Annotated in this window: 37 protein-coding genes and 3 pseudogenes; 6 read left to right on the plus strand and 34 right to left on the minus strand. The window is 38.3% G+C overall.

Features of this window, described 5'->3' with window-relative positions:
• Positions 1-54: 54 nt before the first annotated feature.
• The 14 genes from fabV to DS031_RS14865 form a co-directional block, all read right to left on the minus strand.
• Positions 55-1,239 carry an enoyl-ACP reductase FabV gene (fabV, locus tag DS031_RS14800; RefSeq protein WP_113806852.1) on the minus strand — a complete coding sequence of 395 codons (1,185 nt, stop codon included), beginning with the start codon at positions 1,237-1,239 and terminating at the stop codon, positions 55-57.
• A 254-nt stretch (positions 1,240-1,493) separates the two neighbouring features.
• Positions 1,494-2,171: an NAD(P)H-dependent oxidoreductase gene (locus tag DS031_RS14805; RefSeq protein ID WP_113806853.1), complete on the minus strand. Its 678-nt coding sequence runs from the start codon at positions 2,169-2,171 to the stop codon at positions 1,494-1,496.
• A 229-nt stretch (positions 2,172-2,400) separates the two neighbouring features.
• Positions 2,401-3,399 (minus strand): LacI family DNA-binding transcriptional regulator, encoded by a 999-nt coding sequence (locus DS031_RS14810; RefSeq protein WP_113806854.1) that lies wholly within the window; start codon positions 3,397-3,399, stop codon positions 2,401-2,403.
• Between the two features lie 158 nt (positions 3,400-3,557).
• Entirely contained in the window at positions 3,558-4,550 is a 993-nt protein-coding gene (locus tag DS031_RS14815; protein WP_113806855.1) for a LacI family DNA-binding transcriptional regulator, read from the minus strand.
• Positions 4,551-4,744: 194 nt separating this feature from the next.
• Entirely contained in the window at positions 4,745-6,412 is a 1,668-nt protein-coding gene (locus tag DS031_RS14820) for a glycoside hydrolase family 13 protein (protein WP_113806856.1), read from the minus strand.
• Between the two features lie 43 nt (positions 6,413-6,455).
• Entirely contained in the window at positions 6,456-7,139 is a 684-nt protein-coding gene (locus tag DS031_RS14825) for a YesL family protein (protein WP_245947447.1), read from the minus strand.
• 48 nt (positions 7,140-7,187) lie between these two features.
• Entirely contained in the window at positions 7,188-8,006 is an 819-nt protein-coding gene (locus DS031_RS14830; protein WP_113806858.1) for a carbohydrate ABC transporter permease, read from the minus strand.
• Positions 8,006-8,866, minus strand: coding sequence for a carbohydrate ABC transporter permease (locus DS031_RS14835; RefSeq protein WP_113806884.1), 861 nt, complete (start codon positions 8,864-8,866; stop codon positions 8,006-8,008). Before DS031_RS14835 ends, DS031_RS14830 begins: the two co-directional genes overlap by 1 nt.
• A 130-nt stretch (positions 8,867-8,996) precedes the next feature.
• Positions 8,997-10,316, minus strand: coding sequence for an ABC transporter substrate-binding protein (locus tag DS031_RS14840; protein WP_181833181.1), 1,320 nt, complete (start codon positions 10,314-10,316; stop codon positions 8,997-8,999).
• Between the two features lie 517 nt (positions 10,317-10,833).
• Positions 10,834-12,279 carry a PTS transporter subunit EIIC gene (locus DS031_RS14845; protein WP_113806859.1) on the minus strand — a complete coding sequence of 482 codons (1,446 nt, stop codon included), beginning with the start codon at positions 12,277-12,279 and terminating at the stop codon, positions 10,834-10,836.
• Positions 12,276-13,970, minus strand: coding sequence for a glycoside hydrolase family 13 protein (locus DS031_RS14850; RefSeq protein ID WP_113806860.1), 1,695 nt, complete (start codon positions 13,968-13,970; stop codon positions 12,276-12,278). The genes DS031_RS14845 and DS031_RS14850 overlap by 4 nt, the downstream gene beginning before the upstream one ends.
• Before the next feature lie 507 nt (positions 13,971-14,477).
• Positions 14,478-16,142: a GMC oxidoreductase gene (locus tag DS031_RS14855; RefSeq protein ID WP_245947449.1), complete on the minus strand. Its 1,665-nt coding sequence runs from the start codon at positions 16,140-16,142 to the stop codon at positions 14,478-14,480.
• 327 nt (positions 16,143-16,469) lie between these two features.
• A complete protein-coding gene (cysI, locus tag DS031_RS14860) occupies positions 16,470-18,188 on the minus strand; it encodes an assimilatory sulfite reductase (NADPH) hemoprotein subunit (protein WP_113806861.1) in 1,719 nt (572 codons plus the stop codon).
• Between the two features lie 27 nt (positions 18,189-18,215).
• On the minus strand, positions 18,216-20,081 hold the full coding sequence (locus tag DS031_RS14865) for an assimilatory sulfite reductase (NADPH) flavoprotein subunit (protein WP_113806862.1): 1,866 nt from the start codon (positions 20,079-20,081) through the stop codon (positions 18,216-18,218).
• A 323-nt stretch (positions 20,082-20,404) separates the two neighbouring features.
• On the opposite strand from DS031_RS14865, the gene DS031_RS14870 reads away from it, so the two are divergent.
• Both DS031_RS14870 and DS031_RS14875 read left to right on the plus strand, forming a co-directional pair.
• Entirely contained in the window at positions 20,405-20,563 is a 159-nt protein-coding gene (locus DS031_RS14870) for a DUF1540 domain-containing protein (RefSeq protein WP_113806863.1), read from the plus strand.
• 230 nt (positions 20,564-20,793) lie between these two features.
• The gene (locus DS031_RS14875) at positions 20,794-21,048 is read left to right on the plus strand and encodes a DUF2164 domain-containing protein (RefSeq protein WP_113806864.1); all 255 of its coding nucleotides are present in this window, start codon (positions 20,794-20,796) and stop codon (positions 21,046-21,048) included.
• 134 nt (positions 21,049-21,182) lie between these two features.
• On the opposite strand, the gene DS031_RS14880 is transcribed toward DS031_RS14875, so the two are convergent.
• The 4 genes and pseudogenes from DS031_RS14880 to DS031_RS14895 all read right to left on the minus strand — a co-directional run bounded on the left by DS031_RS14880 (position 21,183) and on the right by DS031_RS14895 (position 25,457).
• Positions 21,183-21,617, minus strand: a complete 435-nt coding sequence (locus tag DS031_RS14880; protein WP_113806865.1) for a FixH family protein — start codon at positions 21,615-21,617, stop codon at positions 21,183-21,185.
• 268 nt (positions 21,618-21,885) lie between these two features.
• Positions 21,886-23,076, minus strand: a complete 1,191-nt coding sequence (locus DS031_RS14885; protein ID WP_113806866.1) for an RNA-guided endonuclease InsQ/TnpB family protein — start codon at positions 23,074-23,076, stop codon at positions 21,886-21,888.
• 219 nt (positions 23,077-23,295) lie between these two features.
• Positions 23,296-24,674 (minus strand): annotated as a pseudogene (locus tag DS031_RS14890) (PepSY-associated TM helix domain-containing protein).
• A gap of 174 nt (positions 24,675-24,848) precedes the next feature.
• On the minus strand, positions 24,849-25,457 hold the full coding sequence (locus DS031_RS14895) for a hypothetical protein (RefSeq protein ID WP_245947451.1): 609 nt from the start codon (positions 25,455-25,457) through the stop codon (positions 24,849-24,851).
• A gap of 272 nt (positions 25,458-25,729) precedes the next feature.
• On the opposite strand from DS031_RS14895, the gene ystJ reads away from it, so the two are divergent.
• Positions 25,730-26,950 carry an NADP-dependent malic enzyme gene (ystJ, locus tag DS031_RS14900; protein WP_113806888.1) on the plus strand — a complete coding sequence of 407 codons (1,221 nt, stop codon included), beginning with the start codon at positions 25,730-25,732 and terminating at the stop codon, positions 26,948-26,950.
• 271 nt (positions 26,951-27,221) lie between these two features.
• On the opposite strand, the pseudogene DS031_RS24205 reads toward ystJ, so the two are convergent.
• The 11 genes and pseudogenes from DS031_RS24205 to DS031_RS14960 all read right to left on the minus strand — a co-directional run.
• Positions 27,222-27,416: pseudogene (locus tag DS031_RS24205) on the minus strand (MATE family efflux transporter); the annotation flags it as partial.
• A gap of 15 nt (positions 27,417-27,431) precedes the next feature.
• Positions 27,432-28,202: an ABC transporter ATP-binding protein gene (locus DS031_RS14915; RefSeq protein ID WP_113806867.1), complete on the minus strand. Its 771-nt coding sequence runs from the start codon at positions 28,200-28,202 to the stop codon at positions 27,432-27,434.
• Positions 28,199-29,017 (minus strand): ABC transporter ATP-binding protein, encoded by an 819-nt coding sequence (locus DS031_RS14920; RefSeq protein WP_113806868.1) that lies wholly within the window; start codon positions 29,015-29,017, stop codon positions 28,199-28,201. The genes DS031_RS14915 and DS031_RS14920 overlap by 4 nt, the downstream gene beginning before the upstream one ends.
• Positions 29,014-29,862: a nickel transporter permease gene (gene nikC, locus DS031_RS14925; protein ID WP_113806869.1), complete on the minus strand. Its 849-nt coding sequence runs from the start codon at positions 29,860-29,862 to the stop codon at positions 29,014-29,016. The genes DS031_RS14920 and nikC overlap by 4 nt, the downstream gene beginning before the upstream one ends.
• The gene (gene nikB / locus DS031_RS14930; RefSeq protein WP_113806889.1) at positions 29,862-30,812 is read right to left on the minus strand and encodes a nickel ABC transporter permease; all 951 of its coding nucleotides are present in this window, start codon (positions 30,810-30,812) and stop codon (positions 29,862-29,864) included. The genes nikC and nikB overlap by 1 nt, the downstream gene beginning before the upstream one ends.
• A 135-nt stretch (positions 30,813-30,947) precedes the next feature.
• Complete coding sequence (gene nikA, locus DS031_RS14935) at positions 30,948-32,498, minus strand: nickel ABC transporter substrate-binding protein (protein WP_113806870.1); 1,551 nt, start codon at positions 32,496-32,498, stop codon at positions 30,948-30,950.
• 472 nt (positions 32,499-32,970) lie between these two features.
• Positions 32,971-34,092 (minus strand): ethanolamine utilization protein EutH, encoded by a 1,122-nt coding sequence (gene eutH / locus DS031_RS14940; protein WP_113806871.1) that lies wholly within the window; start codon positions 34,090-34,092, stop codon positions 32,971-32,973.
• A 68-nt stretch (positions 34,093-34,160) separates the two neighbouring features.
• The gene (locus tag DS031_RS14945) at positions 34,161-34,343 is read right to left on the minus strand and encodes a hypothetical protein (RefSeq protein ID WP_113806872.1); all 183 of its coding nucleotides are present in this window, start codon (positions 34,341-34,343) and stop codon (positions 34,161-34,163) included.
• A gap of 124 nt (positions 34,344-34,467) precedes the next feature.
• A complete protein-coding gene (locus DS031_RS14950; RefSeq protein ID WP_113806873.1) occupies positions 34,468-35,064 on the minus strand; it encodes a YdcF family protein in 597 nt (198 codons plus the stop codon).
• Positions 35,065-35,312: 248 nt separating this feature from the next.
• Positions 35,313-35,471: a BH0509 family protein gene (locus tag DS031_RS14955; protein ID WP_113806874.1), complete on the minus strand. Its 159-nt coding sequence runs from the start codon at positions 35,469-35,471 to the stop codon at positions 35,313-35,315.
• A 193-nt stretch (positions 35,472-35,664) separates the two neighbouring features.
• Complete coding sequence (locus DS031_RS14960) at positions 35,665-37,110, minus strand: MDR family MFS transporter (protein ID WP_113806875.1); 1,446 nt, start codon at positions 37,108-37,110, stop codon at positions 35,665-35,667.
• A 655-nt stretch (positions 37,111-37,765) separates the two neighbouring features.
• Here DS031_RS14960 and DS031_RS14965 point away from each other — a divergent pair.
• Both DS031_RS14965 and DS031_RS14970 read left to right on the plus strand, forming a co-directional pair.
• Positions 37,766-39,283, plus strand: a complete 1,518-nt coding sequence (locus DS031_RS14965) for an ATP-binding protein (protein WP_113806876.1) — start codon at positions 37,766-37,768, stop codon at positions 39,281-39,283.
• A gap of 204 nt (positions 39,284-39,487) precedes the next feature.
• Positions 39,488-39,676, plus strand: a complete 189-nt coding sequence (locus DS031_RS14970) for a YjzC family protein (protein WP_113806877.1) — start codon at positions 39,488-39,490, stop codon at positions 39,674-39,676.
• Between the two features lie 108 nt (positions 39,677-39,784).
• Here DS031_RS14970 and DS031_RS14975 read toward each other — a convergent pair whose 3' ends face one another.
• Genes DS031_RS14975 through ggt form a run of 3 tightly spaced genes read right to left on the minus strand, consistent with a single transcriptional unit; the run spans position 39,785 to position 42,541 of the window.
• Positions 39,785-40,318 (minus strand): chromate transporter, encoded by a 534-nt coding sequence (locus DS031_RS14975; protein ID WP_113806878.1) that lies wholly within the window; start codon positions 40,316-40,318, stop codon positions 39,785-39,787.
• Complete coding sequence (locus DS031_RS14980) at positions 40,315-40,887, minus strand: chromate transporter (protein ID WP_113806890.1); 573 nt, start codon at positions 40,885-40,887, stop codon at positions 40,315-40,317. Before DS031_RS14980 ends, DS031_RS14975 begins: the two co-directional genes overlap by 4 nt.
• Before the next feature lie 43 nt (positions 40,888-40,930).
• Positions 40,931-42,541, minus strand: coding sequence for a gamma-glutamyltransferase (gene ggt / locus DS031_RS14985; protein ID WP_113806879.1), 1,611 nt, complete (start codon positions 42,539-42,541; stop codon positions 40,931-40,933).
• A 187-nt stretch (positions 42,542-42,728) separates the two neighbouring features.
• On the opposite strand from ggt, the pseudogene DS031_RS14990 reads away from it, so the two are divergent.
• Positions 42,729-43,058: pseudogene (locus DS031_RS14990) on the plus strand (S-adenosylmethionine decarboxylase related protein); the annotation flags it as partial.
• Between the two features lie 127 nt (positions 43,059-43,185).
• Here the strand turns inward: DS031_RS14990 and DS031_RS14995 are convergent.
• Both DS031_RS14995 and DS031_RS24210 read right to left on the minus strand, forming a co-directional pair.
• On the minus strand, positions 43,186-43,782 hold the full coding sequence (locus tag DS031_RS14995) for an MSMEG_1061 family FMN-dependent PPOX-type flavoprotein (RefSeq protein ID WP_113806881.1): 597 nt from the start codon (positions 43,780-43,782) through the stop codon (positions 43,186-43,188).
• A gap of 548 nt (positions 43,783-44,330) precedes the next feature.
• A partial coding sequence (locus DS031_RS24210) for a transposase (protein ID WP_245947455.1) occupies positions 44,331-44,515 on the minus strand: 185 nt, incomplete at its 5' end.

Here is a 44,515-nt window from a genome sequence, read left to right on the forward strand (position 1 = left end):
CATCAAAAAAGGAGCTACCTTTTTAGGCTAACTCCTTTTTTGTCTTATTAACTATTAAGCTTTAAGCTCGATACTAGGATCTACTTCCTGATCATAATCAATTCCTTCTAACCCAAAACCAAACAATCTTAGGAACTCTGAACGATAGCCTTCAATATCGGAAATGTCCTCTAAGTTCTCTGTATTCACTTTTTCCCATAAAGCAGCCACTTCAGCTTGAATATCTTCTTTCATTTCAAGATCATCGACACGAATGCGGCCCTCTTCATCGACTGGAGTTTCTCCTTCAGTGTAGAGACGCTCCGCAAACAAGCGGTACATCTGTTCAATACATCCTTCATGAAGATCTTTCTCTTTCATCACTTTGTAAAGAAGTGAAATATAAAGCGGTACAACAGGAATCGCCGCACTTGATTGGGTAACTAACGCTTTATTAACAGAAACAAACGCGCTTCCGCCAATACTGCTTAAATACTGATCCAATTCGTGAGCGGTTTTTTCAAGATGGTCTTTTGCTCTGCCAATTGTTCCATCACGATAGACTGCTCTCGTAATTTCAGGGCCGATATAAGAATAAGCAACAGTTTTTGCTCCTTCAGCTAATACACCAGCTTCATTTAATGCTTTCATCCACATTTCCCAATCTTCTCCGCCCATTACAGCGACTGTTTGTTGTATTTCTTCTTCATTTGCCGGCTCAACCGTTACATCGGTTACTTCACCGCTGTGAACATTAACCGTTTTGTTTGTATATGTATTTCCGATTGGCTTAATTACAGAAGAAAAGAGTTCACCTGTACGCGGATGCATTCTTTTTGGGGAAGCCAAGCTGTATACAACTAAGTCAACTTGTCCAAACTCTTCTTTAATTAATTCGATCGTTTCTTCTTTTAACTGATCAGAAAACGCGTCACCGTTAATGCTTTTTGCGACATATCCTGCTTCTCTTGCCTCTTTTTCAAAAGCAATCGTATTGTAATAGCCTGCTGTTGCAGTGCGTTTTTCTGAACCTGGTTTCTCAAAGAAAACACCGATTGTATCAGCGCCTGCGCCAAATGTTGCGGAAATACGAGAGGCTAATCCGTAACCTGTCGAAGCACCAATGACTAATACTTTTTTTGGTCCATCTACTTTCGGCTGTTTTTTCACATAATCAATTTGTTCTTGCACATGCTCGGCACACCCAGCAGGATGAGCGGTTGTACAAATAAAACCACGAATTTTCGGTTGAATAATCATTTTATCAAATCCTTTCTCTATCAAATTTATCAGGTCTATCAATATTAGGCAAGAGCCCGCCACTTCAAATTTCCGTTTAAAAATTAAGTGGTGAGAGTATTGGTATTAGTATAATTGTCAATGAAAAAAGTCCAGCTTTATTTGTAACTATTCTATCTTGTTCTTCATAATCCCTTTATAAAAAAAGATGAAGATGAAAACAAAAAAGAGCTTGGAAAGTTCCAAGCTCTTAAAATCTTTTCCATCAAAATTACTTATTCAATCCACTTCACAATGTCATCATATGGTCTCCGTGTTTTTGGATTTGGCTCTTTCACGCGATAACCGAAGGCAACCATAACAGAAATCGTAAAATGTCCATCTTCTAATAAGCCTTCTTCCTCTAACAATTCATTCATTTTTTCAACACCAAAGCCTTCAATCGGACAAGAATCAATGCCAATTTGCGCGGCAGCTGTCATCATATTGGCAAGCGCTATGTAAGTTTGCTTTGATGCCCAATCATGAAGCGGACGCTCTCCATCAAGCAAATTAAAATCATTTTTTTGAAATTCTTCAATTCTTTGAAGATATTTGGCCATATGATCTTCCGGCAGCTGTTTAATAGTTTGAAAATGATGTCTTAAGTAATCAGAATCATACTTTGTATCAACCTTTGTACGAGCTAAAATAATCACAAAATGACTCGCTTCCGGCAGCTTCCCATACGCTCCCCAAGCGGTATTTTTAATTTTCTCGCGAAGATCAGGGTTTTGTACAACAACAAAGCGCCAAGGCTCAAATCCAAAAGAACTTGGCGATAAACGCGCTGTTTCTAAAATAAACCGAAAATCATCGTCAGCAACTTTTTTGTTTGGATCAAATTCTTTTGTCGCATGTCTAGAGTGGAATGCATTGAGTATGTCTTCTTTTAACACTTCTTTTTCACGCATAATTATAGCTCCTTTTTCTTTGATATGTTCTTTCTTTTTTAAAGTAACATAAGATAATCATTTTTTCATGAAATTAGTATTAGCCAACTGTACTTTTGGATACACCACTTTGTGATCACTAAGTTAACTTTTAAGATCTGCTTACAAAAAACAAATAAAAAAGAGACAGGGATTTTTCCTATCTCTCAAAAAGATTATGCGTAGAAGATCGTGACCTCTGTTACGCTGCTTATGTTGACTGCCTTACAACAAGCTCAATTGGCAGCTCATAATCTTCAACCTCTGCTTTTGAATTGTTCAACATATTAATAATCACTTCGACTGCTTTTTCGCCCATTTCATTTACAGGCTGACGAATGGTTGTTAACTTAGGATCGAGGATTTCCGCAAGCGGCTGATCGTCAAAACCGATAATGGCTAGGTCATTAGGAATCGTGATACCGTGCTCTTTCGCCTCCATCATCATACCGCTCGCAATTTCATCACTTCCTGTAAATACAGCGGTCGGGCGATCAGCTTCATCCATTGATAGAATTTGCTTCATTACTTTTTTTCCATCTTCAATCGTATGCTGATTCACAAACACCCACTTTGGATTAACGGAAAGTCCGGCTTCTTTTAACGCTCTTTGATAACCGTGATTGCGATCTTTGTCCTTACCATCTTCAGCAAACAAGCCGCCTGTACAGTACGCAATTTTTTGATATCCGCGTTCAATTAAATGCTTTACTCCAATATAAGCACCTTTACTTTGATCCAAACGAATCATCGGCACGTCCGCTTCATTGAGATATTCATTACAAAATAAAATCGGACCGAAATTTTTATATGAGCTTATTGTTTCCCAGTCGTTTTCAATCGCCGTCATAATGATCCCGTCAACCTGTTTTGTTTTTAACAAATTTAAAAAAGCAACTTCTTTGTTTTTATCTTCATTGCTTTGCGAAATTAATACTTGATAGCCTTGTTTAAATGCCGCCTGCTCAATCGCGTTCACTAAATAAGAAAAAAACGGGTTCACAATGCGAGGAACAATGACGCCGATTGTGGTCGTGAGCTGGCCTCTTAATCTTCTCGCAGCAGGATTTGGGACATAGCCAAGCTCCTTCATCGCCTTTAATACGATCTCCCGTTTCTCTTTTGACACATAAGGATGATTATTTATCACACGGGAAACGGTTGTTTTAGATAATCCCGTTAATTTTACAACATCTGATATTGTAGCCACTTTGCATCACTCCACCGGCAAAAAATATGAAAACAATTTCATCTTTATTTTAACTTAAGCAAAAATCAAACTTCAATGGCTATTTCAAAAACAAATAAAAAAGGCTATCTTATCTAAGACAGCCTGAGCGGGTAAATTTCATCTCTTTGTTCCATCAGCTATGTTGATTGACGCACAATTAATTCGATCGGCAGCTCGTAGCTTTTGATCTCCATGTCAGGATTTTTCAGCATCTCAATCATTACTTCGATTGATTTTTCCCCTAATTGATCAACAGGTTGCCGAATCGTCGTTAGCTTAGGATCGAGGATTTCGGCAATTGGCTGATCATCAAAACCAATAATGGCAAGATCATCCGGAATTGTTAATCCCTGCTCTTTCGCTTCCATAATCATTCCACCGGCAACTTGGTCACTTCCGGTAAAAATAGCGGTTGGCCTGTCATCCATCTCAACAATTTGCTTCATAATCCGCTTTCCGTCTTCCACTGTATGCTGATCAATAAAGATCCATTTCGGATTCACTTTAATAGCTGCTTCATTTAATGCTTTTTGAAAACCATGATTACGATCTTTCCCTTTTCCCTCGTCATCAAATAATCCACCTGTACAGTACGCAATTTTTTGATGACCTCTTTCAATTAAATGCCTGACACCTAAGTAGGCGCCTTTCACTTGATCTAAGCGGATCATTGGAAAAACGTCTTGATTAACATAATCATTACATAATAGAATCGAACCATATTCCTTATACGACTGGATAATATCCCAATCATTTTCAATAGACGTCATAATAATGCCATCAACCTGCTTTGTTTTTAATAAATTTAAAAAGGCGATTTCTTTGTTTTTATCTTCATTGCTTTGCGAAATTAACACTTGATAGCCTTGTTTAAATGCCGCCTGCTCGATCGCATTGACTAAATAAGAAAAAAATGGGTTCACAATGCGGGGAATAATGACCCCGATTGTTGTGGTTAACTGTCCCCTTAATCTTCTTGCGGAAGGGTTCGGCACATAACCAAGCTCCTTGATTGAGTTCAGAACAATTTCTCGATTTTCTTTTGAAACATATGGATGATTATTTATTACGCGTGAAACGGTTGTTTTTGACAACCCTGATAATTTTACAACATCTGATATTGTAGCCACTTTGGTTCACTCCACCGTCAAAAATATGAAATCAGTTTCATAACTATTTTACCCTAAACAAAAATGATACCTCAACTACTATTTGTTTAAAATTTCTAAACGAAAAGACTGTCCCATCTAAGACAGCCTGAGCGAATGTGATCTCTTCTATTACTTTTTGTGCGTCATCCGTCATTAACTATACTTTTTAAAAATTAGTTTAATTTATATACTCTAGCTTCATACGGCTTTAAAACAATATCGTTACGCTCTTCTTCTAATGTTACTTCATAATTGCTGATTAATAGCTCTGTTGATTTATTTCTTAAACTTGACGGCATCGTGAAACTTGTTTCTTTAGAGAAAAGGTTCGTAATAACAACTGCTATTTCATCGTCTAATGTTCTCGTATACGCATAAACACTGTTATGGTCTTCAAGAATTAGATCGTAACTTCCGTAAATTAGAACATCATTTTCTTTTCTAAGTTGAATGAGATTTTTATAATAATGATAAATAGAATCCGGATCCTCTATTGCCTGCTGGACATTGATTTCCTTATAATTTGGATTTAACTTTAACCAAGGTGTTCCTGTCGTAAATCCAGCATTTTCCTCACTATTCCACTGCATCGGTGTTCGTGAATTATCACGGCCGGTTTTCCAAATGACCTCCATAATTTCTTCATGTGATTTTCCTTCTTCTCGTTCACTTTTGTATAAATTCTTGATCGCTACATCATCGTAATCATCAATTGACTCAAACTTTACATTTGTCATCCCAATTTCTTGCCCTTGATAAATAAATGGTGTTCCCTGCATGAAAAAGTACAGCGTCGCCAAGCACTTCGAAAGTTCATCCCAATAGTTCTCACCGTCACCCCAAGTTGACACAGATCGAGGGAGGTCGTGATTTTCGAGGAATAACGCGTTCCAGCCAATTCCATCTAGCCCTTTTTGCCATTTTGTTAACGTCTTTTTCAGCTCAGCGAGATCAACGCCGCCGTCTGCGCTTTTTCCCCAAAGCTTTAAGTGTTCAAATTGAAAAATCATATTAAACTTCCCGTTTTCTTCGCCAACCCACTCATCAGCTTGCTCGATGCTAACACCGTTTGCTTCTCCGACTGTCATAATATCATAGTGATCAAACGTTTCTTTCTTTAGTTCTTCCAGAAAAACTTGAATGCCATCAATGTTCATATGACCTTCAAAGGACGGTACATAGCGCTTTTTCTTTGGATTTGGTAAATCAGGAAACCCAGGAATTTTTTTAATATGAGAAATCGCATCGATTCGGAAACCGTCAATTCCTTTATCAAGCCACCAATTCACCATTTCATAAAGATCTTTACGAACCTTTGGATTTTCCCAATTTAAATCTGGCTGCTTACGCGAGAATACATGCATATAGTATTCTTCTGTCTTCTCATCATATTCCCAAATAGAGCCGTTAAAGATCGATTCCCAGTTATTCGGTTCTTTACCGCTTTTGCCCCGATGCCAAATATAATAATCTCGATATGGATTGTCTTTTGAAGAACGCGATTCAATAAACCATGGATGTTCATCAGAAGTATGATTAATGACAAGGTCCATAATGAGTTTCATATTTCGATTATGAACTTCCTCTAACAGCTCATCAAAATCAGCCATCGTTCCGAATTCTTCCATAATCCCTTTATAATCGCTAATATCATAACCATTATCATCATTTGGTGAGCTGTAAACCGGACAAAGCCAAATCACATCAATACCTAAATCTTTTAAATAATCAAGTTTTCCAATAACACCGCGAATATCGCCTATTCCATCTCCATTTGAATCCATAAAGCTGCGCGGATAAATTTGATAGGCTGCTGCTTCTTTCCACCATTTTCTCTCCATAATACTCCTCCTCATACTCTCTATTTATCTATTTTTGTATTTATTAATCTGCAATTGATTGCATCGTTAATTTTAAGTACATGCGGTAAAATGCTGAAAAAGAAAGAAACGCAATCAGCGATCCTGAAGCAAAAACAATGATCAACAATGGACCGCTTAAGCTTACATATAAAATAATGCTGCTCGTTATAAACACTGTAAAAAACAAGAGCGGACTTCCAATCGTAATAAGCATTGCTTTCTTTAATAAAGCTCCCAACTTTAAATGATAGTGCGCATTAATTGAAAAATAGTTAATTGTAAAAACAAACAAGACTGCTCCTATTACAATGAACGTAAACATGAGGATGATGCTTTCTTGGCTAAAATAGTAGTAATCAGCGCCCCATACACTCCACATTGCCGTTAAAATCAAGCCGCCTACCATGCTCTTTTTATAGTTTTCTTTATAGTACGTCCAATACAACTTCACTAAAGCTGTACTTTCTTCTTTTACAGTCCAATCTCTTACCGAGGCAAACATCGCCGCTGTTGCAGGAAAAAAGAGAAACGGCGCAAGTAGAATGAAGAAAACGAGTAATAAGACAACCTCTCCTTGTTTTTCTGCAGCGATCATTCCCATTACGATAAAAACGATAGGAAGATTAAAGAAAAGCCACAGCAGATTAATACCTGTAAATCTCATCACCCATTCACTGATACGATAAAAGCCGCCGACACCATTCATTTCTCTTTCTCCTTTCACCATATAATCAATCCATCGATGTGTTCGTTTTTACTTAACTGCCCCTTCAGAAACGCCTTCAATAATTTGCTTTTGCGCGAAAAAGTAAAAGATAATAACTGGAATAATTGCAATCGTTAAGCCGGCAAGTGCTAAATGCCACTGTTTTGTATATTGTCCGAAGAAATAGAACATTTGCAGCGGAATTGTCGCGCTTGCGTCATCTAAAATAAGTGATGGAAGTAAAAAGTCATTCCAAATCCAGATCACATTTAAAATTCCGACTGTTACAGAAATCGGTTTTAATAATGGGAAAATAATGTGCCAAAACACTTGAAACTTATTTGCCCCGTCAACAATTGCTGCTTCATCAAGTGATTTTGAAATCCCTGTCATAGCGCCGTGATATAAGAAAATCGATAAGCTGCAGCCGAATCCTAAGTACATAAAGATAAGACCGGCTTTGTTTAACATGTCAAATTGTCCGAAAAGAGAAACGAGCGGAATCATTACCGATTGAAATGGAATTAACATGGCCGCAACGAAAATTAATAACAATACACCGCTCAGCTTGCTTTTATTTCGCGATAGAGCATACCCTGCCATCGCTGAAAAGAAAATAATAATACCTACACTTAAAATCGTAATTAATAACGAGTTAAAAAGTGATCTCATAAACTCTAATTCCTGGAACGCTTCAACAAAGTTACTTGTCGCTATTGCTTCTGGAAGTCCAAGTACATTCATAAAAATTTCCTTTTTCGATTTAAAAGCGTTGACGATCATTAAATAAAACGGTGCCAGCCAAATTAAACCGAGCAAAAGACCTAAAAGTTCAATGGAAAATAAACTGCTTTTCTTGCCCTTCATTACATTTCGACCTCCCGTTTTTTGTTATAGTAAACTTGTGTAAGGGCGATCGCCGCAACAATTATAAAGAAAATAACCGCTTTTGCCTGCCCGTAAGCCATTTCGTTACTTGAGAATGCTGTTTTGACAATATCCATTGCTACCATTTGGGTTGAGTTATAAGGTCCGCCATTTGTGAGTGATAAGTTTTGATCATAAATTTTAAAAGAAGCCGACAGCGTTAAAAACATGCTGACAGTAAACGCCGGCGCTACAAGTGGAAACGTAATATTGCGAAAACGCTGGAAGCTGTTTGCTCCGTCAATTTCAGCTGCTTCAATTAACTCATTCGGAATATTTTGTAAGTAGGCGATGTAAATAATCATAATGTAACCAGCCATTTGCCAGCATGTTAGAATAACAATACCCCAAAAGCCCGTGTCTGTCGTTGATAACCAGCCGCTTAACGCTTCAATGCCAAGCGCTCTGCCAATATCATCGAATACGCTGATAAAAATAAACTGCCAAATAAATCCTAAAATTAAGCCGCCGATTAAGTTCGGCATAAAGAAAATCGTACGTAAAAGACTGCTTGAGCGGATCTTTCTTGTCACAAGTAACGCAAGTCCTAATCCAAAAACATTAAGTAAAATAACAGACACTACAGAAATCTTTACAGTAAACCAAATCGAATGAAGAAAAATTTCATCTTGAAATAGTCGTATATAATGGTCAAAACCAAGAAATTCTGAAACCGTTAAACCATTCCAGTTTGTAAAAGAATAAACAATTCCGTAAATGAGCGGAGTAATAACAACAATACTTAAAGCAGCGATTACAGGTGCTAAAAACAGCCAAAAGGCCAGATTGCGATTATGCATAAAAATCCCTCCCATGTCGTTCACCATACACAAGTACTAAAACTTAAAATCATTCTTTCTTCTTCTAAAATGACAGCTAACAAAACAGTTCGATCTCCCACTTTGTTAGCTGCTTACCATCATTTAAAAATTATTTTCTTGCTTCTTCCCACTTGCTTCTTGATTTGTTCTCTAACTCTTCCCAAGTCATTTCGCCGCTTAAATACTTCTGTACGTTCGCACCAAGTACATCGCCGCCCCATGGACCAACAGGATATCCTTGGAATACCCAGCTAATTGTATTGCCTTCAGACGCGTATTCATAAATTTGCTTTGAAAGCGGATCAGAAATTTTAGACGTATCGTAACCTTCATATGCAGGAATAAACTTAAACTCACTTAATACCGTTTCTTTACCAGTTTCAGATGTATTCAACCAATCTAAGAAGTCTTTCGATGCTTGAACAACTTCCTCATCATTGTTCACATTTACAGCCCAATAGTTTGGAATGCCTACAGGAATTTTCCCTTCTAAGCCTTCAACCGGGATTGGTAGAATACCGATTTTATTTTGCGCGAAATCTTCATCCATCGCTTGAACGGAAGGATATACCCAGTTACCCTGCTGAATCATCGCTACTCGCTCTAAAGAGAAATACTCTTCTACCTGCTGAGAGTAGTCAAGGCTAAGTGACGGCTGCACAGAATAATCGTTTTGAAGCTCAAGCATTCTTTTGAACTCTTCGCCTTTTTCAAATGCAATTGTATCCGCATTGTAAGCTTCTAACACGTCATTATTAAATTCTGGTGCTAAGAAAACGTTTGATAAATGATTCCCAGTCACCCATGTTTCTTTTGCAGCAAGCGCGAATACTGCTTCAAGGCCAAGCTCTTCTTTTTGGCTGTCGATCTTTTCAACTGCCTTTTGTAAATCTTCATAAGAACGAATCTCTTCAGCGTTAACGCCTGCTTTTTCAAAAGCTTCTTTATTATAAATAAAGCCGTAGCCTTCTTGGTTAAAAGGTAAGCCATATACTTTATCGCCTTCAGATACACCCGCAAGACTTCCTTCAAGTGCCAATTCTGCTGATTTCGTGTCTGATAAGTCTGCTAAATGCTCTTTAAATTGCTCAGCTTCAGACGGTCCTGCGACACTAAAGATTTCAGGCGCATCACCTGAAGAAAATTTCGCTTTCAATGTACCAACATAATCAGACCCTCCGCCGACAGCTGTTAGGTTAATATCAACATCTGGGTTTTCTTCTTCATATTTTTCCACAAGCGCTTCCAATTGATCTTTAATTTCAACTTTCCCCTGAACAATATCAATTTTAATTTTATCTGCTGATCCTGCATTTGAACCTGAATTTGCAGTTGAACCGCCTTCATCAGATGACGAACAGCCAGCTAACAAAACACTAGATGCAAGTAAAGCAGAAACAACTTTCGAATAAAACTTTTTACCTTTCATACCTTTCATACCTTTCATACCTTTCACTCTCCTATTTTTTATTAGTTATTGCTAGAACACTATAAAAATATACAAACATGATCCAAACAAGGTATCGGTTCCATAGATGATTTTAAAATTTTATATGTACCGAAACCCATTATTTAATTCAAACACCTCTTTTAAAGCTATACCAGCTAAAAGGTAACGGTTTCATATGAGGTTATAAAAAATAATCACTCATAAACCTATGATAATGAACTAAATAGTACTACTTATCTTACTTTCAGCCCCCTTTTCCCTTCTCTATAACTCATTGTAATATAATATGGTACCGGTTTCAATAGTTTTTTAAAAATTCTTTTATTCAAAGTGTGAAAACGTCCTCATACCAGCTATAAAGCAGTTCCTCTCACACACGATAACTACCCGTTTAGCGCTTATTTATTTACAAATTTCACTAAACATTTTGTGAGAATTCCCCTTTGATCAGCAGCCAAAGGGGATAACTCTCATTTAAACCTGTTCGATTTACCAATTAACTTACTTTTTTTAATTTACGATCTCCTTCTTCTACCATCACTTCTTTTGGAACTGCAAATAAATAGGTAATAATAAGCGCAGCAGCAAAAGTTAGTATAGAAACAACAGCATAAGCAAGAAGCTGATTCCACTCATAAATGTACATTAAAGGTGAAAGAAGTACAGCTAGTCCGTATGAGTTTGCTTGAATGCTTAGTAAAGATAAAATCGCACCACCAACAGCTGAACAAGCAATCATCATATAAAGCGGTTTCGTACTATACCTCATGACAACACCGAACAAGGCCGGCTCACTAACACCAAGCAGCTGGGTTGCCGTTGCACTTGCTCCCATCACTTTTACAGAGCTTTTTTTTGCTTTCAGTGTAATCGCTAAACACGTGCCTGCATTTGAGAAGCCATACATCGCACACAGCGTAATAAGCGGGTTAAATCCTGTATTCGCAAGAAGTGTTGTTTCAATCATAATAAATAAATGGTGCATTCCTGTCATAACAGCTAACGGATAAATAAAGCCAATTAACAGCCCGCCAATACCAAAAGGAATATCGATCAGCTGCGTGACAACTGTTATTAACCCCGCTTCAACAAAATGCAGCAGCGGTCCTAACACAAGTAAGCCTGTAATCATCATTATTAATAAAACAAAGAAAGGTGTAAAGATTAAATCTAAGGCATTTGGCATCACAGCGCGCAGCTTTTTCTCAAGTTTTGCGCCAAGAATTCCAACAACAAGCGCTGTTAGGACACTTCCTTGATAACCTACAACTGGAATAAAACCAAAAGCCATGATTGGTTCTACGCCGCTGTTAATGTCAGCAACTGCATACGCATTAGGCAGCGCAGGTGAAACAAGCATTAAGCCAAGTACGAAACCAATAACAGGCATGCCGCCGAAATTTCTAAACGCAGACCAACAAATAAAGGCCGGTAAAAAGGCAAACGCGGTATCTGTTAAAACAGAGATAAGAGTGACTAAATAACTAGGAATATCATCAATACTCATCCCCATCAAGCCTAAAAGTGCATCACTAAACAATACGCCCTTTAACCCGAGGAATAAACCTGTTGCCCCAATAATTGGGATAATCGGAATAAAGATATCCGCCAGCATACGTACCGCTCTTTTTATTCCTTTATCCTTTTTATTAGCCGAGACTGATTTCTTTGACTGATCCTCTTCTAAATCAGGTTGATTTCCTTTTAAAGCAGCGTACACTTTATTAACCGTACCAGTCCCTAAAATAACTTGATATTGACCAGAATTATAAAAGACACCTTTTACTTCATCAATTTCTTCCACTGCTTCATCATCAATTTGGTTGCGGTCTTTTACAGAAAAACGCAGTCTTGTCGCACAATGAACGTACGATTCGATATTATCCTCACCAATAACAGCAATAATTTCTTTTCCTATACGTTCATATTTATTCTCACTCATGATAGATCGGCTCCTTTCACTTGGAGTACTAGTGCTTGATATGGTTTTAAAACACATTCTTGCTCGGATATCGTTTCTTCTTTGTAATTGTTTAATAAGACATCATATTTGTTATGATCTAATTCAACCTTTTGACTTTCAGATGAAAAATTAAAATAACAAACAACTTCTTCATCATTTAATTTCCGCTTATACGCAATAATCGTTGGATGATCTTCTAAAAGAGGCTCAATCTCTCCATAAATCAAGCATTCACTTGCCTCACTTGTTTGTCTCACTTCAATGATCTTTTTATAAAAATTTAAAATAGAATCCGGGTCCTGTTCTTGCTGTGATGCATTAATCGTTTTGTAATTCTCATTCATTCCTAACCAAGGCGTCACTTCTGAGAAACCACCAAAGTTTTCCCCATTCCAATGAAACGGTGTTCTTGAATTATCACGACTGCGTAAGTTAATAAAATGCAGTGCCTCTTCTTCACTAAACCCTTCATTTATAGAACGATAATACTGATCAATACTTGAAATATCATCAAATTCTTCAATGCTTTTGCGTTCAAAATTTGTCATACCGATCTCTTGACCTTGATAAATAAATGGCGTTCCACGAAGATAAAAGAACATTGCACCAAGCATTGTCGCCGAATAAAAATTGCGATTTTCTTCTTCTTTTATATATTTGCTAATTGATCGATTTTGATCATGATTTTCTAAAAAGTTTGCGCCCCAGCCTGCTTTTTGAATTTCCTTTTGACTCGTGAAAATTAATTTCTTTAAATCTAATACATCCCAATCGACTCTTCTAAACCATTCACTTCCAGAAGCAACATCAAGATCGGCATATCGAAAATCAAAAATCATTGAAAAATAACCATTCTCCCCAATATAATCACCATACTGCTCATAAGGTACCCCAGGCGCTTCACCAATCGTCACACAATTATATTTAGAAAATGTTTCATCGTTTAATTCATGCAGGAATGTTTCAATGCCTGGTTGGTTGCGCGTCTTCTTCGTACATTTTACAAGTCCGTCTACTCCATCAGCAGGAAGGTTATCATAGTTTTGATCTTTCTTTATAAACGTTATCGCATCGACTCGAAACCCAGCAATGCCTTTATCCAACCAGTAATTAACCATTTTATATAACTCTTTGCGAACTTCTTTGTTTTCCCAGTTTAAATCCGGCTGCTTAATGCCAAACGAATGGAAATAATACTGATCAGTACCTTTTAAAGGCTCCCAGACACTGCCTCCGAAAACAGAACGCCAATTTGTAGGCGGCTGTCCGTCTTTACCGGATTTTAAAATATAATAATCTTTATATTTACTATTCTCTCCGTTTTCTAATAAATCTTGAAACCATGGATGCTCATCTGATGTATGATTAATGACAAGATCAAGGACAATCTTAATGCCTTTTTCTTTTGCTTTTTTAATTAACTCGTCAAGATCTTTCATCTCACCAAACTCTGGATTTAATTGATAATAATCTGAGATATCATATCCGTTATCATCCATTGGCGATTGATAAATCGGACAAATCCATACCATCGTAATCCCTAACGACTGTAAGTAATCTAACTTTTGTGTAATCCCTTTGATGTCGCCTATTCCATCATTATTCGAATCATAAAAGCTTTTCGGATAAATTTGATAAATTACTTCTTTTTGCCACCACTTCTTGTTCATGCTGCTCCCCCTAACAATGTCTTCACTTAAAATCATTCCAATAATTAACCTTATGTGGTATCGGTTCCTTAAACCTGTAAAAAAAATATATGGAGTTTATAATACGTTTTCAAAAGAAAAGGAACGTCCAATCCATCACTAGTATGCACTGAGTCTGTAAACTTTTATAATATTTATAAAAGCGGGTTAATTATAAATATTAATCATGTCCTTCACGTTATAAATAGACTGTTTCTGTATGGAATCGATTCCTTATTTGTAGGTTACTTTCTTTTCTTTATTTTGTCAATACTTTAGAAACAAAAAAAAGAAATGCTTTAATTATTAATTATGTTCTCTTTCTTTTATCAATGAAACTTTCTCCTGCCCATAAGGGATCGGTTTTACAAAAAAATAAAAAGAACAGCCTATGAACCTCCCCTCCCTATCACTTCACGACTGAGGAAGGGGAATTCCATTTGAAGCTCGTTAAATCAATTGAAATGTTAGTTTTCGTCTTCACATCATTTATTTTAATGTATTTATGATATAATCTGCTGTTCTGATGGATAACGCAACCGTAGTAAGCGTTGGATTCGTTGCTCCAATAGAAGGCAGCATACTATTATCTGCAACATAGAGACCTGGTACCCCATGGATTTGACCAAAACGATTTACTGCTGAAGTCTCAGGATCATTTCCCATTCGGCAGGTGCACGCTTCATGATAATCCGTTCCTGGAGGCATGAGGCAAATGGCAGGTTGATCACCTTTTGGAATTAAGGGAGTTTTCATCGCTAGGGAAGCCTGTTCTAAAGCAGCAGTCATTTGTTGAATAATCGCTTTATCTTTTTCACTATAAGAAAAATTCACGTTAATCTTTGGTACACCGTATTCATCTCGTTCATAAGGATCTAGAGTAAGATAATTTTCAAAGCGTGATTCTACCTTGCCAAATACACTGATGCCAATAAGCAGTTCATCCAACAATTGCTTTTCTTCATAAGGCTGATACCAATGATACCATTGTCCTTCTCCCCCTGGGCCTCCCATTTGAATTTGATAAGGACGCTTCTTCGTTTGCGGAATGAAGAGACTAAGTGTTCCCAGTGTTTCCGTAAACTCCTGGCGGCTTACTTTTCCTGTAGAAAGCAAGAAAGAGTGATTTGTTAAATAATGACCAATTGCCCTTCCAGGAATATTTGAATTCAGTAAAAGACGAGGCGTTTCAATTGTACTTCCTGCTAAAACAATCGTTTTTGCTTTTAAAAAATACGCTTTTTTATTTGGATTCATCACCTTTACACCGGCTGCTTTTCCGTTCTCAACAAACACTTCAACAGCACGAGCATTGACAGCTAAATCAAAAGGCTTATGGTTCAACGCATAAGCGAACATAGAGAGCGAGCTCCAAAACACATCAGAATGAATTTCACCATATTTTGTCGATTCTAGATCACTCGGTGTCGCTACATCTGCAGCTTCTGGAAAATTATTTTCCCGAAGTCTCTTTAATAAAATCTCTTGAATAGAAGAACCCTTTGTATAGCCTGTTGTGACATTCATCACTTGTTCGGCAATGCTGTAGTAGTAATTCATCTCTTTCTCTGACACAGGCCATTTAACAATCTCAGAAATATCCATTCTCAGAGCGGCCATTCCCCAAAACAACGTCCTTCCTCCTAAAGCAAATAACTGTCTTGCACCATAAAAATCTGGCAGTGTTTTTCCGATCCATTCCGATACGCCGAGGAAATATTTGGTGAAACGTTCGTCATTCATTGTCGGGAGATTTCGGGCATGTGTTGGCAAGAGAAGATCCCCTGATTCAATGATTCCAATACGCTTTTCATTTCCTCCCCACTTTTCGCATAACCGCCTTAAAACCGCGCTTCCCCCTGCACCTGTTCCGACAATAAGCACATCATAAGTGGTTTCAGCCATTTTTTCTAATGACGTAAGCGGAATCCAAGAGGAAAGAAGATCTTTTGGTGGGTCAATCTCGCATTCGAGAAGAGGAGTTCGCATTCCAGCTTCCTGTGCTTTAGAGGGAATGTATACTTTCATACCTAAAAGGTTCAAGTTTGAATTTGGAATATGCGGATTAGCAGAAAGAAGCTGATTTATATCCTCATCATATTGTTTTGAGATAGTAAGAAGAGTTTCTTTATCCTTAGCGATATGAATTTTCATCCTAACACATCCTTTTCTTTAACTCTTCTATTTCTATGTATAGACTGCTTGCTCTTATACTGAGAAGACTTAATCTAGGATGATTCAGTTATATAAGCTTTAGATCTGAAGGTAGATAACAACCAACAGAGTCTTTTACTCAAAAATTAAAAAGTATTGAACATTTTATACGTGAATGAGGAAATTATCTTCATTCTTATAATCAAAGAAAATTAAGGCAAAATTAAAGGACCTGAGTCCGGTTCAATACCGGACTCAGGTCCTCAAAAATGTTTAAAATTTGTGTCTAACTTTTTAAGTTTAGATCACATGCTTGTCTCTTAAACCTTACGCGTGGAAATTCGTACCGTCTGTTGTTGCTTCAATCACACCTGCACGGATTACGAAGTCACCGAAGTGTTCGCCTTCTTCGCGTTCTTTTGCATAGCGTGCAAGAAGTACTTTAAGTTCGCTTAAAATTTCTTCTTCACCGATGTTTTCACGGTACATTTTGTTTAAACGGCTGCCGTCAAAGGCTGCACCGAGATACATGTTGTATTTGCCTGGCGCTTTACCGATAAAGCCGATTTCACCAAGTGTTGGGCGCCCACAGCTGTTCGGACAGCCTGTCATACGAATTGTAATTTCATCGTCCTGAAGACCATTTTCTTCAATGATTACTTCTACTTTATCAAGAAGCTTCGGTAAGTAACGCTCTGCTTCCGCCATCGCAAGTGCACAAGTCGGAAGCGCCACACAGGCGATTGAACTGCGGCGAAGTGCAGAATAATGCTTGCCATCCGTTAAGCCGTACTGCTTGATTAGTTCTTCAATTTTTTTCTTTTTCTGCGTTGTTACTTCCGCGATCATTAAGTTTTGGTTAGACGTTAAACGGAAGTCACCTGTATGAATTTTTGCAATTTCACGAAGACCCGTTTTCAGCTTATAATCATCATAGTCTTTGACACGTCCACCTTCAATGAATAACGTAAAGTGCCATTTTCCACCAACACCTTTTACCCAGCCGTAACGATCCCCGTTTGAATCAAATGAAAACGGTCTTGCTTCTTCTAACTCCCAGCCAAGACGGTTGTGAAGCTCTTCTTTCACCGTTTCAAGACCAAGACGGTCAACAGTATATTTAAAGCGGGCATTTTTACGCTCGTTACGGTTACCGTAATCACGCTGAATTGTAAGAATTTTTTCCGCGACATCAACGATTTGCTCCGGCTTACAGAAACCGATGATTTTACCAAGCTGCGGATATGTTTCTGTATCACCGTGTGTCATACCAAGTCCGCCGCCAATTGATACGTTAAAGCCAACAAGCTTATTATCTTCAATAATCGCGATATAACCAATATCCTGCATAAACACATCAACATCATTTGCCGGAGGAATCGCGACACCAATTTTAAATTTACGCGGCAGGTAAAGTGGACCGTACATCGGTTCTACTTCTTCTACATCCGGCGTGCCGGCTACTTTTTCTTCATCAAGCCAAATTTCGTGATATGCTCTCGTTCTAGGCAGTAAATCATCACTTAACTTTCTTGTCCATTCAAACACTTCAGCATGCACTTCAGATAAGTGCGGATTTGGCGTAATCATAACATTACGGTTTACATCACCACACGCTGCGATAGAATCAAGCATTACAGAATGAAGCTCTTGAATCGTGCTTTTCATGTTCCATTTTAAAAGACCGTGAAGCTGAAATGCTTGACGTGTTGTTAATTTTAATGTGCCGTTTCCGTACTTTTCAGAAAGGTCATTCATCACAAGCCACTGCTCAGGCGTTGCGACTCCACCCGGCGTACGCGCGCGCAGCATAAACGAATAAGCCGGCTCAAGCTTTTGCTTTTGACGCTCAGCGCGAAGATCGCGGTCATCCTGCAGGTAGCTGCCGTGGAATTTCATAAGAAGGTTGTCCTCATGAGAAATTCCCGCACTTAATGGTTCAAGCATTGATTCTTTTAATGTGCCGCGCAAATAGTTACTTTTTTCTTTAACTTGCTCCATTTGGCTCGGTTTGCCTTCTGGTGCTTTTAAAACTTTGTTTGCCATGTTGAAACTGCTCCTTTCAATCGAAAATCAATAGACATCGCGTTGGTAACGTTTTTCTTTCTTCAAGTTGTTTACATATTCTTCTGCTTGTTCGCGAGTCATGCCGCCTTCTTTTTCAACAATCTCAATAAGGGCGTTATGAACGTCTTTCGCCATATTATCTTTATCTCCGCACACGTAGAAAAATGCACCGTCTTGTAACCATTGATATAATTCTTTACTGTTTTCAAGCATGCGATGCTGTACATACACTTTTTCCTCTGTATCACGAGAAAACGCAACGTCCATTTTCGTTAATGTGCCGTCTTTAATGAACTGCTGCCATTCTGTTTGGTATAGGAAGTCTGTTACAAAATGCTGCTCACCGAAGAACAACCATGACTTACCTTCCGCACCGATTTCTTCTCGCTCCTGCATAAAGGAACGGAACGGCGCAATTCCTGTTCCCGGTCCAACCATAATGATTGGCGTTTCCGGATTTTCAGGTAGATTAAAGTGCGAATTTGGCTGAATGTAAATTGGCAGTGTATCACCCGGCTCAAGACGCTCTGCGCATAAAACTGAGCAAACACCACCGCGATCGCGGCCATGTGCATTGTAGCGGACAGCGCCGATCGTTAAGTGCACTTCGTCAGGATTTGCTTCAATGCTGCTTGCAATTGAATAAAGACGTGCCGGCATTTTGCGAAGAATTGAAATAAAATCCTGCGCAGAAACAGGCCATGGACCGAAGTCGCGCACTAAATCAAGAACATCGCGGCCGTTAAGATATTCTTTTACCTTTGCTTCATTGCCTTTTCCTAACAGATTGATCAGTTCTTCATTGCTTGTAAGCTGTGCTGCCTGCTTCAAAATCGGCTTTGTTAGCTTCGCAATTTCAAAATACGACGTAAGCGCATCTTTTAAAGAACGAACATCTCCCTCTTTGTTAACCGTCACAATTTCTTCCGGATCCCATTTCACTTCTTTTAGAAGCATATCAACAAGTACAGGATCATTTTCCGGATAAATTCCAACACAATCGCCTGGCTTATAAGTAAGACCTGAGCCTTCAAGCGATAACTCAAGATGACGTGTTTCTTTATTCGAGCCGCGTCCGTTTAAATTAATGTTTTCTAATACTTCAGCACGAAACGGATTTGTTCTAGAATATTCAGGCTTTTCTTCCTGTGGTGCTGCCGCTTCTTGTGCAGGTGCTTCAGCTGAACTGCTTGTCCCCTGTGCTTGGCTTAAACCGTCAAGCACACCTTGAATCCACTTTGCTGCTGGCTCATCATAGTCTAGATCACAATCAACGCGAGGATAGACGCGTGTACCGCCAAGCTCTTCTAAGCGCTGATCAAATTCTTTTCCTGTTTGACAGAAAAACTCATACGAAGTGTCGCCAAGCGCTAATACTGAAAAACGAAGCTCATCAAGTTTCGGCGCTCGTTTTCCGTGCAGAAACTCATGGAATGTTAACGCATTATCCGGCGGATCACCTTCACCATGTGTACTTACGACAATAAGAAGATTTTCAACTTTCTTTAAGTTTTTCGGCTTAAAGTCGCTCATTGAAGAAACAGTTACTTGAAAACCTTTCTCCTCAAGTGTTTTAGCTGATTTTTCGGCAAGACCTTGGGCATTGCCTGTTTGTGATCCATAAAGAATCGTTACTTCTTTTGAAATTTCTTTCTCAATGCTTTTGGCAATTTGTTCAACAGAAGCTTGCGTCGTTTGTGCTAACGGAGCTTCTGCAGTTACAGGAGCTGTTCCTGAAACATCACCAGTTTGCGCTGCGGCAAGATAACCTGTCAGCCAAACTTTTTGCGATTCTGTCAACTTTGGTAGAAGACGATTAAGAAGTTCTACCTGTTCCTCATTAAATGGACTGTTAATTACTTGAAGTTGCAAAGATACCCACCTCACAAAAAATAAACTTATGTACATTATTATAACTATAATGACTAGTTTTAGCATTTATTATCTTTCATATTTCAACAAAAAATGATAATAGTTTTATCCTATCTGTATAATCCCTATCAGTCAAGTAGGTTTTAAAAGATAAATATATTTTTCGACAATTTGGTGACTAAGATAGGTTTTTAATTCTCTAAAAAATATAGTTTCAACCATTAATATTAGGGGAATAGACAGGTGAAGAATAAATTTCTTCTATTTTTATTAGGAAAACATTATTTGCATGAAAATTCATTTTAAAAAGGAGAGGAAATGAAATGGCAAAAGACGTATTATGTGAAGTAAACAACTGTACGTATTGGAAGCAGGGAAATCAATGTACGGCTGATTCTATCTACGTTATAAGTCATTCTGGTAAACAAGCCTCTGAAAGCGCGGAAACAGATTGTAAAACATTTGAACCTGAGAATCTCTAGAAAGATTTCTTAAGGCAGCTTTTAATAGTTGCCTTTTGTTAAGAACAATGGTGATAATGGTTTTCATTCTCCTTCCTTAGTTTCCTCATACATAGCCTACAGATTAGGTTTCCTGCAACCTTTGAAATAGAAACATCTATTAAAAATCATAAAATAAATTAGTCTTTTTGTCTCTCAAACTTTATGATTATTATAAAGAAATTTTTATGAATGATAAAGGGGAGAATTTAATGACAATCCGACTTTCTAAAGAACATAAAAACCAAATTATCAATGAATTGAAAGATTTTTTTTACAATGAACGTTCTGAGGAAATTGGTGATTTAGCAGCTGAAAACATGCTTAATTTTGTTATAAAAGAAATTGGTCCATATTTTTATAATCAAGGTGTGACAGATGCAAAAGTAATGGTCGAGCAAAAGTTGATGAATGTAGAAGAAGATATTTTATCTCTTGAAAAACCACTTATACATCGAAAAAATTAAGGCTTCATTTAAATTGTTAGCTGCTCTTCATTTTTTCACTTAGAAAATAACTTTCTCCTCTCCATACAAAAAAGCCTATCGACTATGGACTGACGATAGGCTTAAATGCTGGATAAAAATTAACTTTTTATACGTTAATGATGATTCTCATGACTTCCTTCTTCTTTTTGAATTCCTTTTTGCAGAAATTTTAATTCACTGCTAGATAACTCTCCAATGATAAACTGTTTCGTCGGCATAATAATCGAGCCGTTATGTCGAGCATGCACTTTCACATAATACAAGCCATCACTGTCAAAGCTTTTTGTGATCGAATACGTACCATCTCCCTCTTCTTCTGCCTGTTCCATTTCATATTTGACAGAGCCGTCTTGTTTCCATATTTCAAAATGAACAAATTCAGCATTTTCTACAGCTTTACCGCTCTGTGTCAGCACCGCTTTGATCGTTTCTTCGCCTTCAGAAAACTTCTCTGGAATGATAATCTCCGCTTCAATCGGTGTTTCCTGTTTATATAAACCAGACACGTCTTCTTTTAACGAACAAGCACTGAGCAATATACTGAACATGAGTAATGAACCTCCCCTCCCTACCGCTTCGCGCTTGAGGAAGGGGTTTCCTGTTTGAAGTTCGCGAGTCCAAAAGCCGTCCCAGCTGGAACAAGTGTCATCAACACTGCCTTTGTGCTTGGAACCAAACATCCCTTTTCAGGATAGTGGTCTTCTCGTTTCGTGTCTCCCGACAGAAAACTGCCACCGTAGGCAACTTGCCCGTTTCACAACGGACAAGGGGCGGTTCTACCCGTCTACTACTTCCTTTCAGCAGAAAAAGGTCTTCTTAAGCTGAAACTGCAGGTTGTAGATACGTGGGTCGTAAATAGATCGGATCATGAAGCGGATAGTAGATCATCTTCCCATACAGCTGTTTGGTAAGGGTGTTCCTTGCCCCATGAAGATCACGATGTTCTTTATAGCCGCATTGGCACTGATAGGTTCGATGGCTTCCTTTTTTGCGGTTTCCACAAACAGGACATGTTTGGGACGTAAAATGCTCGTCAACTTTTTCAATCGTCATGCCTCTTGCTTTTAGTTTATAGACAAGAAGGGCATACAGCTTTCCAAACGACCAGTTCGACAGCTTTTGATTCATCTTTTTGCTTCTTTTCTTTTTCGTGTGTCGCTGGACCCCTTCTACGTCTCCTATTATCACAGAATTGACATCATGTTGAAGGCACCAGTCCACGAATTGTTTCGTTGTTTTATGAAGTGCGTCCTTTAGTTGTTCCTCACTTTTTGACAGTACATACTTTTTGGCGCGGTTGTATTTTCGCCATTGTCTGGATCCTTTTTGACAACGGCTCATCAGTTTCTGCAGTTCTTTTAGCTTTTTATTTCGTAAACGGTGGATGCTTCTTAGATAGCGGCCGGTGATGACAAGACTGTCACCGTTTTTGGTTACACTGGCAATGGTGTGAATTTCTCCGGGGTCAATACTGGTGGTAATACCTTGTTGTTTTGGGGACTCTTCCTCGATGTTCGTTTCATAGGAAAGACAAATGAACCATTTTTGTTCATAGACTAATTCGACTTCTTTCACGTTTTCAGGAGGGACTTTAGAGAGTTTGAGTGTTAATCTCGGCTGACGTTTGCCATTCCATATTCCTAATGAAAGAGTGATGTTCTTTCCTTGGAGTGTAAACGATTGTCCGACCCATTTGGGGTTGAATACAAATTTATGCCTCCAAGGGTAGCTAACATTGAATCCTGCTTTTCTCGCCTTTTGCGCCCCTTCTCTTGCTTGAAGGAATTTATGAGCGACAGCTTGAATCGTTTGGCTGTGAAGAGGATACAACCCTTTTACTTCCCTTTGAAGGTCACTTTTGGTAATCCATCCACCGCCGAGCCGGTAGTAATAACGGGCAATTTGGACACAATCATTCCAAACAACGGCACAAAGTCGGCGGATGTCAAACAACTTTTGAATGGTAACAGCAGAAGCAGAAAACGGGACTTTCATTGTGCGATACATGGGTTTCACCTCCATGCCTTCATTTTACTATTAGGAACAAATGTTTGCATATAGGAAAATCGTATTATTTTTTAGTTCTGCGCACAAAAACAAAAAAGCGCCATTCATCCCCCACCTAAAATTCCATCGAATTTTTGAGGAAGGGGACTTCTGGCTGAATTTCGTTAAAAAGAAAATAATTTGTTTTTTCACCGTCGCAAACATCCTTTACACGTCAAATTAGGCATTTAGAAAGTTCTTCACAGAAGAAATTCGCTGGATTAGAAGCCAGTCAATTAAAAAGACAACAAGAAGTGATAATCCAACGAGCGGAAAGATAATTCCTAAAACAATCATAATAAAAAGCAGTACTTTCATTTTTTTAATGGCCGGCGCTTCTGGTGCTCCTAACCCTTTTTCCGGCTTTCGTTTCCACCATAAGTAAAAACCGCTTAATGCAACGAGAATAATGCCTAAACAAATAAGTAAGCTAATTAATTGGTTAATCAAACCAAACTGTGTGCCTGTATGAAGCGTAATTCCCCAAGCAACAGCTTTTGCGATAAAACCGTAGTTGTCATAGCGATAATCGGCAAGCACAGCACCTGAGTATTGGTCAATATGCATCGTTGCCTCGTCCTGTGCTTTTGGTGGGAATACAGAGATTGTATAGACACCTCTTCCTTACTTTCAGGAATATACACACTGTAGCTTGGGTGAATGCCTTCACGATCGGCAATTGCAGCCACTTCATCCATTGACAGCGGTACAAAGCCCTGCAAATCGGAAATTGGCACATCTAAGTTTTCAGCAGCCCAAGGGACATCAGCAACATCTTTTGCTTTCACCGTTGAAGTTGGCGCTTCTCCCCCCCCCCAAATTGAAGGCGGATAGCCAGCACCTGAATTTGTAGCGATCGACTGAAAATTACTGCCCCAAAAACCTGACCAAGGAAGACCTGTCATGATTAAAAATAACATCCCCGCTGTTACCCAAAACGCTGGTACCGCATGTAAATCTCTGCGAAACACTTTACTTCCTTTATGAATTCTCGGAAAAATCACGCCAGCTAAGCCTTTTTTCTTTTTTGGGTACCATAAATAAAGTCCTGTTACGATTAATACAATCGCCCAGCATGCTGCAAGCTCGACAATGCGATCACCAAGTGTACCTACCATAAGTTCACCGTGAATTTCTTCAATCTTATTCATAATTTTCTCATCACCAGATAGCTCGCCAAGCGACTTCCCTGTGTACGGATCGATAAATACTGTAAATGAACCATCACTCGTCCTAACACCTACTTCACTCGAACGCGCCTTATTTTCTCCCGGTCGATATTTTGTAATGATCGCATCAGGATACAGCTCTTTCACCGTTTCAATTTGTTCAGACGGTGACATTTTTTCTCCCTGCGGTGTTACCTCGTAGTAAGCTTTATACATCACCTGCTCAATTTGCGGTTTAAACAAATAAACCGCTCCAGTAATTGCTAAAATAATGAGAAACGGTGCAAAAATGATCCCCGCATAAAAATGCCATCTCCATGCTGTTTTATAAAGAGATGTGTTCGTTCTCTTTTGATTTTCCACTGTCTTTTCTAGTTGAGCCTCTCCCATTTTTCACGACTCCTCTTTCTTTAAGTAGTAAACTAGTATGCTAGATTGATCATAAGGAAGAGTTGTGAAGAAAGTACGAAATTCACTCTTTTTATTTTGTGAAGAATTGATGAACAAACAGCAGAAAGAGAGCCTGGATGGAATTTCAGGCTCTTTAACATTCTATTTAAAATCTTATTCTACCACTTCAAACTCAATTTGGGCTTGCATCTTATATTTCTCTTTGTCTTCAAGCTTTTCTTCAGCCTTTTTATCATGTTCATTCGCTTCAATAAAAAAATCTGCAAACCCATTTACCGTATACTCACCAACTGGAAAGCCGTTTTCCATAAAGTCTTTCATAAACTCTACATAATCTTGTTCGTCCTGTGAACCATAGGCACCTCCACCCCGATATTCTTCACGAAACGGTTTTCCTTTTTCGAGCGTTGTTGTCAGCAGCGGCTCATTCATCGCATATTCAATATTATAATTTCGTGTTTTTTCAACGATCGGGAAATAAAAAGGTGACGCTGCATGATAGATTTTAATTTCTTCTTGATCGCCGACATACTCAAGCTCTGCATATAGTTTGACGTCTTCACTATCTTGATAGATTTCTTTTTCCGAAACAAGACGGTACACAAAGTCTCCTTCTGTTACTTCTGCTTTAACTCTTTCCTCTTTCTTGCTGTTATTCACAGCATCTCCGTTAGAAGCAGCATTGTCGCTCGTTTTTCCTGTTCCACATCCTGCTAGTAACAATGCAAACATTATAAATGCAATCATCCATTTTTTTATCATTTTTAACCCTCCTCAGTTATATAACTTATGAAAAAAACATTTAGTTTCAAAAATTTAGTTGCAGCTATACATGTTTTTATTTTCACAAACGATCTATACCTAAAATGCATGAAAACCATACCAATTATAAATTAGACATCATCACTTGTCCGTCTTATCATTAATAAATAAAAGCGCTTTCCAAAATAAGCAAAATGCAATTTATTAACTTAATTTAATGGAAAAGAAAGAGAGTGAATGCAGTGGACAATTTGCGTGAAGAAGCTTTACACATGCACCGTGTTAATCAAGGGAAAATCGAATCAAAATCAAAGGTACCTGTTCGAAATGCGAAAGATTTAAGTCTTGCTTATTCACCAGGAGTTGCTGAACCTTGTAAAGAGATTTATCAAGATCGTGAAACAGTGTATGACTATACGATGAAAGGCAATATGGTTGCGGTAGTTTCAGATGGTACTGCTGTACTTGGGCTTGGCAATATCGGTCCTGAAGCCGCACTTCCGGTTATGGAAGGAAAAGCTGTTTTATTTAAAAGCTTTGCAGGTGTAGACGCATTCCCGCTTTGTTTAAATACAACTGATGTTGAAGAAATCATTCAAACTGTGAAACTACTAGAACCAACGTTTGGCGGTGTAAATTTAGAAGATATTGCTGCACCGAACTGCTTTATTATTGAAGAGCGTTTGAAAAAAGAAACGAATATTCCAATTTTTCACGATGATCAGCACGGCACTGCAATCGTAACAGCAGCAGGTCTATTAAATGCATTAGAGCTTGTTGGCAAAGAAATTTCCGACATTAAAGTTGTTATTAACGGTGCGGGCGCTGCTGGCATTGCAATTATTAAACTATTAAACCGCTTTGGTGTTGATGATATTATTATGTGCGACACAAAAGGGGCAATCTTTGAAGGCCGTACATATGGAATGAACAGTGTAAAAGAAGAGGTAGCCAAATTTACAAATAAAGAAAATAAAGAAGGCACATTAAAAGACATGGTCGTTGGTACCGATGTATTTATCGGCGTATCAGCAGCAGGAGCTCTTACTAAAGAAATGGTACACACAATGAATGAAGATCCAATTGTGTTTGCAATGGCAAATCCAATCCCGGAAATTATGCCGGAAGATGCAAAAGCAGCTGGCGTTAGAGTTATCGGGACAGGCCGTTCTGATTTTCCGAACCAAGTAAACAATGTCCTTGCATTTCCAGGCATTTTCCGCGGCGCTTTAGATGTTCGCGCAACAGAAATTAATGAAGAAATGAAAACAGCAGCCGTACTCGCCATCGCATCACTCGTTTCTGAAGACGAACTTTCACCAGATTATGTAATTCCAGCACCGTTTGATGAACGTGTTGCTCCTGCTGTATCTAAAGCAGTTGCAAAAGCGGCAATTGTGACAGGTGCAGCGACAAAAACTGTTGATCCTGAAGAAGTTGCTGAAAACACACGCAAACTGACTGCTTTTCAAAAAGAAGTTTCCGTGAGATAAATTAATAATCGCTTTATTATAGTTAAGCCGACTCAATAAAATTTTTGTACCGAGTCGGCTTACATATTTAGTAACCTATTAACTAAACGCTGTGCGTGTTAATTTTGAGACGAATAATGATAAAAAGAAAGAACGCGCCAAACTAAACAAAGTAAACGCGAGCCAAACTCCATGATTATCATAGTTTGGTACGAACAGCCACATGGTCAGTAAAAAGACGATTAGTGCTAAAGCAATCGAATCTCGAATCGAGCGCGCTTCTGCTGCACCAGAAAAAATCCCCTCCAACTGCAACGCTGCCAATTGAAGCGGGATCAGGAATTCGTCCAACGACTGCTGTATCAACCGCTCCTAACAGCGGTGTTGAAATACCTGAGATAATTAGCGGTATTGCCAGTGTTAAATATTGACGCTGACTAAAAGGTACAGGTTTTGTTAATTGTAAAGAAGGTACTGCTGGTTTCATATGGTTCTCCTTTTCTTACTGGATTGACGCTGCTTGAATTAACGCTTTTGTATAAGGATGACGGTCCTGATGATATAGTTCTGAAAGTTCAAACTGATCAACAATCGATCCATTTCTAAGAACAATCACTTTTTTACATAAAAAAGTAACAGATCTTAGATCGTGTGAGATAAATAGAATTGTCATGTTCATTTTCTTCTGCAGATCTTTCAGAAGATGTAAAATGTGAACTTGCACTGTTACGTCTAAGCTTGCTGTCGGTTCATCACAAATAAGCAGTGACGGTTCAATGCTTAATGCTCTTGCGATACTAACGCGCTGTTTTTGGCCGCCGCTTAATTCCCTTGGATAGCGTTCAGCAAATTGTTTGTCCAACCCGACTCTTTCTAAAAGCACTTCAGCAGTTTCTTTTCTCGAAAGATTTTTCCCAGCTAAAAAAGAAGGCGTAACCTCTTTAAAGTTATCGAGAGGCTCCATTATACTTTTCCATATCGGCAGCTTCGGATTTAAAGCACCGGCAGAATCTTGAAAAATCATCTGCACGCTTTTACGATAGTCGCGTAAAAGACTTCGTTTCTTCGGAGCGATTGGTTTACCGTTAAAAGTAATGCTTCCTTCTTTATATGACTCTAAACCTAATAGCACTTTTGCAAGCGTGCTTTTTCCGCTCCCGCTTTCACCTACTATTCCAACTGCCTCTCCGCTGTTCACTTGAAAAGAAATCGCATTTAAAGCCGTAACACTTTTCGAATAATCCTTTGAAACACGATTAATCACTAAACTCATAAGGTACTCACTCTTTCTGTTTGGAATGAGTCAGCTTTAGGAAGTGAAAGCAAACAAGCACATAACTTTTTCGTATAAGGATGTTTATGATGACAGCGAATTTGCTCTGGAAAACCTTCTTCAACGATTTCCCCCTGCTGCATCACATATAGACGATCTGTTCGCTTATACGCTTGCGCTAAATCATGAGTAATCATCAGCACTGCACAACCTGTCTCCTGACATACTTTATCAATATAATTGAGTACTTTCTCACCATTTATCACGTCCAATGCTGTTGTCACTTCATCACAAATTAGTAAACTCGGTTTTAAAGCAAGAATCATTGCCATCGCTGCCCGCTGCACTTGTCCGCCGCTTAATTGAAAAGGATAGCTGCGATAAACTCGTTTTGAATCGAGCCCCATCTCCTCAAGAACTTGAAAAGCAATCTTCTTTGCCTCTTTTTTTGTAATGAATTGGTGAGTACAAATCGTTTCCACGATCTGTTTTCCAACCTTAATAAACGGAGTAAAGCTGCCGCGGTAATCTTGAAAAATCATCCCTATTTCTTTTCCAAGCAGTTTGCGATGATCTTTTGACGGCAGCGTTAACAGATTTTGATTTTGATAGATAATCCGCCCACTTTTTTTCATTTCTAACGGCAGAAGTCCCATAATCGCTCTTGCTGTTAAGCTTTTACCACTGCCGCTTTCACCAATTAAGCCGACAATTTCTCCCTTACTTATCTCAATATTTACGCTTTTCAGGAATGACGTTTCGCCAACTTTATCTTTTATACACAAATTCTGTATTGCTAGAAGAGGCTCACTCACAAATAATCGCTCCCTTTTCCGATTTCAAAATAACTTTTCAATCCATCTCCTAATAAGTTACAGCACAGCACCGTTATCATAATCGCAAACCCCGGATAAATCATAAGAGAAGGAATCACTTGAAAATAACTTCTTCCATCATTAAGCATCGCTCCCCATTCCGGGATCGGCGGCTGTGCACCAAGTCCAAGATAAGATAAGGCCGAAATAAGTAAAATGACTTTTCCTACATCAATCGCCGCCATGACAATAATGTCCGGCATCACTTGAGGTAATAAATGCATACGAATCGTTTTAAAAGAACTCGAATAAGAGATTTTTGAAACGAGCACATACTCTTTTTCTTTTTCCGCAAGAACTAAGCCCCGCACAACACGAGCATAAACAATCCATCTTACTAACACAATCGCAATAATAATATTCGTTAAACTCGGTCCTAAAAGTCCGGCAATGGCAACAGCTAAAATAAAATCAGGAAAAGCTAAAATCCCATCAATAATTCTCATAAAAAAAGCATCGATTTTTCCGCCTATGTAACCGGAAAAAAGACCGATCGGAACACCGATACATACTGCGAGTAGTATTGCTAACATTCCCAGTCCAATTGTTAGCTTTGCGCCATAGACAATTCTCGCAAACACATCGCGACCAAGTTGATCGGTTCCAAGCCAATGCTGTGCTGATGTACCCTGCAACCTATTTTTCATATCAATTTGAAAAGGATCATGAGGAACGAGTATTCCTCCAAAAAGTGTGACAATTAAAAGAAGGACAGCGAGAAATAACCCAATTACCATATTAGGATTACGGAGAACTCGTGATTGTTTCATTAGCGCTTCATCCATTACATAGACTCCTTCCCCTGCTGTATTTGCGGATTGATGACCACATACATTAAATCAACGATCAGATTCGTTATTACAACGAGAACACCAACCACTAAAATGTAACCTTGAATAACCGGATAATCGCGCTCCATCACCGCATTCACAATAAGTTCGCCCATTCCCGGCCACGAAAAGAGCATTTCAATTACCGTTATTCCGCCAAGCAGACTGCCGATACTTAATCCAAACATCGTCACGAGCGGAATAAGACTTCCCCTTAACGCATGAAAGAAAAGAATTCGTTCTTTTCGAAGCCCTCTCGCTTTTGCCGCTTCAATATACGAGCTCTGCAGTACAGCAATAAGTCTTTCCCGCAGCAGGCGAATGTACATCGGAGCCATCGCCACCCCGAGCGTTATAGACGGCAGCACAAAGTGAGCAAACGTCCCTTTTCCCATTACCGGCAATAATTGAAGCTTTACAGAAAATATAGAGATTAAAATTAACCCAAGCCAAAAGCTTGGAATAGAAGCTCCTACCATCGCTAACCACCTGCTCACATAATCTGGCCAGCGATTTTCATAGACAGCCCCTAACACTCCAAGTGGAACGGAGATAAGAAGAAGTACAACCATGCCGCCGATTGATAAAGCAGCCGTTGCTGGTAATTTGCTCATGATCATTTCTAAAACTGGTCTTTTTGCAATAATCGATTTCCCTAAATCTAATTGCACTGCACTTCTAATCCACTGACTATACTGAACAAAAATCGGTTCATTAAAACCATATTCTTGCCTTAATTTTTCTTCTTCAGCTTTTGTTGCAACCACATCGTCTACCTTTAAAAGCGTTCGGATTGGATCACCGGGTGTGATTTTCATTAATAAAAACGTTACAAAAGAAAGAACGAACATGACGATCAATAATTGAAGCATTCTCGATCCAATAATAGACAACAAATTTCTCATCTTATTCACCTGTCAAACCTCCTACTCCTTAAATCAAACAAGAAAAAAGGTGACTCAACAGAATCTCCCCTTCACATCTATACAACAATATGATGAAAAGGATAAACCCTGCATGTTTGAGTCAACCTCTTTTAATTACTCGACATCCATTTTATTCGTAATTAAATAATATTCTTCAGAGCCCGGACTCCAGTTTTTCACACGCTCATTCACACCGACAATTATATGCGGATATAAAATAAATGATTGCGGAACTTCTTTCTGAATGATTTCTGCCGCTTTCTTTTGCAGAGTAATTCTCTCTTCAAGATCGGCTGTCACATTCAACTCTTTCGTCAGTTCATTCAGTTCCGGAATATGAATTTTACCTGGATTTAACGCACCGTCCGGTAAATAAGCTGTATTTAAGAAGTAGCCGCCGTCTCCCCGAGGAGCTGTTAAATTAGAGTATGTGACGATATCCCACTCATCCTGCTCCCATAAATAACTGTCAATGTTCTCAACTGTGACAATATTAATATCAATTCCTAGATTAGCAGCTTCGGCCTGTAAATATTGCGCCATTAGCGGAAGTTCTGGTCTTCCTTCATATGTTGCCAGCGTTAGCGTTAGAACGTCTCCCACTTTTTCCAGCTTTCCATTCTCATTTTTCTTATAGCCCGCATCTTTTAGTAAAAGCTCTGCTTGTTCTGGATCATAATTTTCTGGCTGTGTGTCACTCGCAAAAGCAAAGTTAGGATTGAACGGTCCATTTGCTGCTGTCGCGTGTCCATTCATAACCTCACTTACCATGACAGGGCGATTAACGAGTAAATCGAGTGCTTTTCGAACTCTTACATCCTGCAGTGCAGGTTTGTTCGCATTATAGAGAAGGAAATGAACACGTAAACTTGAAACTGATTCAACACGAAGGTTTTCGCTCGTTTCAATCGGCTCTAACGCTTCAGAAGGTAAATGATAGGCAAGATCTGCTTCACCTGATTGAAGAGCAAGTGCACGAACATTTCCATCAGAATTAAACTTAATTGTCACTTCATCTAAATTGGCAGCGCCATCCCAATAGTCTTCGTATTTTTCGAGTTTAATTTCTGCTTCAGATGTAAAATCAACAACTTTAAACGGCCCCGTAGCAATTGGCTTTTCACTAATATTTTCAGCGTCCGTCTTTATAATAGAAGCATTTGTATGTACAAGTTCGGAAAGAAACGCAGGATATGGTTCTGTCGTTACAAACGTTATGTCTTGACCGTCTGCTTCCATTGATTCGATTTTTAAGCTGGACGCAACTGCATCATTCACATCCATCACACGTTCAAATGATGCCTTGACAGCTTCTCCGTCAACAGGTGTTCCATCATGAAATGTCACGCCATCTTTAATTGTAAATGTCCATGTTCTCTCATCTTTTTGCTCCCAACCATGTGCTAACCACGGTTGAATTTCTAAATTTCCATCAATTTTCACTAACGTCTCCGCAATTCCAGCACGTACACCCATCCAGTCCTGATGAGGATCAATCGTTTTAGATGCAAAACTAAACAGCAGTGTTACTGACTTCTCCTCTGTCTTAGAAGAGGTACTTGATCCTTCTTCGTTTATTCCTGAAACCTTCTCATTATTACAAGCCGTAACAAATATGAGAATTACAGCAAAAATTAAATAAGAAATGGATTGTTTTTTAACCATTTATTACTCCGCTCCTTGGTTTTTAATTTTTTCTTCTCGCTGCTAACATTTAGAAAATTTCTCTTTCAGCTAAAACACCTACCTCTCGATAAATTGGAATCATTACGATTTATAAATTGAACGAACCCTACATAGAAATAGATTTATAGATATATGTAACTTTAAATCGTAATCATTATGATTTATACTTTAAAACTATACATAAAGTCGTATAAATCGTCAATAATAAATCGTAACAATTATGATTTATTATTGTTAGAAAACTAAAACTCTATCAAGAATGTTCGCAGTACTCCTCTTTAAGCATGGAAAAAACGCAGGAGTCCCGAGAATACCTGCGTTTTCTTATAAGTTAATGTTCCTTATTAAATTTTTATATCCTTTCAATAGGAATGACTTATGCTTAAACCATTCATCTGTCTCAAAACTTTTAGAAATTTCTTCTTCAAACAGATTATCGAAACCTAAATTCTCAAGCGTCTTTTACAGATTTATTAAAATCAACGTTATGCGGTCTCTCAACTCTTTTTTGAGTAGCAATAACTGCTAATAAAACCGCACTAAGTCCACCAACAAGTTTTCCAACAATCATCGCAAACACAATTTCTTTATTAACGCCAGCTGTAAAACCTAAGTGTGCGCCAAAGACAAAAGCACCGCTCACGGCAAAAGCAACATTAATTACTTTGCCTCTTGAATCCATATTTTTAAGAAGAGCCAGCATCGGAATATTATGAGCGAGAGATGCTAATAAACCAGCTGTTGCTGTTTCATTAATTCCTAGCAAGGCTCCCATTTTCCGAAGCGGTTTTTTAAAGAGAAATGTGATAAAAGTAACCATCGGAAACGCACCTGCAAGAAACACCGCAATCATCGCCACAATTTCAATTCCCTCCATGAGCGGTGTCATGTTTGGGATTACAACAAAGCCTGTGAATGTCTCCACACATATGGCAGCAAGCCCAATAATCGCAATAATATCAATAAACTTTGCGAAAACAGAAAATCCTGTAATCATTTTTTCTGTATACTTCCATAATCCAATCGAAATAAAAATAGACAAGATAATTGTTGGAATGAGATTTTTTATAATAACCATCATATTTAAATCAGCAGTAACTCCGCCAACGAAACAGCCAATTGGCACCGTAATTAACCCTAACAAAATACCTTTCGCAAAAAATGGTTGATCTTTTTTTGCGATAATCCCCAGTCCAACCGGAATTGTAAAAACAATCGTCGGTCCCATCATTGTTCCTAAAAACACCCATGAAAACAGCTCAGCATCCTTGCTTTGCGCCATTTCTTCAGCTAACGCATACCCGCCCATATCAAGCGCTAACAATGTATTCGCAAATGCAGCAGGATCTGCGCCGACTAATCCATAAACAGGTGAGATAATCGGTGTTAGAATCGCAGCAAGCACCGGTGCTAATGAGATAATGCCAACCATCGCAAGTGTGAGCGATCCCATTGTCATAAATCCGTCTGTAAAACGCTGTCCTAATCCTAGTTTATTTCCGATAAGTTTATCTAGAGCACCTAAACAAAAAAAGCCGATTACGATGAAAATAATAATATCATTAATTCCCATTTTCAATCTCCAACTTTATTAAAATTTTACTTACAATCTATTAAATAAGGCACTGATAAACTCACTACCTACTGTTTATCTCGGTGCAACAAATTTAACTGCACAAAAATCCCGCTTAACAACGTAACGATCATCCCCAACATCGCTGTATAGCCGGAAAACACTTCATTTCCTTCAAAAACACTGCAAATCGCAATGCCGCCAATTCCTCCGAAAATGATTAATAACAACCAAACGAAAAAAACTGACATTTTTTCTCCTCCAATCTACTTTATCACTATTTTGAAATGAAAATCATCATTATTTTGCAGCAAAGAAAAAAGAGCAGCTATTCTCTACCGCTCAAATGTTTCAAAAGACAACACTTAATATTCATCATCTAAAAGGTAGAGTTAGCATATAACCGATATAGAAAAACAACTCTCGAAATAAAAAAGGAACCTTGCTGTTTAACGTCTTATATAAAGAAGTTTGCGTCGGTGAGGAGTATGCTTCCATTCCCTTATTTTTCGCCATTACCATTGCCCTTTTCATATGCAGGGGGTCACTTACGATTGTAAAGGTGTTTAGATTATTTTCAGAAGCAACCTCATACGCGTATTCGAGATTTTCTTCAGTAATTTTTGATTTTATTTCAATAAAAATATCTTTCTCATTCACATTATTTTTAATGGCGTGATTTCTCGCAGCTTCCGATTCAGCGTAGGCATCTCCTTCAGCTTTACCGCCAGTAAAGATGATTTTATCAACATAACCATTTTCATAAAGCCAAACAGCGTGATGAATTCGTTCACGAAAAACAGGTGATGGCTCTTCTTCCCAAACAGCCGCTCCCAGCACAACAGCAGCATCAGTCTTCACTAGTTGATTTTTAGAGCTGAACGTCCAAATGCTGTAGGCTGAATACCCTATGAAAATAAGAAAAGCTGCGATCATACTTACAGCTAGTCTAACTAAAATCTTTTTTAACATTTTAATCAATCCTTATATCAATTACTGTTCTTGTCATTTCACAATCATCTCACTTCATAAAAAACAGCACCTATATTTTACCATGGAAGATAGGCGCTGTTTCATAATATTGTCTTCTATATAAAGTAATTTAATGCTGTCCTGTAATCTCATGAATGGACCTTTATTAAACGAAACTATCAGCATACAAAAAGCCCTTTGTGAAGGACACAAAGAGCTTCTTTTATATAGCATTCTCTTATTCTTTTTTAATGAACTCTTACATAATCACCGCTGTTGTCATCATCGGAGTAGAGCCAGTGGTAGTACTCAATCTCCGCGTCCGTCATTTTTAATACTTTTTCAGCCACCATTGTTGTTTTGCTGCAAAGAAACTCGACCATGTGATTTCGTACTTGTTGACCCATTGCTACTCCTCCTTATCGGCGATTTTTGTAATCGCTTTCTTTTGATAGTTTTATTATAGGATGAATATACATAACAATCCAACATCATTATTCGCTCAATTGATCAAAACTAATATGATTTTGAGATGAAACAAAAAAAGCGACCACATTCCTTACAGAAGTAACAAAAATTTGGCCGCTAGCGTTTCATTGCCTAACTATGTGAACGAACACTATTTTTATCAAAATCTGGAGCTATCGCTTTTTTAATAAACAAAGCGATGAGAAATCCTACAATACTTAATCCAAGTGCAAACCAATATGCATGATGAACACCAACTGTCATCGCATCGTTTAAGGTTTGCTCTGTTACAGAACCAGGATAATTATTAATATAAGCGTTTCTCCCTTGAGACATAATGCTGACAAAAACCGAAACGCCAAGCGCTCCTGCGATCGGCTGCAGTGTCGTAGCAATAGCTGTTCCATGCGGATATAAATGAACCGGTAATGCATTCAGCGCATTCGTCTGAGACGGCATCATAATCGCTGTTATCCCAAGCATTAAAATAATATAAGCGATAACAAATGACCATGCCGGGATTGAATCATTAATATTACTAAACAACATCATTACTCCAACTAATAAGATCATCCCTGGAATAATTAATTTTCTTGGTCCATACTTATCAAACAACGTGCCCATTACAGGTGACAATAGACCACTTAATAAAGCTCCCGGCAGAAGCATTAAACCAGTCATCTTTGCCTCAAACCCGAGCGGACCTTGCAAGTACATCGGCATTACAATTTCAGAAGCAAACAGCGCCATAATGACAATTACAAAAATAATGATGCCCTGTGCATAATCTTTGTATTTAAACACACGTACATCTAATAATGGCTCTTCTAACTTCATTTGACGCCGTACAAATCCAATCAAACTAATGATGCTAATTGTTATAACCGCAACAACGGTAATTGATAAAGCGCCCCCTTCATTTTCTCCAACACTGCTGAATCCATATACAAGACCACCTATTCCAACGCTAGAAAGAATAATCGAGAGCTTATCTACTTTAGGACGTGTAACTTCCCCAACATTTTGTAAATATTTTAGGGCAAATAAAATCGAAAAGAGTGCAAATGGAATTACTGATAAAAACAGCCAGCGCCATCCTAAAAAGTCAACAATAACCCCTGATAACGTTGGACCGAGTGCAGGCGCAAACATAATCACTAACCCAAATGTTCCCATCATTTTTCCGCGTACATCAGGAGGATAAAGCAACAGCAAAGCATTCATAATAATTGGAAGCAGTAAACCCGTCCCTGCCGCTTGGATCATTCTTCCCGTTAACAGCATTGGAAAGTTTATGGAAAATCCAGCAAGTACTGTTCCACTTAAAAAAATCGTCATAACCCCAATAAACATCTGCCTTGTTGTAAACGATTGAATCAATAATGCCGAAACAGGCATTAATACTCCCATTACGAGCATAAATCCAGTAACCAACCACTGTACAGTAGGCGTATCAATTTTAAATACATCCATTAATTCTGTTAACGCAATATTAAGCAACGTTTCGTTTAAAATCGCAAAAAATGCACCAATTAAAAAAGTAATAAATATTGCTTTTGCATTAATATTCGTTTCCATAATGCTTCCTCCAACATTTTTAATATAAGGAAGTACCTTTATTTCCCTTTTATCTTTAATTACAAGAGAGTAACTCAATAAAATTAGACAAGATTCTATTAGATCATTCGCTATTCGCTATAGTAGTTTTTTCTTCTTTTTTAACAGCATAAAAAAACCTCCCTAGTTTGCTAGAGAGGATTAAGCGTAGTATGCAGGCACAAAGAAAGAAGCTTCCCTTTTCATAAAAACAGCATGAAATAAAAGGTTAAGTATTCTTTCGTTATGAAAAAAGCACCTAAAATGAACAGACTAATCCTATCTAGACAAAATATATTTTTTAACATGAAGTTTTAAAAATATGTCTAAAGAATAGGATTACTGCTTCATTGGCGATGTACCGTTCCCTTCTTTCATAAATTCAATTTTATAGTATGATGAAATCCTCCAGCTGTCAACCATTATTATCCATAAATTTTCTATATAAATATAAAGGATAAACATTCTTGGTGTGGAACTTAATACAAATTCTACAAAATTAACACAATGTCGACAAATTAAGTTGAAGTTATATATATTAATATCCGTAAAAATATGCTATTAATATATAATTATGTAGATGATAAAATAAATAGATTAATTGAATCACTTATACTACTTAAAGGAGAAAATCAGTTTGAATTTTAAATGGATTTTCAAATCATTTTCTAATAAAAAATGGCTTATTTATATTATAATGACCGTTATACCATCTCTTATTATCAGCCATCTCTTTGCACAGCAAAACATTCAACAAATTGAAAACCAGTATACAAATAAAGCAGAGCAGTATGCTAATTTCCATGCCAAACATATAGACAATTTTATTGGCGGCACAATTGGACGTGTCGAAATGCTTGCGACGTTAATTCAAGTCCAGAGCCATGATTTAAGCGGTGTGGAAGAAATTCTAAAGAGAACACATGACAAGGATATTCGCTTTTCCGGCTTCTATTGGGCCAACCCTGATGGAGATCTATTGATTAGTTCGAATGAAATGTTTTCTCCAATTAATGTTTTGGATCGTAATTACTTTCAACAAGCATTAAAAACGGGGCAAACAAGTATTTCAGAAGCACACCTCGGTCGAGTTACAGGGCGTTTTATTATTACAATTGCTACCCCTGTGGTCGATAAGGAACAAATACAAGGTGTCGTGCTCGCCAGCTTGCGATTCGACAAAATTGAAGAAACGATTAATCAATTTGTAACAGATGAATTGATTTCTGTAACAGATGCTGCAGGGCAAAACTTAATGCAGTCCAAATCCCCTATTGTTGAGGGACAATCACTTACTGCTCGTACACATGCTGAGAAAGTCCCTTGGATCATTACAGCTAGCGTAATACCAGAAGAAAGAAACATATACAAAAAATCCTTTCTTCAATCGTTAGGAATTACCTTTATTATTACAAATATTTTATTTTTATTGCTTCAATATTTTTTATTAAAATACCAAGTAAAACTTGAAAAAGAACAAAATGAAAACCAAAAGCTTGAATTAGTTGGAAATCTTGCCGCGAGTACAGCGCACGAAATTAAAAACCCTTTAACAGGCATTAAAGGGTTAATCACGCTTTTAAGCGAAAAACATAAAGATGAAAAAGATCAATTTTATTTTGAAGTGATTCAAGGAGAAATCACGCGCATTAATAGTATTGTTAGTGAACTATTAATGCTTGGAAAGCCTACAGCATATACATTGAAATCATATAATGCGGATGACATCATAAGAGAAATAGCGCCAATTATTCAATCAGAGGCTAATTATAAAAATGTAGAGTTAAACATTTATCCTTCAAATACGCCTTTGCCTATTTTATGTGTGAAAGATCACCTCAAACAAGTGATTCTTAATTTAACAAAAAACTCTTTAGAATCTATGGAAAATGGCGGAAAATTAACGATTCACCTAGAAAAAAGAGAGGATGCTTGCATCATACGTGTGAAAGACAATGGATCTGGAATGCCTCAAAAAGTATTAGATCAAGTGTTTCATCCTTTTTTTACTACGAAACAGGATGGTACCGGTTTGGGATTAGCAGTCTGTAAACGAATTATCCAAACATATAATGGAGATATTTCAATTAAAAGTAAGCCTAATGAAGGAACTGAAGTTGAAATTAACATCCCGCTAATAACAGAGCAAAATTAATAGCATGTAAAAATTTCAATCATTTATTTAACGAAACAATGCTGTACTCTATCATTTATTAGATAAGATACGGCCTTGTTTCGTTATTTCTTCACTGTGACTTTTATACTAAAATATTGTTTTATTATTGTTTAATGTTTAGTATTCGTAAAATCCGGTTAAATCACAAGTGTAAAACACATTACACAAAAGGAGAGGATACTAATGGCTAACCGTTTTAAAACTGGCGAACAAGCACCGGAAACAGGCACTTATGAATTTGTTGGTTTAGCAGAATCTCACAGCAACGCTAATCCAACGAGTGACGAAAAAGAAATTCGCTTAGAAAGCGGGGATACATTCCCTCCGTTACGTTCAAGCAAAGAATCAGCTTATTGGCAAAAGTCTGAATAACAGCATGCAGGATTAAGCAATCTTATCGGTTAGAAAGCCTCCAAAGGAATTTCCTTGGAGGCTTTTAGGCTTTTAGTATTTTAATATATTAAATAAAAGGAATTGATTTTAACCCGCTAAGAAAATCGCGCCGTATCCAAGTGCGCCAACAATTACAAAAGCAGGATGCACTTTCAATTTTTCCATTAATACAAAGCTTGCGATGACTAAGAAAAGTGTCTGCCATACACCTGCTCCTTCATATGAGCTTGTAAAAAATTGATACGCCATCACGCCAAGCAGGACGGCAATTGTCGGACGAATCAGCATCGTCATTCGCTTAACTTTCGGTGAATCTTTAAATTTATATAAAAGTCCTAAAAGCATGACCATTAAAATAAGCGATGGGGCAACCGTTGCAAATACACCAACAAAAGCGCCGAGCACACCGCCCTGCTCATAGCCAATATAGCCAGCCATTTTTGTCGCAATCGGACCAGGAAGTGCATTGCCGAGTGCGAGCACTTCACTAAATTCTTCAACAGTTAACCAGCCGTAGCGGTCAACCACTTCATTTTCAACAAGCGGAATCGAGGCAGGGCCGCCGCCATAGCCGACAATTCCGGGAATGAAAAACGCTAAAAATATTTGCCAATAAATCATACAAACTCTTTCCTTTCAGCTTTTTCTTCCTTGTTCGGCTGATCTCTTTTTAAAAGGGCAGCAAGAAGAAGAACAGCAATTAAAATTCCTGGATGCAAGCCTATTCCTTCAATGAGAATTACACTTCCTACCATTAACAGAACACTCGGGACCATTCCTAAATCCGTGTTTGCTTTTTTAAAAAACTGCCACGTTAACACCGCAAGCATCACACCGACAACAGGTACAACCGCTTTGGTCATACCTGCAACCCACGGCTGATCTTTAAAAGAAGAAAGCGATGTTAACAACACAATCATTAACACAATTGTCGGTAAAATAGTCGCCACCACTCCGTTAATCATTCCAATTACTCCACCAACACGGTAGCCGATATAACCAGCCATTTTCGTTGCAATTGGACCTGGCAGTGTATTGCCAAGTGCAAGTACATCGCTAAATTCATCAGCATTCATCCATTTATATTTTTCTACAACTTCCTTATGAACAAGTGGAATTGAAGACGGCCCGCCGCCGTAGCCTAACATACCGACTCGAAAAAATGCGAGAAAAAGCTGCCATTGTTTCATTTCATCATTTCCTTTTTTACAAAATAAGAACGCTTGTGGTTTCTTACCATGAAGCAATACCGCCATCTGTCCGCGCTTCTGTTCCGCCGACTAATACACCTGAGTCCGGATCACGGCAAATAATTTGCCCGCGCCCAAAAACAGCAGGATCAGCCGTTACTTTTATATCATGTCCTTTTCTCATTAAAGCTTGCGTAATATGAAGCGGCAAGCTATGTTCAACTTCAACCGTTTTTTCATGTGTCCAAAGCCATCTCGGCGCATCAAGGGCCGCCTGCGGATTTAGCTTAAAGTCAATCATGTTCATCATGACCTGCACATGTCCCTGCGGCTGCATAAATCCGCCCATTACGCCAAACGGGCCGATCGGCGTTTTCCCTTTTGTCAGAAAGCCGGGAATAATCGTATGATACGTTTTTTTGCCGGGCTCAAGACAATTCACATGATTTGAATCAAGCGAAAAATTATGACCGCGGTTTTGCAGGATGATGCCTGTACCGGGTACTGTTACGCCAGATCCAAAGTCCATATAACTGCTTTGAATAAACGAAACCATATTGCCTTCAGAATCAGCGGCCGCTAAATAAACAGTTCCGCATGCATCAGGTTTTCCCGCCTCAGGTAAAAGCGCTTTTTCTCCAATTAACGACCTGCGAAGGGCACCATACTGCTCTGAAAGCATATCTTCAACAGATACGGTCATATGGCTTTGTTCAGTAATATATTTTTGTCCATCACTAAAGGCAAGCTTCATCGCTTCGATTTGCTTATGATACGTTTCAACACTATCTTTTTCGGTAAAATCAAAGCCTTTTAAAATATTAAATGCCATTAGTGCAATTAAGCCTTGGCCGTTTGGCGGAATTTCCCATACATCATAGTCTTTGTAGGAAATAGAAATTGGCTTCACCCATTCCGGCTCATAAGATGCTAAATCTTCTTTACGAAGATAACCTCCTGTTTCTTTTGAAAAAGCAGCGATTTTTTCAGCAATTTCACCGCGGTAAAAAGCTTCGGCATTTGTTTCGGCGATTGCTGAAAGTGTTGCTACATGACCTTTTGAAGACCAAACTTCACCAATTTCAGGAGCGCGTCCTTTTGGCGCAAACACCCGAAACCATTCTGAAAAGAGCTCATCAGTGAGTGAAGATTGAAATTGATTGTACGCTTTTTGCCAAAAGCGACCGAGTGTCGGTGAAATTGGATAGCCCTCTTCCGCATATTGAATCGCAGGCTTTAACACTTCTTTAAACGGCAGCTTCCCAAACCGTTTTGACAATGCTGTCCAAGCTGCCGGCGCTCCCGGTACAGTAACCGGCACCCAGCCGTGCTTTGGCATTTCATTAATCTCTTTTTCTTTTAACTTCTCCATTGAAATAGCTTTTGGTGCCGGTCCGCTTGCATTTAAACCATGCAGCTCTCCTTTTGTCCAAACGAGCGCAAATGCATCGCCGCCAAGACTGTTTGAGGTTGGTTCCACAACAGTTAAGCATGCCGCGGTCGCAATTGCCGCGTCAATCGCATTTCCTCCTTTTTTGAGCATATCAAGTCCCGCCTGTGAAGCAAGAGGCTGAGATGTGGCAACCATGCCGTTTTTTGCGTAAACGGCCATGCGCTGCGATGAATACGGATAAACCAATGGATTATTGTTCATAAGCTCCCCCAACATCGTTAGACATTACATTTATACTTCTTTTCAGCAATCTACTATTCAATTATAAAACGCACCAGCAATCGTTTCCAATATTTTGTTAAACCTAAAAATATCCTCTCTATAAATAGTTGGTTAAGGGACTGTCTACATGACGAAAAGACAAAAACAGCAAGTAATTGACCCTTCCTTAGGAGAAGTAGAAGGAGAAGATCTTGTTGGTGTCCTTTTAGTGTATAATGATTATGAAAAATACATGTATAATACAATGAAAAGCAGTGAGATCTTTCCAAAATATAAAACAAATGCTACCTGTTTTCAAGTAGCTTGCGGTGTATATGCAGGACTCGCCAGCTTACTTTTAGACACTCTTTCAACGGGGGTTTATTATGTTGATGAGTTATTAACACAAACAAACAGCCGTTACGGCGAATATGTAACATATCATATGAAAGACTTTATTGTTGGCGAAAATAAAGGTTCTGATGGTTTTTTACATGAGAGAATGAATGAAATGTAAAAAACAGCTAACTCCCCTTTTAGTTAACTGTTTTTTCACCTTCAATAACTTTAAATAAAAAAAGCTGACTAAAAACTCTCATTTAAGAGAACATTCTTAGTCAGCTTTTTAAATTGTTAAATCCGCTTTACTCTTTTATTTTTACACCATTGATCTTTAAATGCGCATGAAAAATCTCCATCATGGACGGAACCTCTTCCTTGTTTGGCCATTTCTCAGGATTCCAAATTTTTGATTTATGCAATGCCCGTGTGCAGTGAATAAAACATGCTTCCACATCTACACCTATCCCAATCGATGGTGCTTTCCCCTTCAAACTCATCTTACTTAAAATATCCTTATTTTTTATAATTGTCGCCCTTCCGTTAATACGCAGCACTTCTTCTAGACCCGGAACTACAAAAAGCAAACCAACATGCGGGTTAGTTAAAATATTTAAAATAGAATCTACTCGCCTATTACCAGGACGATCTGGAATCACTAATTGATGATCATTTAATACAACAATTGAGCCAGGATTATCGCCCCGCGGTGAAACGTCACAGTTTCCCTCTGCATCAGATGTTGCTAGAAACAAAAGCGGTGACATTGAAATAAACCGTTTAGCCTGATCATCAACAATTGAAATGCTTTTTTTCTTTACTAACTCATGAGGCGTGCCAACAAAATTTCGAAGCTCTTCCTCGGACGTAATTGCCTCTTTACTAAAATCTACTTTCTCCATAAAAGTTTTCCACCCTTAAGATTTTAAATATCGTGAACTATTTAATAGAGATCCATTGATATTTATCATACTCTTTTTCAAAGATAGTGTTATTGTAAACGAAGAAAAGGCAGAGCTCAATAAAATCTTATTTCCCTCATCAATAAGAGCGTACTTTATCATATTTCATGAGTTAGAATATCAAATTCCGTATATTACCTAACAAAAAGATCAATTTAGATTTTTATAGGCGTTATCTTTTACAGAAGACGCAGCGATTGCTGGGCCTTCAAGCGAGAGTAGAGAATGAACCTCCCCTCCCTACCGCTTCGCGCTTGAGGAAGGGGTTTCCTGTTTGAAGTTTCCAAGTCCAAAAGCCGTCCCAGCTGGAACAAGTGTCATCAACACTGCCTTTGTGCTTGGAATCAAACATCCCTTTTGAGGATAGTGGTCTTTCCGTTTCGTGTCTCCCGACAGAAAACTGCCACCGTAGGCAACTTGTGCGTTTCACAACGGACAAGGGGCGGTTCTGCCCGTCTACTACTTCCTTCCAGCAGAAAAAGGTCTTCTTAAGCTGAAACTGCAGGTCGTAGATACGTTGGTCTTATATACATGGGATCATGGAGCGGATAATAAATCATTTTCCCATACAGATGTTTGGTGAGGATGTTCCTTGCGCCATGAAGATCACGGTGTTCCTTATACCCGCATGGACAATGATACATTCGATGGCTTCGTTTTTTGCGGTTTCCAC

This window comes from Bacillus taeanensis (genome assembly GCF_003318295.1).
GTDB lineage: Bacteria > Bacillota > Bacilli > Bacillales > UBA6769 > Maribacillus > Maribacillus taeanensis.

Coding starts and splice junctions, on each gene's coding strand:
- DS031_RS14970 (WP_113806877.1), top strand. CDS start 39,488: ATGGCTAACCGTTTTAAAACTGGCGAACAAGCACCGGAAACAGGCACT.
- DS031_RS14995 (WP_113806881.1), bottom strand. CDS start 43,782: ATGGAGAAAGTAGATTTTAGTAAAGAGGCAATTACGTCCGAGGAAGAG.
- DS031_RS14805 (WP_113806853.1), bottom strand. CDS start 2,171: ATGCGTGAAAAAGAAGTGTTAAAAGAAGACATACTCAATGCATTCCAC.
- nikA (WP_113806870.1), bottom strand. CDS start 32,498: ATGGTTAAAAAACAATCCATTTCTTATTTAATTTTTGCTGTAATTCTC.
- DS031_RS14850 (WP_113806860.1), bottom strand. CDS start 13,970: ATGAACAAGAAGTGGTGGCAAAAAGAAGTAATTTATCAAATTTATCCG.
- DS031_RS14895 (WP_245947451.1), bottom strand. CDS start 25,457: ATGATAAAAAAATGGATGATTGCATTTATAATGTTTGCATTGTTACTA.
- eutH (WP_113806871.1), bottom strand. CDS start 34,092: ATGGGAATTAATGATATTATTATTTTCATCGTAATCGGCTTTTTTTGT.
- DS031_RS14820 (WP_113806856.1), bottom strand. CDS start 6,412: ATGGAGAGAAAATGGTGGAAAGAAGCAGCAGCCTATCAAATTTATCCG.
- DS031_RS14880 (WP_113806865.1), bottom strand. CDS start 21,617: ATGTTCAGTATATTGCTCAGTGCTTGTTCGTTAAAAGAAGACGTGTCT.
- DS031_RS14835 (WP_113806884.1), bottom strand. CDS start 8,866: ATGCATAATCGCAATCTGGCCTTTTGGCTGTTTTTAGCACCTGTAATC.
- DS031_RS14955 (WP_113806874.1), bottom strand. CDS start 35,471: ATGGGTCAACAAGTACGAAATCACATGGTCGAGTTTCTTTGCAGCAAA.
- ystJ (WP_113806888.1), top strand. CDS start 25,730: ATGCACCGTGTTAATCAAGGGAAAATCGAATCAAAATCAAAGGTACCT.
- DS031_RS14945 (WP_113806872.1), bottom strand. CDS start 34,343: ATGTCAGTTTTTTTCGTTTGGTTGTTATTAATCATTTTCGGAGGAATT.
- DS031_RS14950 (WP_113806873.1), bottom strand. CDS start 35,064: ATGTTAAAAAAGATTTTAGTTAGACTAGCTGTAAGTATGATCGCAGCT.
- nikB (WP_113806889.1), bottom strand. CDS start 30,812: ATGAGAAATTTGTTGTCTATTATTGGATCGAGAATGCTTCAATTATTG.
- DS031_RS14840 (WP_181833181.1), bottom strand. CDS start 10,316: ATGAAAGGTAAAAAGTTTTATTCGAAAGTTGTTTCTGCTTTACTTGCA.
- DS031_RS14825 (WP_245947447.1), bottom strand. CDS start 7,139: ATGAATGGTGTCGGCGGCTTTTATCGTATCAGTGAATGGGTGATGAGA.
- ggt (WP_113806879.1), bottom strand. CDS start 42,541: ATGAACAATAATCCATTGGTTTATCCGTATTCATCGCAGCGCATGGCC.
- DS031_RS14975 (WP_113806878.1), bottom strand. CDS start 40,318: ATGATTTATTGGCAAATATTTTTAGCGTTTTTCATTCCCGGAATTGTC.
- nikC (WP_113806869.1), bottom strand. CDS start 29,862: ATGGATGAAGCGCTAATGAAACAATCACGAGTTCTCCGTAATCCTAAT.
- DS031_RS14870 (WP_113806863.1), top strand. CDS start 20,405: ATGGCAAAAGACGTATTATGTGAAGTAAACAACTGTACGTATTGGAAG.
- DS031_RS14915 (WP_113806867.1), bottom strand. CDS start 28,202: ATGAGTTTAGTGATTAATCGTGTTTCAAAGGATTATTCGAAAAGTGTT.
- DS031_RS14980 (WP_113806890.1), bottom strand. CDS start 40,887: ATGAAACAATGGCAGCTTTTTCTCGCATTTTTTCGAGTCGGTATGTTA.
- DS031_RS14885 (WP_113806866.1), bottom strand. CDS start 23,076: ATGTATCGCACAATGAAAGTCCCGTTTTCTGCTTCTGCTGTTACCATT.
- DS031_RS14845 (WP_113806859.1), bottom strand. CDS start 12,279: ATGAGTGAGAATAAATATGAACGTATAGGAAAAGAAATTATTGCTGTT.
- DS031_RS14855 (WP_245947449.1), bottom strand. CDS start 16,142: ATGAAAATTCATATCGCTAAGGATAAAGAAACTCTTCTTACTATCTCA.
- cysI (WP_113806861.1), bottom strand. CDS start 18,188: ATGGCAAACAAAGTTTTAAAAGCACCAGAAGGCAAACCGAGCCAAATG.
- DS031_RS14830 (WP_113806858.1), bottom strand. CDS start 8,006: ATGAAGGGCAAGAAAAGCAGTTTATTTTCCATTGAACTTTTAGGTCTT.
- DS031_RS14875 (WP_113806864.1), top strand. CDS start 20,794: ATGACAATCCGACTTTCTAAAGAACATAAAAACCAAATTATCAATGAA.
- DS031_RS14960 (WP_113806875.1), bottom strand. CDS start 37,110: ATGGAAACGAATATTAATGCAAAAGCAATATTTATTACTTTTTTAATT.
- fabV (WP_113806852.1), bottom strand. CDS start 1,239: ATGATTATTCAACCGAAAATTCGTGGTTTTATTTGTACAACCGCTCAT.